The organism is Paenibacillus sp. JZ16, assembly GCF_015326965.1.
GTDB lineage: Bacteria > Bacillota > Bacilli > Paenibacillales > Paenibacillaceae > Paenibacillus_AQ.
The window spans coordinates 4452501-4510171 of sequence record NZ_CP017659.1 but is presented as its reverse complement, the minus strand read 5'-3'; the positions used below and the strand labels follow the sequence as shown (position 1 = coordinate 4510171).

General features: G+C 51.1%; 48 protein-coding genes, 1 tRNA gene, 2 rRNA genes and 1 riboswitch (2 of these 52 cut by a window edge). Of the genes, 16 read left to right on the top strand and 35 right to left on the bottom strand.

Features of this window, described 5'->3' with window-relative positions:
* The 5 genes from argS to BJP58_RS20465 form a co-directional block, all read right to left on the bottom strand.
* A protein-coding gene (gene argS, locus BJP58_RS20485) for an arginine--tRNA ligase (protein ID WP_194540351.1) crosses the window boundary here: on the bottom strand, positions 1–709 show its 5' end (the start). 971 nt of this gene lie to the left of the window's left edge; the window shows 709 of its 1680 coding nt (coding positions 1–709); it begins with the start codon at positions 707–709; its stop codon lies off the left edge, out of view.
* The gene (locus BJP58_RS20480; protein ID WP_071221146.1) at positions 706–1131 is read right to left on the bottom strand and encodes a YwiB family protein; all 426 of its coding nucleotides are present in this window, start codon (positions 1129–1131) and stop codon (positions 706–708) included. The genes argS and BJP58_RS20480 overlap by 4 nt, the downstream gene beginning before the upstream one ends.
* A gap of 380 nt (positions 1132–1511) precedes the next feature.
* Positions 1512–2183, bottom strand: a complete 672-nt coding sequence (locus BJP58_RS20475; RefSeq protein ID WP_194540350.1) for a GNAT family N-acetyltransferase — start codon at positions 2181–2183, stop codon at positions 1512–1514.
* A gap of 84 nt (positions 2184–2267) precedes the next feature.
* Positions 2268–2939, bottom strand: a complete 672-nt coding sequence (locus tag BJP58_RS20470; protein WP_194540349.1) for a GNAT family N-acetyltransferase — start codon at positions 2937–2939, stop codon at positions 2268–2270.
* A 48-nt stretch (positions 2940–2987) separates the two neighbouring features.
* On the bottom strand, positions 2988–3845 hold the full coding sequence (locus BJP58_RS20465) for a carbon-nitrogen hydrolase family protein (protein ID WP_194540348.1): 858 nt from the start codon (positions 3843–3845) through the stop codon (positions 2988–2990).
* A gap of 343 nt (positions 3846–4188) precedes the next feature.
* Here BJP58_RS20465 and BJP58_RS20460 point away from each other — a divergent pair, with 343 nt between their 5' ends.
* Positions 4189–4713: a phosphatase PAP2 family protein gene (locus BJP58_RS20460; protein WP_071221142.1), complete on the top strand. Its 525-nt coding sequence runs from the start codon at positions 4189–4191 to the stop codon at positions 4711–4713.
* A gap of 222 nt (positions 4714–4935) precedes the next feature.
* The gene (locus BJP58_RS20455; protein ID WP_194540347.1) at positions 4936–7008 is read left to right on the top strand and encodes a serine hydrolase domain-containing protein; all 2073 of its coding nucleotides are present in this window, start codon (positions 4936–4938) and stop codon (positions 7006–7008) included.
* Between the two features lie 139 nt (positions 7009–7147).
* Here the strand turns inward: BJP58_RS20455 and BJP58_RS20450 are convergent, their stop codons facing one another.
* From BJP58_RS20450 to BJP58_RS20405, 10 genes are all read right to left on the bottom strand, one after another.
* Positions 7148–9658 carry a glycosyl hydrolase family 95 catalytic domain-containing protein gene (locus tag BJP58_RS20450; RefSeq protein ID WP_194540346.1) on the bottom strand — a complete coding sequence of 837 codons (2511 nt, stop codon included), beginning with the start codon at positions 9656–9658 and terminating at the stop codon, positions 7148–7150.
* Positions 9655–10800, bottom strand: coding sequence for a glycoside hydrolase family 88/105 protein (locus BJP58_RS20445; RefSeq protein WP_194540345.1), 1146 nt, complete (start codon positions 10798–10800; stop codon positions 9655–9657). Before BJP58_RS20445 ends, BJP58_RS20450 begins: the two co-directional genes overlap by 4 nt.
* Positions 10801–10825: 25 nt before the next feature.
* A complete protein-coding gene (locus BJP58_RS20440; protein ID WP_194540344.1) occupies positions 10826–11971 on the bottom strand; it encodes an oligogalacturonate lyase family protein in 1146 nt (381 codons plus the stop codon).
* Between the two features lie 37 nt (positions 11972–12008).
* Positions 12009–14075 carry a glycoside hydrolase family 65 gene (locus BJP58_RS20435; RefSeq protein WP_194540343.1) on the bottom strand — a complete coding sequence of 689 codons (2067 nt, stop codon included), beginning with the start codon at positions 14073–14075 and terminating at the stop codon, positions 12009–12011.
* A gap of 21 nt (positions 14076–14096) precedes the next feature.
* Positions 14097–16370, bottom strand: coding sequence for an AraC family transcriptional regulator (locus tag BJP58_RS20430; protein ID WP_194540342.1), 2274 nt, complete (start codon positions 16368–16370; stop codon positions 14097–14099).
* A gap of 69 nt (positions 16371–16439) precedes the next feature.
* On the bottom strand, positions 16440–18635 hold the full coding sequence (locus BJP58_RS20425; protein ID WP_233354702.1) for a glycoside hydrolase family 88/105 protein: 2196 nt from the start codon (positions 18633–18635) through the stop codon (positions 16440–16442).
* A complete protein-coding gene (locus tag BJP58_RS20420; RefSeq protein WP_194540340.1) occupies positions 18616–19917 on the bottom strand; it encodes a Gfo/Idh/MocA family protein in 1302 nt (433 codons plus the stop codon). The genes BJP58_RS20425 and BJP58_RS20420 overlap by 20 nt, the downstream gene beginning before the upstream one ends.
* A 7-nt stretch (positions 19918–19924) precedes the next feature.
* Entirely contained in the window at positions 19925–21466 is a 1542-nt protein-coding gene (locus tag BJP58_RS20415) for an extracellular solute-binding protein (RefSeq protein WP_194540339.1), read from the bottom strand.
* Between the two features lie 85 nt (positions 21467–21551).
* Complete coding sequence (locus BJP58_RS20410; RefSeq protein ID WP_009595532.1) at positions 21552–22421, bottom strand: carbohydrate ABC transporter permease; 870 nt, start codon at positions 22419–22421, stop codon at positions 21552–21554.
* Positions 22421–23386 (bottom strand): ABC transporter permease, encoded by a 966-nt coding sequence (locus BJP58_RS20405; protein ID WP_194540338.1) that lies wholly within the window; start codon positions 23384–23386, stop codon positions 22421–22423. Before BJP58_RS20405 ends, BJP58_RS20410 begins: the two co-directional genes overlap by 1 nt.
* Before the next feature lie 26 nt (positions 23387–23412).
* On the opposite strand from BJP58_RS20405, the gene BJP58_RS20400 reads away from it, so the two are divergent.
* Positions 23413–23700 (top strand): hypothetical protein, encoded by a 288-nt coding sequence (locus BJP58_RS20400; protein WP_194540337.1) that lies wholly within the window; start codon positions 23413–23415, stop codon positions 23698–23700.
* 210 nt (positions 23701–23910) lie between these two features.
* On the opposite strand, the gene BJP58_RS20395 is transcribed toward BJP58_RS20400, so the two are convergent.
* From BJP58_RS20395 to speE, 3 genes are all read right to left on the bottom strand, one after another.
* Positions 23911–24396: an SRPBCC family protein gene (locus tag BJP58_RS20395; protein ID WP_194540336.1), complete on the bottom strand. Its 486-nt coding sequence runs from the start codon at positions 24394–24396 to the stop codon at positions 23911–23913.
* A 955-nt stretch (positions 24397–25351) separates the two neighbouring features.
* Entirely contained in the window at positions 25352–26221 is an 870-nt protein-coding gene (gene speB, locus BJP58_RS20390; RefSeq protein WP_100541604.1) for an agmatinase, read from the bottom strand.
* A gap of 18 nt (positions 26222–26239) precedes the next feature.
* Positions 26240–27067 carry a polyamine aminopropyltransferase gene (gene speE / locus BJP58_RS20385; RefSeq protein ID WP_113061663.1) on the bottom strand — a complete coding sequence of 276 codons (828 nt, stop codon included), beginning with the start codon at positions 27065–27067 and terminating at the stop codon, positions 26240–26242.
* A gap of 332 nt (positions 27068–27399) precedes the next feature.
* Between speE and BJP58_RS20380 the strand changes: the two genes are divergently transcribed.
* Positions 27400–29460, top strand: a complete 2061-nt coding sequence (locus tag BJP58_RS20380) for a transglycosylase domain-containing protein (protein ID WP_194540335.1) — start codon at positions 27400–27402, stop codon at positions 29458–29460.
* Positions 29461–29573: 113 nt separating this feature from the next.
* Here BJP58_RS20380 and BJP58_RS20375 read toward each other — a convergent pair whose 3' ends face one another.
* Positions 29574–30449, bottom strand: a complete 876-nt coding sequence (locus BJP58_RS20375; protein ID WP_194540334.1) for a hypothetical protein — start codon at positions 30447–30449, stop codon at positions 29574–29576.
* Between the two features lie 410 nt (positions 30450–30859).
* Here BJP58_RS20375 and BJP58_RS20370 point away from each other — a divergent pair, with 410 nt between their 5' ends.
* The 3 genes from BJP58_RS20370 to BJP58_RS20360 all read left to right on the top strand — a co-directional run bounded on the left by BJP58_RS20370 (position 30860) and on the right by BJP58_RS20360 (position 34853).
* Positions 30860–31243, top strand: a complete 384-nt coding sequence (locus tag BJP58_RS20370; protein ID WP_194540333.1) for an ArsR/SmtB family transcription factor — start codon at positions 30860–30862, stop codon at positions 31241–31243.
* Positions 31244–33502, top strand: coding sequence for a heavy metal translocating P-type ATPase (locus tag BJP58_RS20365; RefSeq protein ID WP_194540332.1), 2259 nt, complete (start codon positions 31244–31246; stop codon positions 33500–33502).
* 181 nt (positions 33503–33683) lie between these two features.
* Positions 33684–34853 (top strand): copper amine oxidase N-terminal domain-containing protein, encoded by a 1170-nt coding sequence (locus BJP58_RS20360; RefSeq protein ID WP_194540331.1) that lies wholly within the window; start codon positions 33684–33686, stop codon positions 34851–34853.
* A gap of 101 nt (positions 34854–34954) precedes the next feature.
* On the opposite strand, the gene BJP58_RS20355 is transcribed toward BJP58_RS20360, so the two are convergent.
* Entirely contained in the window at positions 34955–35473 is a 519-nt protein-coding gene (locus tag BJP58_RS20355; protein WP_071221123.1) for a YwhD family protein, read from the bottom strand.
* 147 nt (positions 35474–35620) lie between these two features.
* On the opposite strand from BJP58_RS20355, the gene BJP58_RS20350 reads away from it, so the two are divergent.
* The 6 genes from BJP58_RS20350 (at position 35621) to BJP58_RS20325 (ending at position 41482) form a co-directional block, all read left to right on the top strand.
* Positions 35621–37612 (top strand): M1 family metallopeptidase, encoded by a 1992-nt coding sequence (locus tag BJP58_RS20350; RefSeq protein WP_194540330.1) that lies wholly within the window; start codon positions 35621–35623, stop codon positions 37610–37612.
* 10 nt (positions 37613–37622) lie between these two features.
* Positions 37623–38450: a hypothetical protein gene (locus BJP58_RS20345; RefSeq protein ID WP_194540329.1), complete on the top strand. Its 828-nt coding sequence runs from the start codon at positions 37623–37625 to the stop codon at positions 38448–38450.
* Positions 38451–38798: 348 nt separating this feature from the next.
* Positions 38799–38938, top strand: a riboswitch (cyclic di-AMP (ydaO/yuaA leader).
* A gap of 3 nt (positions 38939–38941) precedes the next feature.
* On the top strand, positions 38942–39415 hold the full coding sequence (locus BJP58_RS20340; protein ID WP_100541613.1) for a C40 family peptidase: 474 nt from the start codon (positions 38942–38944) through the stop codon (positions 39413–39415).
* 435 nt (positions 39416–39850) lie between these two features.
* Positions 39851–40324 carry a C40 family peptidase gene (locus BJP58_RS20335; RefSeq protein WP_194545005.1) on the top strand — a complete coding sequence of 158 codons (474 nt, stop codon included), beginning with the start codon at positions 39851–39853 and terminating at the stop codon, positions 40322–40324.
* Between the two features lie 139 nt (positions 40325–40463).
* Positions 40464–40967, top strand: a complete 504-nt coding sequence (locus BJP58_RS20330) for a GNAT family N-acetyltransferase (RefSeq protein ID WP_194540328.1) — start codon at positions 40464–40466, stop codon at positions 40965–40967.
* A gap of 158 nt (positions 40968–41125) precedes the next feature.
* A complete protein-coding gene (locus BJP58_RS20325) occupies positions 41126–41482 on the top strand; it encodes a c-type cytochrome (protein WP_006207476.1) in 357 nt (118 codons plus the stop codon).
* A gap of 103 nt (positions 41483–41585) precedes the next feature.
* Here the strand turns inward: BJP58_RS20325 and BJP58_RS20320 are convergent, their stop codons facing one another.
* Positions 41586–41900, bottom strand: a complete 315-nt coding sequence (locus BJP58_RS20320) for a 4a-hydroxytetrahydrobiopterin dehydratase (protein ID WP_009595556.1) — start codon at positions 41898–41900, stop codon at positions 41586–41588.
* A 108-nt stretch (positions 41901–42008) separates the two neighbouring features.
* A complete protein-coding gene (locus tag BJP58_RS20315; RefSeq protein WP_194540327.1) occupies positions 42009–42302 on the bottom strand; it encodes a hypothetical protein in 294 nt (97 codons plus the stop codon).
* A gap of 191 nt (positions 42303–42493) precedes the next feature.
* On the opposite strand from BJP58_RS20315, the gene motA reads away from it, so the two are divergent.
* Both motA and motB read left to right on the top strand, forming a co-directional pair.
* On the top strand, positions 42494–43294 hold the full coding sequence (motA, locus tag BJP58_RS20310; RefSeq protein WP_100541615.1) for a flagellar motor stator protein MotA: 801 nt from the start codon (positions 42494–42496) through the stop codon (positions 43292–43294).
* Positions 43278–44084: a flagellar motor protein MotB gene (gene motB / locus BJP58_RS20305; protein ID WP_194540326.1), complete on the top strand. Its 807-nt coding sequence runs from the start codon at positions 43278–43280 to the stop codon at positions 44082–44084. Before motA ends, motB begins: the two co-directional genes overlap by 17 nt.
* A gap of 111 nt (positions 44085–44195) precedes the next feature.
* Here motB and rluF read toward each other — a convergent pair whose 3' ends face one another.
* Together rluF and BJP58_RS20295 are read right to left on the bottom strand one after the other, a co-directional pair.
* Positions 44196–44897 (bottom strand): 23S rRNA pseudouridine(2604) synthase RluF, encoded by a 702-nt coding sequence (rluF, locus tag BJP58_RS20300; RefSeq protein ID WP_071221114.1) that lies wholly within the window; start codon positions 44895–44897, stop codon positions 44196–44198.
* Positions 44898–44930: 33 nt separating this feature from the next.
* Entirely contained in the window at positions 44931–47225 is a 2295-nt protein-coding gene (locus BJP58_RS20295) for an ATP-binding protein (RefSeq protein WP_194540325.1), read from the bottom strand.
* Positions 47226–47587: 362 nt separating this feature from the next.
* Between BJP58_RS20295 and tadA the strand changes: the two genes are divergently transcribed.
* The gene (tadA, locus tag BJP58_RS20290) at positions 47588–48082 is read left to right on the top strand and encodes a tRNA adenosine(34) deaminase TadA (RefSeq protein WP_259445554.1); all 495 of its coding nucleotides are present in this window, start codon (positions 47588–47590) and stop codon (positions 48080–48082) included.
* Positions 48083–48160: 78 nt separating this feature from the next.
* Here the strand turns inward: tadA and BJP58_RS20285 are convergent, their stop codons facing one another.
* From BJP58_RS20285 to BJP58_RS20235, 11 genes are all read right to left on the bottom strand, one after another.
* Positions 48161–49246: a hypothetical protein gene (locus BJP58_RS20285; RefSeq protein WP_071221111.1), complete on the bottom strand. Its 1086-nt coding sequence runs from the start codon at positions 49244–49246 to the stop codon at positions 48161–48163.
* A 305-nt stretch (positions 49247–49551) separates the two neighbouring features.
* On the bottom strand, positions 49552–49701 hold the full coding sequence (locus tag BJP58_RS20280) for a small acid-soluble spore protein P (protein ID WP_098741251.1): 150 nt from the start codon (positions 49699–49701) through the stop codon (positions 49552–49554).
* 106 nt (positions 49702–49807) lie between these two features.
* Positions 49808–50149 (bottom strand): hypothetical protein, encoded by a 342-nt coding sequence (locus BJP58_RS20275; protein ID WP_194540324.1) that lies wholly within the window; start codon positions 50147–50149, stop codon positions 49808–49810.
* A 162-nt stretch (positions 50150–50311) separates the two neighbouring features.
* Positions 50312–50400: transfer RNA gene (locus BJP58_RS20270), tRNA-Ser, on the bottom strand.
* 72 nt (positions 50401–50472) lie between these two features.
* Positions 50473–51756, bottom strand: coding sequence for a serine--tRNA ligase (gene serS / locus BJP58_RS20265; RefSeq protein ID WP_194540323.1), 1284 nt, complete (start codon positions 51754–51756; stop codon positions 50473–50475).
* Positions 51757–51945: 189 nt separating this feature from the next.
* The gene (gene pdxT, locus BJP58_RS20260; protein ID WP_194540322.1) at positions 51946–52533 is read right to left on the bottom strand and encodes a pyridoxal 5'-phosphate synthase glutaminase subunit PdxT; all 588 of its coding nucleotides are present in this window, start codon (positions 52531–52533) and stop codon (positions 51946–51948) included.
* A gap of 15 nt (positions 52534–52548) precedes the next feature.
* Complete coding sequence (gene pdxS, locus BJP58_RS20255; RefSeq protein WP_071221106.1) at positions 52549–53430, bottom strand: pyridoxal 5'-phosphate synthase lyase subunit PdxS; 882 nt, start codon at positions 53428–53430, stop codon at positions 52549–52551.
* A gap of 163 nt (positions 53431–53593) precedes the next feature.
* The gene (locus BJP58_RS20250; RefSeq protein ID WP_194540321.1) at positions 53594–55012 is read right to left on the bottom strand and encodes a D-alanyl-D-alanine carboxypeptidase family protein; all 1419 of its coding nucleotides are present in this window, start codon (positions 55010–55012) and stop codon (positions 53594–53596) included.
* Between the two features lie 154 nt (positions 55013–55166).
* Positions 55167–56624 carry an IMP dehydrogenase gene (gene guaB / locus BJP58_RS20245; RefSeq protein WP_071221104.1) on the bottom strand — a complete coding sequence of 486 codons (1458 nt, stop codon included), beginning with the start codon at positions 56622–56624 and terminating at the stop codon, positions 55167–55169.
* Positions 56625–57047: 423 nt separating this feature from the next.
* Positions 57048–57164: ribosomal RNA gene (gene rrf, locus BJP58_RS20240) — 5S ribosomal RNA — on the bottom strand.
* Between the two features lie 146 nt (positions 57165–57310).
* Positions 57311–57671 (bottom strand): 23S ribosomal RNA (locus BJP58_RS20235) (it continues 2567 nt past the right edge of the window).

Below are 57671 nucleotides of genomic sequence, written 5' to 3'. Positions count from 1 at the left end.
GAAGGAATGCAGCTCTCTCGCCTGGATCCATGGACAGCAAAGAGTCGCCCTTCTCAGCTACAAGCTCTTTAGCAAACCCTTTGATATCTTCGCCGTGGTATCCATCTTCCGGCATTTCGGCATCCTGACCGAGCTCCTGCAAATAACGGGCTTCGAGGGATTTTATCAGGTTCACAACTTGGTTGCCTGCATCATTAATGTAGTATTCGCGCGTCACTTCGTATCCAGCAAAATCAAGCACATTGCAAAGGGCATCACCTACCGCCGCTCCGCGGGCATGTCCCAGGTGCAAACTTCCGGTGGGATTGGCGCTGACAAACTCCATCTGAACCTTTTGCCCCTCTCCGGTAGCAATTCGCCCGTAGTTGTCGCCCTGTTCTTCTACCAACGCAACGATCGGATAGAGGTAACCCTTGTCCAAGGTAAAATTAATGAATCCTGGCCCGGCTATTTCCGCTTTTTCAATGGAAGCCTTCGCCCTGTCCAGATGTTCCAGGATAGCCTCCGCAATTTGTCGCGGGTTCTTCTTGGCGATTCGTGTCAACTGCATCGCTACATTCGTAGCCAAGTCGCCATGCGACTTATCCTTGGGAACTTCAAGCGTAATGCCTGGCAATTCCTCACGGGAAACCAATCCTGCAGCTACGGCAGCGTCCGCCACCGCTTCTGCAACCAGCCCGTTAATGTGATCTAATGGATTCATTGTCATGATTCATGTGCCTCCTGAATAGTCAAACTAATAGAAAAGTGTCCCGAAAACTCGTCAAACACATATAAATCATACGCCCAAGCCGCTCGTCCGGACACGCCTTCAAGCGCAAGCTCCAGACGCTGGGTGTGCGTAGACAGATTAAATGAAGTGAACGGGGAGCGGTAATACCCAGGCAATCGCTGACCCAGCTTAAATGCCTGCTCGGACTCCACCTCGCCGTGACGGATCAGCTTCAGCTCGTCCTCCGTTAGCTTGAGCATGGCCCGGGTTTCCCCTTGATGCGGTCCAAGCGCTGGTTCGGTATAGCGAACATACAGGACATTTCCTTTGATAAACGCCTCTGCCGGAAGCTCCTGTATCGTATTCTCCCCTTCGTGAAGGCTTTGAAGACGGATGCTCACTTGTTTTCGGTCGTTCATGTTCGTTCCTCATTTCCTTACCTATTGTATTACTATATCCAGTATAGCCCTGCAATTCAAATGAGGATTTTAGCAAATGTGAAGTAAACGTCTATCCGCGTGCTTACACGAAAGATCGGGTGCATCCTCAATCCCCGTATTTCTCGACCCATTGCTTGTGCCACTCACGATAACTTACACCCGTGATTTCCACCAGAGTCTTCCCGTCGATGGAATAAGGCGCACCGGCTAAATCGCCCCGATCAGGGAACGAGGTTCCCCCGATAACCTCACCCTCTGCTATCCTACCAATTAGAATACCAAAATATCACATGCTGTAGGCATACCCGGAAAAGAATATGCCTGATCCGTAACGAATCAGGCATGAACTATCATATAAGTTACAACGGAAGCAAGGCTACCTTCTCCCGCATTTCCAGCTTGGCCACCATGTCGTTCCAGGCCTGTGGTTTCTCAGGCAGTACCGAATAGTAACGTCTCAGGAAGTTGACGATCAGCTCCGCAGACAGCTCATCAACGGCATCATCGCCAGGCATGAAGCACAAATCGAGCCCGCTCACCGCTTCGCCATCATTGTTCCAGGAAGGATGCACGTAGGCGATATCCGTGCGTTTGTAGCCAAGATGCGAGAGGACTTCGCGGCGAACAAAAGGATCCATCGGCTTCACACCGCCGAATGCATGGTCCTGCACCCGATATGGATCGTAAATCTCGGCAAACATGCCGAACAGCTCTTTGCCGTTCGCGGCCGCCAGTTGATTCAGATCCTTCAAACGATGCTGTGCCAGGAATCGGCCGATACCCAACCCTTCGCGCCCGATGATGGTAAAATCGGTCATCGCTACATTCCAGTCCTCATAATAGCGGTATTCCGTTGTACCCACCACTTCGTCCTCATGCAGGGCAACGAATACCCGGATGCCCGGATCTTCCAGCGGTTCCTTCCACAAACTGAATTCCAGCACCTCTTCCGGAGGGAACACTTCCTTCATCAGATTGTGCATTTTGCGGAACAAGGGATCGTCGATGCTCGTAATGCGAATATATTCCATTAAATTAAAGCCTCCTTATTATATGTAATAAAAAAATCCATCATTATAGTTGAAATCAATTTATATCGTTCAAGCGAGACTTCTTTATCCAGTGAAAGGGTTCTTCCATTCCATCAGAGCCCCGTAGTTGCAGGACTCCTCATCCTCCAAATAATCTGCCGCTACCCCAACGGGCGTCCGGCCGCAACGAAGCAGGAAGGTAATCACCGGATCCTTGAGATCACCCCGGACAACAGCGTCCAGATACTCCGCAGCCGACATTTGATGGGCATGCCGATGATAGCCGGGCATCCGTCCGCCGCCAAGGAGCCGGTCCAATCCCTGTTCGACGGTCACGTGATACAACGACTGAATCAGCCATTTGCCGAGCCCAAGCTTGCGAAAGCGCGGCCTGACGCAAATGTCGGCAATGTATAGCGTATTCCCGTCCGGCTTATGCGTCCGGATATACCCGTTATCCGTGGCCTCCGCCCAGGAGTGGGCAGGCTTCATCGGATCGTAATCCACGATGAGCGAAGTGATGGACCCTGCGAGCATGCCTTCCACTTCAACGCACAGAGCCCCCTCAGGGAACAGGGTAACATGCTGCTTCAGCTGCTCCTTGTTCCACCACTGCTCCGGCGGATATGGGGGCGGGAACGTCTCGGATTGAATGACGATCAGCTCGTCAAAATCCGCTTCCGTGTAGCTTCGAATGATAACCGGCACCGGCCGGGCATCGTCAAATACATATAGCTGTTGATGAAACCGGGCCATTTCCTCTGCACCGCCTTGTCCTATTTTCCTAAAGTAATGATAAACGGCTTACTCCCAATCCGGATACAGATCAGTACGCCGGTCACGCCATGTCGTGACGGAGCCCTTCTCGCGCACTTGATACAATAAATCCAGATCGAGATCGGCGGTTATGATCATGTCGTTGTTCAGCTCTCCCTCGGCCAGCAGGCCCTGTGGAGGAAACGGGATATCGTTCGGGGTAATGATGGCCGCCTGTCCGAAGTTGGCACGCATCAGATCCACGGTTGGCAGCGAACCAACGGTACCGGTCAACACCACATAGATCTGATTCTCAATGGCGCGGGCATGGCTGGTGTAACGCACGCGATGGAATCCGTGACGATCATCCGTACAGGATGGACAGAAAATGACATCGGCTCCTTTAGCCTTGGCCATGCGCACAATCTCAGGAAATTCGATGTCATAGCAGGTCAGCATCGCAATGGTGCCTTTTTCCGTCTCGAACACTTCGAGCCCTTCGCCCGCTCCCATATTCCATCCGCTAATCTCCGAAGGCGTGATATGGATCTTGGCCTGCTCCGCAATGCGGCCGTCCGGATAGAACAGATGCGCTACATTGTACAGCTTCCCTTCCCGGCGAATGACGTGCGTCCCGCCAATGATATGCATATGATATTGCTTCGCAAAGCCTTGAAACAGCAAGCGGTAACGGTCTGTGAAATCCGGAAGATCATTGATCGTCAATGCCTTGCCCTGATCGTCCCCGATGGACATCAGCTGGGTCGTGAAAAATTCCGGAAACAGCACAAAATCAGCTTCAAATTCCTCCGCCGTCCGAATGTAATGCTCCGACTGACGGGCAAAATCGTCAAAGGATTGAATCGTGTGCAGATGGTATTGCACGGCAGAAACGCGAAATTTCATGCTTCTCCTCCTTAAGCGTGGTTAGATGCTTACATTATATCGGATTCTGCGCTTCGAGAACATGGGAACATGAAGTCATCCTCCCTTGGAAACCATAATCCTAAGAAGCAAGCTTCCAGCACGCTAAAACGGTTATCATCAACTCGCCGTGCGATAAGGAATGCTCAATTTATGAAAAAATACAAGTCATTCATACCCACGCTTAACAATTCTCCTGTATACTGTCGTATGTAAGCCTCTTGTCTACACTATGAATCTTTAGCCCTTACAAGCATATATTGCAGCCCGATTGGACTTTGGGCTGCCAGCTTACAAAATTATAATGTGAGGTGTTCTGTTCACAATGATTACTCGTTCGATGGATTGGCTTCAGCAACATGACCACCTTATCTTCCGCTGGTTAAACCGCAAGATCAGCAACAAAACGGTGGATTCGATGCTCGCGCTGGTCACCCATATGGGGGGTGCTATCTTTACCATTGTGCTGACACTCTCGATAGCGTTTTTTGCACCTGAGCCGTGGAATACGATGGGGTGGCAGAGCTTTATTGCGCTTTCCCTCAGCTTCCTGATTACGGCCCTCATCAAAAGGAAGATGCGGCGCATCAGGCCTTATCTGGCACTTGAAAAGGTGCGATTCGAAAAAAAACCGATGAAGGATCACTCGTTTCCTTCCGGGCACTCGACGGCGATCTTTTCCATTATTACGCCGTTTCTGTTCATAACGCCGTGGCTGTCATTGCTCTTGATCCTGCTGGCCCTTACGGTCAGCCTGTCACGGATTTATCTTGGCTTTCACTATCCTTCGGATTGTTTGGCCGGCTGTTTCGTCGGAACGACCTCGGCGCTGCTTATCGTGCTCAGTTAAAAAAACAGGCATCTCCCTCTTGGCTTTACGGCTCTGGATGGAATGCCTGTTTTTTTGTGCTTCCCTCATTGTTTTTCTTGCCTCTATTCAGGCTGCTACATAGCAATTTCCACATCTTTCGCACACGTGTACATTATAATTTTGCAGAAATATGAAAAAAGATTGAACCATTCCGGCTGGTAAATCGTACTAATAGTACATTCATAATAAGGAGGTATTTATTTGAAGAAAAGACTATCACGGATGCTGGTTACCCTACTCGCCGTTACGATGATCCTTCCGGCTGGGGTAATGGCAGCAGATAACAGCCAAGCTGCCGCTGGAGGAAGCCTTGAGAAAACCGCCGCTGAGAAAGCCAAGCTGCTCACCGGGACGTATGGAACGACAAGCGTTCAATATGCCCTTATCGACAACGGGGTGATTACCGTGTCCGGGCAAGAGGGCGTCAATGATATGGAAGGAAAGAAACCGCTGACTAAAGATACGATGTATGCCATCGGTTCCACGAGTAAAGTGTTCACCGCCGCTGCGGTAATGAAATTGGTGGATGAGGGAAAAATCAACCTGGATACGCCTGTGGTTCAGTACATACCCGAATTCACGATGAAAGACGAACGTTACAAAAAAATCACGCCGCGCATGCTGCTTAACCATTCCTCCGGACTGCAAGGCTCAAGCCTGAATAATGCATTTTTGTTCGAGGATAATGACCCTCATGCACATGACACGCTGCTGAAGCAGCTGTCCACCCAAAACCTGAAAGCGGATCCGGGTGCATTCTCCGTTTATTGTAATGATGGATTCACGCTAGCTGAGATACTGGTAGAGAAAGTCAGCGGCAAGGATTTTACCGCCTTCATTCATCAATATTTTACCGAGCCGTTAGATTTGGACCACACGAAGACATCTCAAGATAATTTGGATTTAAGCCAAATGGCAGGTCTGTATTTTCCTACTCACCAAGGACAGCTTCCTAACGAGACGGTCAATGTGATCGGCACCGGCGGCATCTATTCTACGGCTGAAGACTTGGTACAGTTCGCGCAGATTTTCACCGGAGAAGCCGAAGGCATTCTTTCCGACAAATCCGTTAAAGCCATGGAGCAGGAAGAATATAAAAAGGGTCTGTGGCCCGAAGATGCCGATAACTCGTTCGATTACGGACTTGGCTGGGACAGCGTAAGACTGTTCCCGTTTAACCAATATGACATGAAAGCCGTAACCAAAGGTGGAGACACCATCCTGTATCACGCTTCGCTCGTTGTTCTTCCGGAGCAGAACATGGCTGCCGCTGTATTATCGTCTGGCGGTTCCAGCTCAACCAACCAACTGTTGGCCAACGACATTCTGCTGCAAGCGCTCAAGGAGAAAGGCACCATCAAGGAAATCAAGCCGGAGAAATCCTTCGGCAAACCGGTCAAGGCCGACATGCCTAGCGACATCGCGAAATATGCCGGTTACTATGGCGTGACGAATCAGCAGATGAAAGTCGACATCAAGGACGGCGAACTATCCATTACCGTACCGATGGTGCCGGATTATCCTGCGGAGAAATATGTATACACTGCGGATGGAACCTTTGTCAGCGCGGATGGCAGCACGAAGGTAAGCTTCGTCAAAGAAAAGAATGACCGCATCTATTTATGGGTAAGACAATATGTAACGATTCCTGGACTTGGGCAAATGGCTTTATCGCATTATACCGCCGAGAAAATGGAAGCGAACCCGTTATCCAAGGAGACCGCTGCCGCTTGGGCCAAGCGGGAAGGCGAAACGTTCTATCCATTGAACGAGAAATTCACATCCCTGATGTACTTCATTACGAAACCGACAGTTGAGATTAACAGCAAGAGCGGTCTGGAAGGTTACATGATCGACAAAAAGATCATTGACCAGGATACCGCAGTAAGCCAGCATCAGGTTCCGGCTATCGGTAGCCGGGATACGGCCGAATTCCGCTTCTATAAAGAAAAGGGCGTAGAGTATCTCGAAGGGGCAGGCTCCCTGTTTGTGAGCGGTAAGAACGTGAAGCCGCTTTATAAAGGAAAAAAATCAACCGTCACCCTGCAAGCCGATGGTTATGCCAAATGGTACACCGTCCCTAAACAAGCTGAGGGCAAAACCATGACCGTCACCCTGCCGGCACAAGGCGCATTCGTCGTGTATGACGAAAAAGGTGCGGTTGTAAACTACAGCCTCGTCAGCGGTAGTAACGAAGTGAAGCTCCCAGCCAATGGAGCTGTTGTATTTGCCGGTGCCCCAGGCTCGGCCTTCGGAATCACCTTGCAGCCTTAATAAAAGTGGGCAGCCAAGCAACATGTTCTCAGTTAAGCCAAAGCCAAGATAACTCTTAAAGGAAAAGCACCTCAACCAAAAGCTAATGCCCATGGTTGAGGTGCCTTTTTGCGTTAACCGGTCTTCGCTAGCTACAATTTCAAGGTCCGATTACGTCCCCGTCGACCTGCGGGCTGCGATGGATCGACAGCTGTGTTCCCGGGCCCAGACGAACCGCATAAAAAAGGGGCCCTAGCGTTGATGGCTGGATGGAGGCTCCCTGCCCAGACATGGAGCTTTTTCCTGCCCAAGGCGGCAGGGAAACGAGGATGTTCGTCTCCCGTTCAGCCTCAAGCTTAGCGTGGAACATACCGGCATCCCGGTTCCATTCCATGGTGATCCGACCGGTATGGAATCTCCAACCTGAGAGCCGGCCAATACGCCAGCGCTCCGGCATCGCCGGCAGGAGCTTCACCATATCCGGTGATACCTGCAGCAGCATCTCCTGTACGGCATTCACCCAACCCATGTTCGCATCGAGCTGTATCGGCGCTGCCGGCATATCCATGCATATCCCCATCCCCCTCCAATCGTTATGGAGGGTAAACAGATTCGGCAGCAGGCATGATTGCGCCAGTGTATCCAGACACTCCAGTGCACTGTCACCTTCCCCTAACCTCGCATAGATGGACGCCATATGAGCCAGCGACCAGCCGCTTTGGGCGCCGAGCCGGCGTAAACGTACCGCCTTCTCGAAGGCGACATACAACTCCGGCGCTGATTCGCGGGTCACTTCATCACCCGGGAACAACGGATAGATATGCGAGAGATGACGGTGATCGTATCGGTCCTTAAACTTAGGATCCAGCCATTCCGCAAGAGCTCCGTCCTCGTTCGTCCGGTAAGAGGGGATGCGTTCGAACATTCGCTTCCACCGCTCCTCCTCATCCTTCGAACCTGGGCCTCCGACGAGCCGATTCGCTTCGATCAGATGGGTAAGCAGTTCCTTCATAATCGCAATATCCATCGCTGCATTGACGGTTGTCGGCATCGGGTGAGCCAGCTGCTTTCCGTCCTCCGGCATGAAATTAAGCGGCGTATTCTCCGGCGATACCGAAGGATACAGACGATAGGAGCCGTCTTCACCAACGACTGCGAAATCCTCGTAGAATTGAAGAGCTTCGCGCATGAACGGCAGCGCTTCCTCCCGCAAAAACCGGATATCGCCCGTATACAAAAAATGCTCGTAATAATGCCGGGCGAGCCACCCGGCTGCTCCCGTCCAGTTTAGAATGACGGGTACGATTTGATTCGGCGTTCCGATCCCCGGCGTGGTCCCAGCCGGGATGTAGATTCCGCGACATCCGTACAGCTTGCGGGCATTGCCGCGGAAATCGCCCATTAGGCTGCCATAGTAGCGGAACAGAGGGGGCACTAATTCTCCCAAGGCTCCAACATGCGCGTGCCAATACATCATTTGAATATTCTCATTTGCCATATGGTGGCACCAGACAAGCCGGTAGTCTCCGCCCCACAAGCCATACAGTCCGAAAGGCCCTGATTCGGCTGCCGTCCCGCTAATAAACAAGTACCTTCCATAAGCCCACATTTTACGGACAAGCGATACGGGCGCTTCGCCCTCGTAAGCCTCCAGCATCAGCTCCTCGTTCGAACGCACGTCCTCCCTGCTGGCAGTGTTAAGCTCCAGGGATGCGGAATGGAACAAAGGACCATGGAGCTCGGTGTGGCGCTTGAGCAACAGGTCATATTCACACGTTTCAGGGAAGGTTTTGAGTTCATGCTCAAGCTGCTCCCATTCCTGTTCACGCTTGCCACGAATAAATACTTTCACCAGTACAAGCACCCGGCGGGCCTTAGTAAAATTCAACATCGTTCCTTCCTTAGTTGACTGCAAGCTTCCACCTTCACAAATAAGCCGCAGCACGGCACCGAAATCTGTACCGTCATCATTGCGGCCGGCGTACCGGATATACGCGCCTTTCGCCGAAGTGACCACGGATTCGGCCAATTCCCTGAATTCTGGCGTGTCCCCCCATCGATCACTTGGGTAAAGCGTCAGTCCGATCTCCCCCGAAATACAGTGAAACGCCCCGGCTTGATCCTCGATATGCTTACCGGTCCCCTTCCTGTCTCCAGGGTGTATTTCTTCGTTGACACATTCTTCGGAGCCAATCTCATAGACGACAGCCCCATCTGCACGGGATACAAACAGCCGCCTTACGTACCGGTTCGGGCCGTCCGTCCAGCCTACCGAAACTTCGCCGGTCTCCATATTGAGGGATCTTCGGTAACGACGGAATGCCCGTGTGCTGGGCATGAACAGCTTAATCGCCGCGAGCGGAAAGCGGGAGGCCAGCCTCGTCCCGTATCCCCGCTCCCTTAAAGCGTTCGCCAAGTTCCAGCTGGCCTCCATATAGTGTCCTTCATCCATCAGGGTGCGCGTTTCGGCGAGCGTCATGCTCACGTCCGGCAGCGGATCTTTTCGACCCCAATGCCACAACCCCTCGTGATTCAGCAGTACCGTCTCTTCCTGCACGCCCCCGAAAACCGAGGCCCCGACAATGCCATTGCCTGATGGCAGCGCCTCACGCCACATATTACGCCACCAAGAGGCGGGATACCTCATGGTTAACAGGTTCTCTTGACTCATCCCCGATACCCGCCTTTGCCCCCCGCCTGCAGCCTCTCCATTTCGATGCTGGCCAGCAGAAGCGGAGCGACGCCCATGAGCGAATCACTGACAACCTTTTCACTCAAATAATAATCGTATGATCCGTCGCGATATTTGCGCCCGCCCAATCCGGCGCCGTGGCAGATGCCGTGAAGGTGCAGCCCTTCGCCGTCGACGGTGATAAAATGTTTCTGGATGCCGTCATAGGCGCGTTCGACCACCCCGATGTCGATCTCGGCCAAATAATGAAGCCGAATGCCTTTGGCCAAGGCATAGGTCAACATGCAGGAGCCGGAAGCTTCCATATAATTGCCCTGCCGGCCATTGCAGTCCATCACCTGATACCACAGCCCGCTGTCTTGATCCTGAACGCGTACGAGCGCATTGGCCATCCTTTCGAAAATGCCCATCAGCTGCCCGCGCTGCGGATGCCTCACAGGGAAAAACTCCAGCGCGTCCACAAGCGCCATCGCATACCAGCCCATGGCCCGGCCCCATACATGGCGCGAGCGGCCCGTTTCCTTGTCGCACCAGCGCTGCTCCCGGCTCTCATCATAAGCGTGATGCAGCAGCCCCGTCTGCGGATTCCGAGTACGCTGCTCGATGAGCAGCAGCTGCCGGGCCGCTTCGTCGAACCATGCCGGCTCATCAAACGTTTCTGCATATTCTGCCATAAACGGTGACGACATATAGAGGCCGTCCAGCCACATCTGAAACGGATAGATTTTCTTATGCCAAAATCCGCCTTCTTCGGTCCGCGGCTGTCCAACCAACTGAGATGCCAGCAGCTCGGCAGCCCGGCGATATTTCTCCTCTCCTGTCGTGCGCCACAAGGGCAGCAGATTCTTGCCTTTATTGATATGATCGAGATTATAGTCCTCCAGTGTGTAGCCGGCTATGGCCCCGTCTTCCTGTATGAAGACGTCCATATGACGCTTGACCACTTCATTGTAACGCTCCTCACCCGTCCAATTGGCCAGGCGGCCCAGTGCAGTCAAAGCCATGCCGGCCACGTAGCCCCATTTGTTGGCTATATTCGGATGGTATCCGTCCACGCAAGCGGACAGGATCGTCTCTGCAACCCGAACCGGTATTCGTTCCAGCACCGTTGCTTCAGCCACGGTTGACCACTCCCTTCTCCTTCGCTTAAACCGACAGCAGCGGCAGCGAATCGAAATCCTCCGGCATGCCGACCAGATACAGATTGCCGTAACCATTTTTATCGCTTGTAAACAAGAGTCGTTTACCGCCCGGATCAAAACGCGGATGCGCGTGCACCTTCTGGGAATGAAAGCTGCATCGAAGCTCGCACAGCATTCGCGGTCCTTGGTAGACTCCTTTGGCGTCTTTACGCCATACGGAGAGGGTTTTGACCGCCCCCTTGCCATCGACAACGGCCTGACCGTAGCCGTCCGCATACGCATGCCACGTATCAAACCCGAAGTCCGTCTCTTCCATGGCCGTATTGTCATACCGGATGCTTCCAAAGAAATTAGTTCCATCCATGCGGAAGCCATGGTAACCGATGGTCATACCGTCAGGATAAAAAAATTCATGGCCGACCTTTTCTCCGGGTTCAAGGCGCTGGCGAATTCTCCAGGCCTCTCCGCTCCGAAGGTCCAGCCCCCATATCCGGTGATCGACCAAATGCCAGGGTCCTTCGTGGCAGAAGGTGATCAGCCATGGTTCGACGGGTGACGCGTTAATATGGGTTATAAAACGATGGGCTTCATATAGGGTTTCCGGCTGCGTCTGCCCTTCCGAGTCGATCCGCACGATCCTGCTGTGGGGAGCGGCCTCCATCAACTCCCTATGGCCGACATAGCCGTTGCCCAGATCGAGCGGCATGCGATGGGACAGATCCTCCTGTATGCAGGTGACGACTGAGCGTCCATCCGCAGGACAGCTCAGATTGCCGATGTTGTACCCCTCCGGGGCTTCGTAGATCAGTTCTTCCTCCAATGTTGCCAGATCGAGGCGGCGTACGCTCCGATTCGTTTTGACAAAGGCGGCCCGGCCATCCGGTAATAGACAGGCATCCACAGCATCATTGTCCAGGTAATCCGTCAGCTGAAGCATCTCACCGCTGTTAACATCCATGCTGTACAAGTTCGAGCTGTTGTCCCTGTCCGATACGAACAACAGCCGCTTCCCGCCGTCATACCATCCGCTTTCCGTAAAATACAGATGATGACTGTGAGCTTTGTAGTCGGTCAGCTGCACCACTTCAACTCCGGTCAACCGGTCGCGGTAAAACTTACGTTCCGGCCTCCACACCGTTCCCTTGGCCATATTCAGCCCTCCTGTCCGCAAGTTGTATAAGCCGAAGCTATAGCCACGGCTTAAGCCCCTCCCACTGCACCGTCCAGCCGCTTGCCGGAAATCCCGGGCAGTTCGGGTCCTCTTCGCCTTCCCAGCCGCAGGCCATCATGGCGACCGCCGTAAGCAGTCCGCCGTTACCCGGCAAGTAAGCGGATAGGCCTGGGCGCTGATAGTTATGCCCGTTTGGCAAATACGTGTTTTTCATTTCGTCCATTAACAGAAAATCGACAGCCAGATCGCGTTCGCCGAGCCGAGCAGCGGTCATGGCGCATACGGGAAAATCCCATCCCCAGGCCGTCTCCCATTTCCAAGCATCCTTAACCTTCCACAGTGTACGCCGCATGGTTTCGCGGTCGATCAGCTTGCCGGGAAGCACGCCTAATGCGCACAGCATGGACGGGTGGTCATGATTCTTCTCCGTAAACGTGTCCGGCGCAAACTCATGCGCCAGGTAAACGCCGTCGAGTCGGGGCGGTGCCGCCAGATTGCTTGCCACCTCGGCCCAACGCGGATTCGGCTGAATTTCCAACCGATCAGCCCACTTTATAGCGATATCAAAGCCGTATTTCCAATACTCCAGCTCGTAAGGCGGGTTCGCGCTTGCATTCATCGGATGGCATTCTTGAGCCGGAATAAGCGGCGGGCCAAGATCGAAAGCGCCTGTTGCCTCATTCCAGTGAACATAGGAAACCATAAAGTCAGCCGATTCAAAGACGATGTCACGGAACCGGCGCAGCGTTTCTTGTGCTGAGTCGGCCTTATAGCACAGCTCCGCCATGGCGATTGGATGCGGCTGCTGCCAGATCAAGCCCGGAGCGACCGGCGACGGGCATGGGATGCCGTCAAAACCGACCATTTTCGGCCAGCGTGCTCCCTCGTATCCCTGGGATAGCGCCAGCTCGCGGGCGACCGGCAGTATGCCGTTGTACCAGTCCAAACTTCTCCGCAGGATGGAAGCCCGGCCCCACAGCGCGAAATGGGCGGCATGCCACCAATGCATCTCCAAATGCGATTTGCCAAACCAGCTGTTATACATTAGGCCGGTCTCTTGGGGCGGCATAGAGCCCCCACTGTGAATGGCGCATAACCATTGCGACAGGACAACGCGTCGCTCCAGCTCAAAGGCTCGCGGATCGGAGCTGCCTGCGAAGCTGACTGCACCCCCGCTCTGCCAAAACGATGCCCAGTGCCGGGCGCTGGCCGGAACGATGGCCTCAAAGTCAGCCGCACCGGGCGACCCAGCTGCAAAGCCGACGGAAAACGCCAGCTCCTCCGAAGATTGTTCAGGAGATTCGCCGGGAAACAGCGTAAATTCATGGGTTTCCGTCTGCTCCAATCGGCCAGAGCTCCAATGCCAGCGGACCACATAACGTTCTTCGTCCAGCGTTCGCTCAATCAAGGCCGCCCCTTCCTCCTGCCGGACGAGAACGGTATCATGTCGTTGATCGTTTTCCCAATCGGGAAACACCGATTTCGACCAAGCCGAATGCGTCATATCCGGTGCGGGGAAGCGGATAAATACCTGAAGCCGCCCTTCCCGGATGAGGGGCGAGACAACCCGCACGCCTATAATATCAGCAGCCGGATGGCACGCCGTCGTAACTTCGACCGGCACGCCGCGAATTTCGAACTTGCTCGATAGAATGCCCGTCCACAGATCGAGATTTTGACGGAATTGGCCTGCAGCGCTGTAATCGAGCTCTTCTCCCGCTTCGTCTAGAAATCGGAACGACAGCCGGCCTAGGTGAAGACGGTGGGGATTTTGCCGCAGCCATTGGTAAGCTTCCGGCTTATCCCCCGGCTTCATCGGATAGCCGACCTGCCGGCCGTGGGTCTCGAACATCTGCAACGCTGCATCCTTCGCGGAGAACCTTTCGCGCCCCCCCGTAAAATGCCAGCCCCAGTTCGACTGGGTGCCAAGCGGCACCTCGTATTGTTCTGGAAATGTCTGCAGCCCGGTAATATCGGCGGTAAACGCAAATTCCCCGTTGCCTACCGACAGTGGCGAAAGCGGATCTAGCCTGTCGAATTCAGGATTATGCCGCCTAACAATCTGCTCTCTCTCCATCTCCATAGCTCCTCCCTTCCCTGCCCTTTATTCAAACAAGGCGTCTATCCGGGTTCTCATCATATCCCGGTATTTGCCCGGGGTGATATCCTTGAATTTGCGGAAGCTGCGAATGAAGCTGTTTTCATGCTGGTAACCAACCATTTGGGCGATATCGGATACTTTGCGGTCGGTTTTGACTAGCAGCTCGCTAGCCCGCTCCATCCGCAGCCGGGTTAAGTAGTTATAGATCGTTTCGTTTGTTTCCTGCTTAAAAAGCTGGCTGGCCAAGCTGCTGCTGATGCCGGTCGATTCCGCAATTTCCGGAATGCCGATCGGATCGCCGAGGTGCTGCTCCATGAATTCGATCATCCGCTGGCACATCAAAAAATCCTTGCTGCCGATTAAACGGCGGTAGCGGTCGGCCAAGGCCGAAATCAGGCCGGAAAGCTCCGCCTCGATATCTTCGATGTACAGCGTGCCCAGCCGACCGGCCGGATCCCCCTCGGAACCATCGCCCTCTGGGCATATCCCTTTAAGACGTTCCAGCAGCGCCTGAAGCAAGGCAAGCGCCTCCGAAGGATACCAGTAATGGCTGCGGATATCGCCAATAATACGCCCAAGCAGCTCTATAGCCCGCTCCCCATCACCGGTCTCCACAGCCGTCATCAATTCCCGTACGCCATCTTCCTGCGGCTGCATATCCGTCACCTCGTGACTGGATACATCCTGAAACGGCACGAGCTGACCATACCCTTTATATAAACGGTAGGTTACCGCATTCTCCGCTTCCAGCATGGCCTGCTTTAACCGGCAAACCTCACTCTGTGGCATGCTCACGCCGGCGGATACACTGAATTTCAGCAAACGGGACACCGTTTCGATCGCCTCGACAAGCGGAGGCCGCGTTTCGCCGCTCCGCGGCTGCAGCAGGATAGCCATCCGGTCCGCCCCAAAATCGGCGCAGGCCACCCTCCATTCGGGCTCATGCAGCTCTGCCATGATATTGGCGAGCGCAAACTTCAGCAGCGAGTGGTCACTGGCCGGAAATCTGCGCGACCACGAATCGTAGCGGTCGATCGACAGCACTGCTACCGTGACGGGTGCATCCGTCCATTCCGCGAAATATCGTCTCCACTTCTCGCGAATTTCGCGTCTGCCGCTCATATGACCCGAGTGAATGTCATACAGAAACTTGGAAGCCGCATCGGATATCGTCTCGCGGATCAACTGAGACAGATGCGCATGATTGCTGAGCAGCTCGCCGGCCAGCTTTTCCAGATCGATGCGATCCGGGCTGGTCGCTTTCCCGTCGTAGGCACTGAACAGCTGCTTAAGCCTGCGCACCGGCCGGAAGGCCGCGGAGTTTACGTATAGAATGGTCAGCAAGCCGAGTGCAAGTGCCGCCACCGATACATACAGCACCATGTCTCGCACCTTTTTGGACTGGGCAAGCAAGCTGTCCTGGGAGACGATGGATACGTATTTCCATCCGGTCAGCGGCGATTCGATCTGGTTGACCAGCAGCTTCCGCCCCTCATGGAAAAAATCGCCGAAGCGGTCCTCCTTAAGCTCGTGCAGCGCCTGCCTCACGGCTTCCGGTTTGAATTCCGAGTTCGAAACCGAATAAAGAATGTTGTTATGCTGGTCCACGATGTACCTCATGCTGTCGAGCTGCGACAGCGCAGGCGGGTTTAGTTTTGCGAATAGTTCCGCATCCCGCAAATTGACCGCTACGACACCTCTTAACCGGCCCTGAATCATGATTTTGCGGAACAGCGTCAGCTCCGACCCTTTATTGCCCGCTCCCTCCGGGACATGCCTTTTTCGGATGATCATCATGTCGTCCCCGAATTCGTCAGCAATACTGGTCCATTCGGAATCCACGAAGGTGAGCCTGCTAGAGCTATACCCCTGCGGAAGCGAAATAAAGCTTCCCCGCTCGACATCGTATACGTATATGCTGTTAATGTATTTCGAATTGCTGATCCAGGTGGATAGCAGTCGGTACAATGTCGATATATTGGCCACCGAGTTCTGATTCTCGCTAGTCAGAAAATCATAGATATAGTCATTCACCGCGACCTGGACCGCAATCTTGTCGCTCTCCCGGATTAAATCGTCAATATATTTCATACTGATCTGCAGCATTTGGTGCTGCGGCTCGCTGAGCTCTTCCTGAAGCACCGATTTAGAGGTGTAATATGAGGTCAGGCTGACGGCCAAAATGATCATAAAAACGGAAACGGTCAAAATGAGCACCAGCCTCGCTTGCGTATGGGCCAGCGTGTATTTTAGCCACTTGCCGATCGATTGGAACATATCAACCCCCGCTTTACTACCAGAATGGTTCCATTATAGCTCACGATCCGCTCCTGCCGTCACGTAAACTTAAGCGTTTACAATATGGTTTGACCGCATGAATTCAAGAAGCTCGACCCCGGCCAACAGCACGATGCCGATTCCGTGCGTATCATTCAAGTTCCACGATAAGTCGTGCTTGTAATAAGCATGGGAGGTTGACCAGCTGCTGCCCTTGCACACACCGTACACATTTCCCCTGCCGTCGATGGCCCTGCTGGTTAAACCGTCCCACCCCGCAATGGCAGATTGCAAGTACGGATCCGGATTCTCCAGCCAGCCATGGCGTACCCCCCGCGCCAAACCAAAAATAAACATCGCGGTACAGGAGGCTTCCTCATAGGATTCAGGGTCCGTCAGCACTTGGTGCCATAACCCATGCACTCCCTGCAAGCGGAGGTATCCCTCCGCCAGACTGCGATAAAAATGAAGCAGTTCCACATAGTCGGGATGGCCGACCGGAAGCACGGCAAGCAGCTCTGACAGTGAGAAAAACACCCATCCGTTGCCCCTTCCCCATACCGTCCGGGAAGGCTGCCCACGACGTACATCGTATACGTGCGACATTAACTGCAGGTCCGGCATGTACAGGTATGACTTATACAGCAGAAGCTGGCGTGCCGCTTCGTCCAGATAGCGCGAATCTCCGGACAGCTCGGCGTATCGGCACAGGAAAGGTACGCTCATGTACATGTCATCGCACCACATCGTCAGGTGCATGCTTGGGGAAACGCCGACCTCGCGATAAAGTGCCCCGTCCGCAAGACGTGATTGTGTATCCATGATGTACCGGGCGATATCGTCCGCTGCCTTGCGCACTCCTTTCAAGGATCGAATTCGGTCTGCAAGAATGGCTAGCGCGCCAAATGATCCGCAATCGTCCAGACTGTCAATGTCGGACAGCTGGTTGTTCAGCCCTGCCGCACCGAATTCCGCGCGATCCCACAAGGAATACTCGTAATGGCCTGCGGTAAACTCGACGTGGCGGAGTACATATTCCTGGATGTCCAGGCGATTAAGCAGCCTTCCCGTCTCCAGCAAGCCGTACATTGTGACGCCGAGCGGATAATTCCAGCGGCCAAAAAGCTCATTCTCCAAAAACGGCCTTACGTACGCTCCCGGCTCGCTCCCTGTCCAGAACAGTCTCTCTCCGCCGTCAACAGCGACCGTGTCCAGACCAAAATAGTCGGACAGCTCAAGATCGGCTTCTGCGCGGAACGGACCCAGATAAAGCCACTCTCCGGTCAAGCCGTGCACCCTTCGCGGAGCGATCAGCATCCCTTCAGGCGATGCTTCGCCGATCTCAAACCCCCAGCCCTCTGCACCGCATTCGCAGCGTGCGGTAAGCTCCCCGCGGCCCGGAGGCACATCGATGACGATACTGAACGTGTCTGCCTCGCGGCTGGTGTAAACCTCCCTGCCGTTCCATTCAAACCGGACCGGGCCATAGGAGGTTCCCGACAAGGTCACCTTCTTGGCCGCCAAGGTCCGGTTGACAACGGCAGTCCAGGCGTAAGCGGCATACCCCGGCTTCCACCCGTACATTCTCCACATCGGGCCGCGATCTGCTTCCCCATCGTGTTTTGCAAGCACGGGCAGCCACTGTGCCCCCGTCCATGATTCGCGTTCCATTGAATCGGGGATGCGGGCAAGCGCCCGGTCCAGCGGCACCGTCACAATCCATCCTTCCTCACCCTCACGCTCCATGGAAGGAGCCAGAAAGTGAAACGGCTTGTTCTTGCGGTTGCTTGTGCCAAATACCGCTCTGCAGCCGCTTGGGCCCCGGCGGAATTCCAGAACGAAGTGATTCCACCCCTGGGTAAGCTGAATCCCCAGCTTCAGGGGCAATCCGTCCGCTGTCGCTTCTTCCCCTGGCGCCGAACCGAACCGCTTCCGGCCGTTATGGTACAGCCGAACATGCCCCGTCCATTCCATCAGAAAGGGGAAGCTCTGCGGCTGGGCAGCCCACAGCTTCGTCCACGCGTAGACCACCTGGCTCTCCGTCATTTCGGGGAACATATCCGCGATGGGGAATTGATAACAGTGGTCGGCCCGCTTACGGATCGGACTCTTCCGCGTCACCCGGTAAACCGGGGCATGAGGCGGATGGTCACCGACATAACGCTGGGCAATGACCGTAAGCGCATGCTCGATGTTACTGCCCTCTGTTTGGGAAGCCAGGCTTTCAGCCGGGTCAAAATATCCTTTATCGATCAATAGGCTCACTCTCCTTCCACCCGCCCAGAACATCCGCTATCGCCACTGGACGGTGCTCCTTCACGGAACGCCACACGGCTTCCCCCGCCGCCACGGAATAGGCGCCATCCACAGCCCCGGACAAAATCGGGAACGGCCTTTCCCGGTTTTCACCTAGAAACAGGTCATTCAGCAGCAGCGGGTCGCCTCCCCCGTGGCCGCCTTCCCGATGAACGACATGGATGGTTTCCTTGGAGCCGAACAACGGGAAGTAGTCGATCGTCTGGACCGGCGTTGGAAAAGGGGTTCTGGACGGAGCATGGTATTCCATCGTCTCCAGCCGGCCTTTCGTACCGTTGATCGCCAGGCGATACCCTTCATACGGCAGCGAAAAGTTGACGGAATAACTGAGTAGTGCTCCTCCGTCGTACTTGACGGTGGCCGCATACGTATCCTCGATGTCGATCTCATCATCAAAAATACACCGGTCCGGGCGGTAGCCTGTATAAGGGAACTGCGGCCCTCCGCTCTCCAGCAGACCGAGATGATCATCCGGCACATGACTTGCGTTCCAGCGCGAGTAATAGGCGCAGCGGCTGGCTGAGAGGCAGGTTCCGCAATGACGACCGGCTTCTTTGCCCGGATTAAGCTCCCCTTCGGCGCCGTAATAATGGAGGGCCCCGTAGGCGAAGGCCTCGACCGGGTTCTGCCCGATCCACCAGTTCACGAGGTCGAAATGATGCGTGCTTTTGTGGATGGAGAGACCTCCTGACATTTCGCGCCGGCGGTTCCACCGTTTGAAATAGCTGGAGCCATGATACGTGTCTAGATACCAATTGAGATCGACGGATGTAATCCGACCGAGCTTACCTTCCCACACCATCTCTTTGATTTTGGTGTGAATCGGGGCGTAGCGGTAATTAAACGTGACCGTCACCGAGCCTTTGCTCACCCGCTCCGCATCCAGCACACGCCGGGCGTCTTTACCCGTCGTGACCATCGGTTTTTCCGTGATGACATCCAAATCTCTTTCCAGGGCGGCAACAATATAACGCGCATGCGTATCGTCTCGCCCCGCCACGATGACCACATCCGGCTTAGTCTCGTCGATCATCTTCCCGAATTCCTCTTCACCGTAAGTTGCAACGGCGGTATGCTCGGGGAAGCGGGAGCGGTAGAGCTCGAAGCGGGCCGGATCACTGTCCAGCATGCCGACCAGGTCGCAGCGCCAGGCATAGGTCGTCAGTATCGGCTTGGCGAACATCCCGAGTGCACGACCGCTTACACCGCATATGGCATATTTCTTTTTCACTGTATGATCACATCCTTGAGTACCATTCCTCTACCCTCTTCGTTACTTCGTCTCCCCCTGCCTTATGCCAGCGGTCGACGAATTCATCGAACTTCTCCAGGGGCCATTCGCCGATGACAATCTTGGTTACATACTCCTGAAACAGCTTATGCGATTGAATATCCGGGAAGCCTTCATACACGGTGCTCGGAAGTCCGTCCCCCGCGATCCGCTTCGCGTCCGCGGTACTCACCTCGAATATATCCTTCACCATCTGCTGCATGTCTACCGGGATCGTCTCCTGAATCCGTATGTCCATGTCCTCCTCTGTCGTCAGGTTGCGCATGCCGAGCGCCAACGGACGGCTATCCTCGGCTGGAAGCAGCACTTTTTTGCCGTCGACAACTTCATGCTGCTGTCCTTCGATGCCAAAGCGGATAAATTCGTCATTCGACCGATCATAGAAGAAATCAAGCAGCTTCAAGGCTGCGGGGGCTTTATCCTGGGCCTTTGCCGGAATGATCCACTCCGGTTCGCCCATGCTCTTCTGCGTGACAAAGCCCTCATACCCTTCGGCCTTTGGAAGCGGCATGCCAACGATATAAGCATCCGGTGCTTTTTGCTGCATGGCTGTAAACCGGTCGCGCAGGTTGGCGGGAAGATGGTACCAGCTGCCAACCAGATTGTTATTGATCTTCGCCGTCCATACATCGCCTTTGTTCAGAAACGTCTCATTGTCAAGCAGCTTCTCGTCATATAGCTCACGGGAAAATGCAATGGCTGCCTTCATATTGTCCGTTACGCCGGCATATTGGATTTTACCGTCGTAGATGTCCCATTCCGGATTCCCCTCCCACATCGCGACACCGAACATGGCAAACAAATGATCCATCCATTTGCCGAATTCCCGGCCTGTTGTGGGCAATTCGTCCTTCAGACCGTTGCCGTTCGGGTCTTTGTCAAGAAAGGCTCGCAGCACCTCCTTGTATTCCTCCGTTGTCTTCGGCATGGACATGCCTACCTTGTCAAGCCAATCCTGACGGATGAGCGGTGCTCTTTCCGGAACCAGGAACACTTTAGGCACATAATAGATTTTGCCGTCCGGTGAAGCGGATCGAACGACATCCCATGCCTCCTGGGGGATATTCTTCCAGACGTTCGGGGCATACTGGGGCAGCAAATCGTCCAGTGCCAGCGCACCTCCTTGGCGAATCAGGGTCTGCTCGATCCCGCCGATCGGGCGAAGAATATCCGGCAAGTCGTCGGATGCAATCATCAGATTGAGATATTCAGTCGGCTCCGAGCCCGGCGGGGTCGTTACCAGCTGATATTCCACGCCGGTCCGTTCCGCCACATATTGGACATGCGGATTATCTGCACCTGGAATCGTGCCGACACCCATGTGGCTTTTGAACACCTTTACCTGTGTAAGTTCTTGATTTCCCTCCCCACTCTGGCCCGCTTGCGATTCCCCGTCACCCTTGCCGCCGCAGCCAAACAGCATCGCTGCCGCAAGTGTCGCCGTGAGCGCCGGTTTCCATGCCCCTTTTTGGAAAAACCATTTCGACATGAGTAAATCCTCCCCCTTTTTCGGATTGGTAGTTATATCAAACCAGCCATTAAGGCCGATTTCATATCGCATGCCTCGCTTTGCTTTATTCCTTTAACGAACCCAGCATGGACCCTTTGACAAAGTATTTTTGCAGATACGGGTATACCAGAATGATCGGAATGGTAGCAAACAGGATTGTTGCCGCTTTCAATGTTGTCGTGTTGAAATCGTAATCCCCAAGAAACAGATTGACCGCAGCCAGCTCCTCGGGAGACTGGAGGTATGCTCTCAGCTTCATTTGAAGCGGCCATTTCTCCGGGTCCCTTATAAACAGCACGGCACGGGAGAAAGTGTTCCAATATCCGACTGCGTAAAACAGACTGACCGTCGCCATGACCGGTTTGGACAAAGGCAAATACATGCGGAACAATATGCCGAACTCGCTGCATCCGTCGATTCGAGCCGAATCATCCAGCTCACTGGGAATGCCCATGAAAAAGGTCCGGATAATGATCATGTTGAACGTGCCAACCAGGCCGGGAATAATGAGCGCCCACAGGGAGTTCATCATGCCAAGCTCGCGAACGGTCAAAAAAAACGGAATCATCGGCGCATTGAAAATCATCGTTAACACAATGCCGAACATGACCTGTTTGCGGATCAGAAATTCCCGTCTTGAGAGCGGGTATGCCGTCATGACCGAAAACAGCATGCTGAGCAGCGTCCCGGCGATCGTAATATATACGGTAATCCCAAAAGATGTCCACAAGCCTTTATTTTTTAATACATGCTCCCAAGATGCGGTTGTAAACTCCACAGGCAGCAGGAATACTTCCTTCGAATCGGCAGCTACCGGGGAGCTGAGCGATACGGCAAGCAGTTGAAGAAGCGGGAACAGCATCGTCACCGCAGCAGCGAACAGAAACACATAATTCAGCGTCTGAAACATTTTTTCTCCGAATGTCGCTTTCATCACCACAACCCCTGATCCGTTTTTCTGGCCAATCGGTTAAAAATCCACAGCAGTATAAACCCAATGACAGACTGGAACAGCCCGATAGCCGTCGTCATGCTGTATTGCCCCTGAAGCACACCCGCACGATAGACGTACGTCTCGATGATATCCCCGACCGAGTACGTCATCGGTGTCAATAAATTGTAAATCTGATCGAAGCCGAGCTCCAGGAAGTTACCGATTTGAAGCAGGAACAGCACCAGAATCGTCGGAAACATGGTGGGCAGCGTAATATAGATCGTTTGTTTCCACCGGCTTGCTCCATCCATGACGGCTGCTTCATATAAATTCGGATTGATGCCGGCGATGGCAGCCAAATAAATAATCGTGCCCCAGCCAACTTCCTTCCAGATCGAGGACAGGACGACAATCCCTCGGAAATACCGCTCCTCCTGCATGAACAGAATGGGTTCATAGCCGAACCAGTCCCGCACCGCATTCACAACTCCTTGGTTGGACAACAGCTCGAAAACGATCCCGCCGACAACGACCCATGATAAAAAGTGCGGGAGATAGAACATGCTTTGCACAACCCGCTTCGCCAGCATGATGCGGATTTCATTAAACAGCAGAGCCAGCACGATCGGGGCCGGAAAACCAAAAACAAGCTGATAGAAAGCGATCACCGCCGTATTGCGCAGCACGTTGTAGAAATCCTGATATGAAAAAATAAACCCAAAGTTGTCCAGGCCCACCCACGGACTGCCAAGGATGCCTTTGAAAATCTGATAGTCCTGAAATGCGATGACACTGCCCGCCAGCGGTACATATTTAAACACAATATAATAGAGAATTCCGGGAATGATCATGAGATACAGCATCCAATGCTTGCGGATGTTGGCTATGTACCGGTTGCGGGATGTCCCTGGGTGCCGGGCGGTTATCAAATCCTCGCGCTTTATTTCGGGTGACTGGGCTGCCATCGTATTCGCACCTCCTTTTCGTCGATATGGTCGATGTAACGCCAATATTAACGGCTTCCGGTATATCGGCACAATCGTTCAATCCGACACGCAATGAGCAGATCGCCGATTCTTCCCACAACTACGCGTACCGTGTACCCGTGAACGGACTTGAAGTCGAACTTGAAATTAAGGAGGGAACAAGCAAACGGAGGGAGGGTAAAAAGGATTTGTTGATGGGATGGAGGATGGGTTTGGTTTCACCGGAAAGAAAAAAAACAGCTACCTGCAGCAATAGTGAAGGTGGCTGGTTCTTCATTAAGATGTTGTTATGAAAAACATATAAATTAGTGTTAAGACGACCATGACCGCAAGTAAGCTATAGATGAATTTTCTCATGCTGCTCTCTCCTGTTTCCAGTATCATTGCAACTAGTCTAACATTCAGGGCTTAAACGTGGCCCTGGTAAAATCTACAAAACGATTTGTTCATGAAAATGCCTCATCACAAATCGTTTGTTTCGTTATACAGCCGAGCCGACTGTCTTATTGTCCCTCCGTAGATTCGGCGAGATTCTCGAGGGTGGACCTCAAGCCTTCATCGTGATCTTCCTTCCGTACGCCTTCGGGCACATTCTCACACACGATCGTGACTTGGGTGCCTTCCGCAAGCGGCTCCAATGCCCATGTCATCTTCATAAACCCCGCATAATTGGGATCCTCAGACTCAAATTCGACCAGCTGCACAACCTTCTCATCGTGAACAAACTCCAGAAACTTTCCTTCAATGACGTCCGTATTGTCCGAAGACTTACCGGGTGCCGTGTGATCGGTATCGTTATAGGTGAGGATCATTCGATAAGTCCCGCCCTCGCGGGCATCAAACGTGTCGACATGGCCTGTCATCCCTTTTGGCGGAAGCCACGAAGCCAGCGTCTCCGGATTCAAGAATGCCTGATAAATCGTAGACGGCGACGCCATAATAACTCTTGATGCCGTGTCGGTTCTCTTCTTGCTCGAAGCATTCGTCATGATGTAACCCTCCTTAATAAATCTGAATCTATCCTAAGTTTACATCATAGAATCGCCGAGGATTTCTTCTCAATAGCTCAGGCAAGCCGACCCCGATAGCCGAAGGCTCAGGTAGGGGAGGCTTGCTTTTTCTTCAACAGCCGAGGGGCAGTGCCAACCCGGCTCATACTCCCGGCCCCCGAGCATGCCCGTCAGGGCAGCTCACACGAGGTGGCCTCCAACAAGTGCGAAAAAGCAAGCCGACCCCGATAGCCGAAGGCTCAGATAGGGGAAGCTTGCTTTTTCTTCTACAGCCGAGGGGCAGTGCCAACCCGGCTCATACTCCCGGCCCCCGAGCATGCCCGTCAGGGCAGCTCACACGAGGTGGCCTCCAACAAGTGCGAAAAAGCAAGCCGACCCCGATAGCCGAAGGCTCAGATAGGGGAAGCTTGCTTTTTCTTCTACAGCCGAGGGGCAGTGCCAACCCGGCTCATACTCCCGGCCCCCGAGCATGCCCGTCAGGGCGGCTCACGCGAGGTGGCCTCCAACAAGTGCGAAAAAGCAAGTCGACCCCGATAGCCAAAGGCTTAGGTAGGGGAGGCTTGCTTTTTCTACCACAGCCGAGGGGCAGTGCCAACCCGGCTCATACTCCCGACCACCGAGCATGCCCGTCAGGGCAGCTCACGCGAGGGGGCCTCCAACGAGTGCGAAAAAGCAAGCCGACCCCGATAGCCAAAGGCTCAGATAGGGGAAGCTTGCTTTTTCTTCAAACAAGCCGAGGGGCGATTAGCCTCGGCTAATATATGGGCGCACAAGAGGCCACGAGGACGTCCCCGCAGGGGAGACCGAGCGGTGGCCGGGCACAAGCACCAGCCCCGCTCATATCCTCATACCCACTCCGAACACCGAAGTTGCGGGTGTCCAGAGGGCAGCGCCCTTGGGGCCCTCCCTGGCAGGGAGGGTTTGGGTGGGTGGACTATTTTACGAATCCCAGCAGCATCTCACGAATCAGCTTCGCAGCCACGATCTGGGTCTGCTCGGTTGGATCGTAGATCGGAGCCACTTCCACGAGATCGCAGCCGACCACATTCACATCGGAGCCAGCAATGAGATGCACGGCTTCCAGCAGCTCTTTCGACGTAATGCCGCCCGCTTCTGCGGTACCGGTGCCCGGTGCGGCAGATGGATCAAGCACATCGATGTCGATGGTCACGTAGACCGGACGGTTACCCATGGAAGGCAAGGCTTCTTTAAGAGGCGCTGCCACTTCGAACGGATAGAAGTTAATGTTCTCCCGTCCATATTGGAACTCCTCGCGGGAGCCGGAACGGATACCAAACTGATAAATGTTCTTTCCGCCCATAATACCCGCCGCCTTACGGACTGGCGTGGAGTGGGACAACGGCTCTCCCTCATAATGCTCACGCAGGTCAGCATGGGCATCGATATGGATCAGAATAAGATCCGGATACTTTTCATACACCTTCTGAATGATCGGCCAGGATACGAGGTGTTCGCCGCCAAGTCCGATCGGGAATTTCCCGTCATCCAGCAGTTTGCCTACATAATCGCCAATCACTTCGAGACTGCGGCCGGCATTGCCGAAAGGCAGCATCAGGTCGCCTGCATCGAAATACGTCATGTCTTCAATGCTTTTATCCAAGTACGGACTGTACTCCTCCAAGCCTACGGAAGCCTGGCGAATACGGGCCGGGCCAAAACGGGAGCCGGGACGGTAACTAACCGTGAAATCCATCGGCATACCGTAAATGACGGCCTTGGACCCTTCATAATCCTCGGAGCTCAGAATAAACACGTTGCCGGAGTAACCTTGATCCAGTTTCATCAGTTTATACGCTCCTCCTTATTTCACCAGGTCTTCAACGAATTTCGGCAGCACGAATGCGGCTTTATGCAGGCGAGGCGAATAATATTTCGTATCCATCTCATCAATGGTGGACTCGTCCACTTCAAGCGGGTCATACGTTTTGCTGCCCAATGTAAAGGTCCACAGACCGCTCGGGTAGGTTGGAATGTTCGCTCCATACACACGTACGATCGGGAAGATTTCCTTCACGTCTTTGTTGACCTGCTGAATCAGGTCCGCTTTAAACCATGGGTTGTCCGTTTGCGCCACGAAAATACCGTCTTCCTTGAGCGCCTCGTAGATCCCTTGGTAGAATCCGCGCTCAAACAACGGAGCAGCCGGGCCCACAGGCTCGGTGGAGTCTACCATAATGACGTCGTATTCGTTCTTATGCTCAATAATGTGCATATATCCATCGTTAACCAGCACTTCGACCTTCGGATCATCCAGCTTGCCGGCGATCTCAGGCAAGTACTGCTTCGAATATTCAATGACTTTTCCATCAATTTCAACGAGTACTGCTTTCTCTACGCCCGGATGCTTGATCACTTCGCGAATGACGCCACCGTCTCCTCCGCCGACAACAAGAACCTTCTTCGGATTTGGATGCGTGTTCAGCGCGGGGTGAGCGACCATCTCATGATAGACGAATTCATCCTTAATTGTAGTCATAACCATACCGTCCAAAACGAGCATGCGCCCGAATTCCTCAGTATCGATCATATCCAGTTGTTGAAACTCCGTCTTCTCATGTACAAAAGTCTCCCGGATTTTAGCCGTGATGCCAAAAGTCGGGGTTTGCTTCTCTGTGTACCATAATTCCATCGTCACTACCTTCTTTCCGCTAGAATAATGTTCAGCCGTCCAGATCCAAGCCGTAAAACTTTATTCGGGGCAGATGCCTTTAGCTTACAGTTTCACACTTTTTCTATTGTACCAAACAAATTAGATTATATTAAATCAAGCCCAAATTGCAACCAAAAGTTCCAGATCGCACGGACAGAAGCAAAATCCGCATGGATTCCCATGAATATCCTGCCCGCTCCAGCCCCATACTATATAGAAAAAGAAGGAAGCCAAGGGGAATTTCAACACATCTCCATCCTTGGCAGCTTAAAGTAATCAACTTTACAAAAAGGACTGGAAGGAGAACCATCATGCCGGGACAAAAAAAATCACCCAAGCGCAAACGTCGTTTCGTCCGGCTTGCTACATTTCTGTTCGTACTTCTTGGCATTTCCATCATCGCCGGCGGCATTCTGCTCGCCTATTTATTTATAACGCCACTGCCCGTTGCGGAAACATCCCGCTACTCTCGTCTGCTCGACAGCCAAGGAGATTTAATCGCCACCTTCTCCACCACGGGACATACCTCCGAGCAAGTGAGCTTAACCGATATATCTCCGCACCTGATCCAGGCTACCTTGGCAGTGGAGGACCGGAAGTTCTATGATCATCCGGGGTTTGACATGAAGGGCATGGCCCGAGCCGTGCTGGTCAACCTGCAGCATATGGATCGCAAACAGGGGGCAAGCACGTTAACCCAGCAGCTTGCACGAAACCTATACCTATCTCATGAAAAAACGTGGACACGGAAGCTCAAGGAGGCTAAATTCACCGTCCAGCTTGAGATGAAATATACGAAAGATGAAATACTTGAGATGTACCTCAACGAAATATATTACGGACATGGTGCTTACGGCATCGAATCAGCGTCCCTGCTCTACTTCGGCAAGTCGGCAAAAAATCTGACGTTGGCCGAAAGCGCGATGCTGGCCGGCATTCCAAAGGGTCCGACCTATTACTCGCCCTATAACCATATCGATAACGCGCTCAAAAGACAGCAAATTATCTTGAATGCCATGGCGGAGACTGGATTCATTACCGAGGCAGAAGCCGATAAAGCCGCTTCAGCCAAACTCGCCCTGCTTCCTCAGGACCGACAGGAGAATAAAGTGATTGCCTCCTATTTCCGGGACTACGTCCGGAGTCTCGTCACCAAGCAGCTGAACATTACGGATCAGCAGCTCGAACAGGGTGGTCTGAACATCTATACGACCCTGGACCCGCGGGCCCAGAAGGCAGCCGAAGAGGCTGTATCTGCGGGCATGGACAGCAAGAGCGAGCTGGAAACGGCGCTAGTATCCATCGACCCGCGTAACGGGCACATTAAAGCCATGGTTGGCGGTAAGAACTACCGGGAGAATCAGTACAACCACGCGTTAGCCAAAACAAGGCAGCCCGGGTCGTCATTTAAGCCGATCATGTACTTAACGGCCATTGCATCCAAGGAAATGACAAGCACCAGCGTGTTCAACAGCCAGCCCACCCTGTTTCATTACGATAACAACCGCAAGACGTATCAGCCCAGCAACTTCGGCGATAAATATTTAGGCGAAATTCCCATGAGGGAAGCTATCGCCGCTTCGGATAATATTTATGCCGTGAACACCATCATGAAGATCGGCCCGGAAAAAGTAGCCGACATGGCAAAAAAGATGGGGATCACAAGTCCGCTGGAGCCTGTTCCTTCCCTGGCCCTCGGCACCTCGCCCGTCAGCCCGCTGGAGATGGCCTCGGCTTACGCCGTCATGGCTAACAGCGGCAAACGGGTCTCCCCTGTCGCGGTGCTGAGCATCACCGACGCTGCCGGCCGCAGCTTGTATTCAGCGCCGGAAGACGCAGGTGAACAAGTGGTTGAGCCTTCCGCTGCTTACGTGATGACGCGCATGATGGAGGGGGTATTCGAGACTGGCGGCACGGGCAACCGCGTCTCTACCCTAATGAAACGACCGGTGGCCGGAAAGACAGGCACCACCGATACCGACGCTTGGCTTGTCGGCTATACGCCGGAGCTGTCGACGGCGGTATGGGTGGGGTATGACAAAGGACGGGAGATTAGTAAAGTGGACGGTCGGCGGGCAGCTCCGATCTTTGCGCAGTATACGGAGAAGGCTTTGGAGAACGTGCCGCCTAAGATTTTTCCGATCCCGGACGAAGTCGTCAGCGCATATGTGGATCCCAAGACCGGCAAGCTCGCCGGCGCCGGCTGTCCGGACAAAGTTCTGGAGGTCTTCGTCAAAGGAACGGAGCCTACGGAATATTGCGACGAACATGAAGGCGGGGAGCCGGCCAAGAAGGCCAACCCTGCGGATGCGGCCGAGAAACAGGAAGAGCGTTCCTGGTGGAAGGATTTCAAACGTTGGTGGGTCGAGTAACTCGGATCGTACCCGTCACAAAAAAAAAAACAGCAAGCTCCTTTTACGGGATTTTCCCGCACAAGGACCTGCTGTTTTTCTTTTTTTCACGATATGTTATGTAGATGACTTCATTATAAAACGGTTATATATTCGATCATGGAACTACCCAGAATCACGATCACGAGCATCAGTGCAACGTAGACCAGGAGGATCGCATACAGCGGATCCAGGCCGCCAACCATTCTTTTTTTGTAGCTGGTCATGACGAATAACGGGACGGTCATCACGGTGCTGATGAACGACAGAAGGATGATAACCTTCGAGATATCGCCATTCAGGAACAGGAACAGAAAGCTGACCCCATACAACACGAGGAACAAGGGCAGCAAAGCGCCGAATCTTGCCATCACTTCTTTTAGCTTCGCAGCCGGGTTGAAGGACAGCTTGACCGCAGCGAAGGTAAAGACGTTCAGCAAGAATAGGAAAATCGCAGTCCAAACGGTTGGTTTTAGGACAAGATCTGCAAATGCCCCCTCAGGCAGCCCTTGCAGCTCATGATGAAGCGCTGCATACAGTGCGAGTGGAAAAAGAACAACATAGAGCAGCATGGACACGATCGCGTTGAAAAACTGGCTGCTCTCCGTTCCGGCAGCTGCGCCAAAGGGATTTCTTAATCCCTTCAAAAAATAATCCCCATAGAGCTGTCCGTACAATTTTAAGCTGGTCCAATAAGGATTGGATTCCTCTTCTTCAGAATGCTGCCGGCCTGCCGCTCGGAACGGAATATCCGGCGGGGTATATACCGGCAGAACGGATTCGGTCTGGCGTACATGAGGTAACTCCCCTCTACTGCCGGCATTTCGCCTAGTGACACTGTATGCCTCCGACGTTGCTGCTTGCTCTTTCATGGCGGCAAATACGGGCGAATCCTCGATAATCAGCCTTGCCCCGCATTTCTTGCAATACTTCCCATCTCCCGTTTCATATCGACATATTGGACAAGTCATACTCTGGCCCCCCTGTTCATACACATCCGCAAATCGAAGGATAGGTATTAGATAATGTACACATTCGAGTCGAAACGTTTGGCCCGTGCAAGGATGCTATGGAACATGAGGCGCTCTGGGCCCAGGTATTCTTTCTATGAGAATTTACATCTTTTTGCTAATAGTATAAGTTGACGTGTTATGAAATGGAAGGATTTTCTGAGGGACGATACTGCGCCTAACCCTTGGAATTGGTTAATACTATATGACTTGTTGATTCAATCTCATTCTGTGAAATGCTTGTGAACAATCAAATATTCGTTTGAATATCGGGTGTAAATCGGGTATATTATGACTAACAATCAAATCAACGTTTGAATATATATAGAGTAAAGAGCACTTATTGCTCCTATTCCAAGGAGGTTGTTCTTATGAATGTACGGACGATGAACGAAGAAGTCGCCCTCGAGCTGTGTGAAACGGAATGTCCTTCAACTGAAAGAATTGCTTCCTTAAAAGAAACGATCTCCGATGAGGATATGATCGGCATGGCGGAAATCTTCAAGGCTTTGGCCGACCCGACGCGCGTCAAGGTAGCTTATATGCTGGACCGCGGCGGCGAGTTATGTGTTTGCGATGTAGCTGAGGTTCTCGGAAGCTCAACGGCAACGGCCTCCCATCATCTGCGGACGCTGAAGAACAAAGAAATCGCCAAATCGCGCAAGGCCGGAAAGAATGTATACTACTCGCTCAAAGATGACCACATCCGGACATTGCTTCACATGACGCTGGAGCACCAAAAGGAGAAGATGTAGATGAGTAAGGACAACCATCAACATTCCCAATCCTCTCCGGAGACAAGCGGCGAACTTATTGAATACCGGGTACAAGGGCTCTCCTGCCCTAACTGTACACGTGAAATGCAGGAGGAGATTCAGAAGCTGGATCATGGGAACAATGCCCGACTGAGTTACAACAGCGGGAAGCTGACCCTCTCTCCCCATGTCAATCTAAGCCGAGTAGAAACCATTCTGAAAAGTGACGGTGCGCGCATCGTTTATGCTCCGCAGACAGCCTTATCGGCCGCCAGTGCTGAAGTGCAGCCTATCCATTCATCGCATGCTCACGGATCGGCACAAGGACATGATCACGAACTTGGCCATGATCATGCTCATGAACATAGTCATGGCGGCATAGGGAGTATGAAGTGGCTGCTGTCCATCTCCGCTGTTTTCTATCTCTTCACCTTTCTATTGGAAGGAAAAGTCGCCGAACCGGTTGTGATCGCATTATATGCAGGCGCTATGATTTTGAGCGGATATACGACATTTTTGCGCGGACTGCGTAATCTGACCCGCTTTAAATTCAATATGGATACCCTGATGACCGTTGCGCTCGTGGGTGCCGTCATCATCGGGGAGTGGAGAGAAGCCACATTGGTTGCCATTCTGTTTGGTCTTAACGAGCTGCTGGAAGGCTACGGCATGAATCGGGCCCGGCAATCGATGGAAGCGCTGCTGGCCGCAGCGCCCAAAGAAGCGGAACTATGGAAAGACGGTCAAACCCAGCGCGTGCCGATCGAGAGTCTCACTCCCGGGGACGTTGTCCGGGTGAGACCCGGGGAGAAGATCCCTTCCGATGGAGCCATAACCCAAGGAACCGGGGCGGTGAACGAAGCCGCCATTACCGGGGAATCGGTACCTGTTACGAAACGGGAGGGCGATGCTGTGTTTGGCGGCAGTGTCAGCACCGATGGTGTGCTCTATATCGCCATATCGAAGGCCTATGAGGATTCCTCCCTGGCCAAGATCATGCATCTTGTACAGGAGGCACAGGACAGCAAGACACCGACAGAGCTCTTCATCGATAAATTTGCTAAGTACTATACTCCCGCTATTATGATCATCGCACTGGCGGTTACGCTGATTCCTCCGCTGCTGCTGAATCAGCCCTGGATGACCTGGATCTATCAAGGGCTGTCCATCCTCATTGTCGGATGCCCTTGTTCGCTTGTCCTTTCCTCTCCGATTGCATTGGTCAGCGGGATGACCCGCGCGGCACGCAACGGTATTCTGATCAAAGGCGGGGTCCACCTGGAGCAGCTTGGCCGGCTGGAAGCCATCGCTTTTGACAAGACGGGAACCTTGACCAAAGGCGAGCCTGCCGTCTATGCAGAGACGGTATATGATGAAACCAAATTTTATGCCGTTGTAGGCGCACTGGAGCAATCGTCTCTCCATCCGTTGGCTAAAGCCGTGATGAAACATCTGGAGATCAAGAATCCGCAGTGCATGTTCAATGAACCTCAACAGATAACGGTACTGCCAGGCGAAGGCATTCGGGCTGAAGTTGGAGGGAAATTGTTCTGGGTCGGAAGCGAGGAAGTGCTGAAGCATGTGAACGGCCAGCAAGATCATATCCGTGCCGTGGAGGATGACATTCGGCGCATGAAGGCCCAAGGTTATACGATTGTTGCTGCTGTAAGCGAGGATCGCGTATTAGGCCAGTTCGGCCTTGCCGACGAGATCAGACCGGAGACGGCAACCGTCGTCCGCAAGCTTCACGAGGCCGGTATCACGGATACGGTCATGCTGACAGGCGACCATGAGCAGTCCGCACAGGCCATCGCGAAACAATCCGGTGTAGCTCGGGTATTCGCAAGCCTCCTGCCGGAACAGAAGGTTGCCAAAATCAAGGAGCTTTCTTCCCGCAAAAAAACCGGCATGGTTGGCGATGGTATTAACGACGCCCCTGCATTGGCCGCTGCCGATCTGGGTATCGCGATGGGAAAAGGGACTGACAGTGCCATAGAAACCGCCGACGTCGTATTGATGCAGGATCACCTTGGCAAGCTGCCGGGGGCCATCAAAACCGCAAGACGGGTCAATCAGATTATCAAGTGGAATATCGGGCTTTCCTTGTCGCTGAAGGCCATTGCTTTGCTGCTAACGATCCCGGGTTGGCTGACCCTGTGGATTGCAATCATATCGGACATGGGCGCCACCATTATCGTTACCTTGCTTGGTCTCACCATCCTGCTTGGCAAGGATCAGGAGCTGAAATCAGGATATTAATATAACCGGAGCCTCGCCCCTTCAGGGCAGCTCCGGTTTTTTAGTTCGTCATTTGGCCACTAGCTCTGATCTTACGCCATCGCATATATCATTTTTTACATGATTTTGCGATAGGGTGAAACATTTCCCATTATTTAGTCGTTTATATAGGCGGGAGTGTAAAACATAAGGAGGAACTGATATGAAATCCGTGCAACTCATCAAATTAGCAGGTACCGCATCCATAGCCATGTCTTTATTGCTTACGTCCTCATCGCTCGCAACGATTTCTGCCCATGCGGCAGCAGCTTCCACATCACAGAGCAAGGCAAATTGGAGCACGCTGGACGTGAAACATAAACCTTATACGAATAAAGGCGTCGTATTCATTCCATTGAAGGAAGTTTCCGAACAACTGCAGCTGCAGTTGACGATCCCGGGAAAAAAAGAGCTGTATATTAACAGCCCGACACAGTCTGTTCGCATTATCATCGGACAGTCGCGCGCAGTCAATGCCAAGGGGACCCCTCTCAAGCTTGAGGCGGCTCCGGTCGTGAAGAAAGGCGTGACTTATGTTCCAGCCAGTCTGATTACCAAAGCTTTCGGCATCCCTCTGAAATATGACAGCAAATCCGGGCTTAGAACGACCTTTGATGCTTGGTCAAAATACGCCTATGCTTCCAAGGCCAATATGCTGTTCTGGGTAAATCGCGAGAATGGTATGCTCTCGATGGGTAAAGCCGGATCCACGCCAGCCCAAGTTGGTATAATCCCGGTTGAGGAGATCGATCAAGTCAGCTTAAGCGCACATCGCATCAATAGCACTACCTACGTGGTCGACTTGTCCAATTATTACGGCGAACCTCATATTCATGAGGGAAGATACCGGGTGCTCATTCAGGACAAGAAAATCCTGAAGCTATCCAAAACCAATCATTCCAATTTTGCCGGGATCAACTACCATCCGGACCAACTCAGCTACAAAGGCAATATTGCCATGATGAACGGCAGTACGCTTGAGCTGGTTCATCCGATGGGCAAAACGGTCAAAACTTATGACCTGACCGCGCTCACGGGAGTAAAGGATAGTTTTATCGTAGAAGCGATTGAACAGGACTTCCTGCTCGTCCGACCATACACGAAGGCGACCCTGTATATCGTCCATCCGACTGGCAAGACAGCCGAGCTTATCTATCCTGAGCTTCTGGACGAGGAAACCATCAAGGTCATAGAGGAAATGCCGCCGAATGAGGTGGGCTTCATTGGTGACGGCCTTACGTATCTCGGATATGCCGGCGGCAAGCTGACGTTCCAATACAACAATCCGTTTCTCGATCAAAAAGAAAAGCTGACCTACACCCTTCCATTCTAATCGATATGCAAATAAGTAGAAGACCGGCCGGATTCATTTACGAATCCAACCGGTCTTCTTCATGTTCGTCCTTTTTGGAAAGGCTTCTTTAATTTATTGTATCATTCCGCTGTCTGAAGTGCTTCCCTGAATTCCTCTGGCGATGCATTCCACCATTCCTCGTTACGCGAAATCAGCAGCTCGCGCAGTGCCTTCTTCTCGACGTCGCCAAGACCATCCAGAATGATCTTGCGCTTCATCGCCGCATCCATTTTATTCACATGATCGGCGAGGATCTTCCAGCCGCGACGGGCCTCCTGGTCGATCCACATTTCACAGGCGGTCATGCCTGCATAATGCTGTCCTTCCGCCGTACGATCTACAGCCACCCACACGATCCATACCTGTCGTCCATTGGGCACTTCATCCCGGTTCATGCTGAAACGGATACCCTTCTCCACCTTACTCTTGGCATGCATGGCCCCAATATCCACTCGGGCCTCGCCATTATCGATAATGACGGGTGACAGACTGTTCAGATCGATGGAGCCTGATCCAAACCCTTTATGCTTACTCTTGCTATTAATAATATTCAAAGCAATCGGTTTCTTCGCACCCTGCTTCTGCTCTTCATTCTCCACTGCTGCCGACCTCCTATATCAGAGCCGATGCTTACGTATCAGCTGCTAAATTGATAACCATGTCCCAATAATTTTATTTTAACTAATAATCCCCCAAAAGCAAACATATACATGCACTAGATGCTTGTCAACGGGAGGTTGTTCGATATGGTCCCACCACGTGCCAAAGTCTTTCTATCATCCCTGCTTGCCCTAGGTTTGCTTGCAGGATCGATGCCGATATTTCTGAATCCAGGGTCCTCAGCGTCTGCTCTTGCCCCAAATGCGGGCAAGCCCTCCGCCTCTGCCGTGGAGAAGGCCCCGCTCTCACCGCCTAAGGTGCAGCCTAATATTCCCGCTCCGGCCTTAAGCGACCGGCTGGTGGAATATCATATGGATGTTCGGTACGAGCCTGAGGAGAACAAGCTTAAGGGCAAACAGACACTCACTTGGACTCATCCAGGCAAAAAAAGCGTAAACGAGCTGTACTTTCATCTGTATCCCAATGCTTTTGCTTCCAATGACACGACTTTTATGAAGGAATCGGGCGGCAGGCTTCGTTCCGATCCCATGCCAGATGACGGATACGGCTCCATGACCATTACCAGCGTGAAAACAACCGAAGGACTGGCCCTGACCCATCGCCTTCAATTTGTTCAACCTGACGACGGCAACATCAAGGATCACAGCCTTGCCAAGCTAAGGTTGCCTAAACCCATCAAGAGCGGGGAGAGTGTTACCATTCATTTGGAGTTCGAGGTCGAGCTTCCCAAAATATTTGCCCGCATGGGAACCACCGAGAATTTTATCATGGCTGGCCAATGGTTTCCGAAAATTTCGGTCTATGAACCGGCCGGTCTTCGCGGAAGAGCAGAGGAAGGCTGGAATCTTCATCAATACCACGGCAACTCCGAATTCTATTCCAACTTCGGCATTTACAGCGTTCGCATTCGAGTGCCCGAAAATTACATTGTCGCCGCGACCGGATTCCCTACCAAGCCTGCCCAAAAATCAAACGGGGAAAAAATTTATCAGTTTTACGCGGATGACGTACATGATTTTGCCTGGTCGGCATCGCCAAACTTTGTCACGGCAGAAGAAGCATTCTCCGCACCAGGCGTACCTGGCGTCCGCATCAAGCTGTATCTCGATCCAGCCCATAAAGACTTAAAGGAGCGTTACTTTGATGCCGCCAAGTCGGCACTCGCTTCGTTTGGAAAATGGTACGGAACCTATCCGTACTCCACGCTGTCCATCGTCGTTCCGCCTGAATCGGGCAACGGTGCAGGCGGCATGGAATACCCGACGCTGGTCACAGCCTTCGGTGCCAAGAACGATTCGCCGGGATATGAACTGGAGCGGACCGTTATTCATGAGATCGCCCATCAATATTTTTACGGAATGATTGCAAGTAACGAATTTGAGGAAGCGTGGCTGGACGAGGCCTTTGCAACCTATGCAGAAGAACGAGTGATGGAAAAAGAATACGGTATTACCTCCAATACGGCGGCTCAGGGAGCATCCATTACTTCCCCTGCACCGCTGAAGATGGAATCCTGGAAATACAGCTCTCACGAAAACTACGCACTGAATGTATATACGAGGGGCAAGCTGGTGCTGCAAGGCATCGAACGGCAGGTCGGTCCACAGATGATGGGCAAGATTATGCATACCTATGCCCAGAAATACCGGTTCAAGCATCCAACCACATCTGACTTTCAGAAAGTCGTCGAGCAAGTAAGCAAAACGTCCTGGCAGTCGTATTTTGACCAATATGTATATGGAAGCCAGATGGCGGATGTCGCCATCGACGTGATCAAAACCAAAAATAAAGGCACGGCTGAAAATCCTCGGTATGAGTCCACGGTCCAGATTACGAGCAAGGACGGGGATATCACCGATGTGCCGATCGTGTTCGCCTTTGAGGACGGCAAAACGGTGGAACGAACCTGGAGCGGCAAAGACGGCAAAGTTGCTTACACCCTGGAATACAGCTCTCCGCTCGCCTGGGCCATGGTTGATCCGAAGTACTCCATCGTCCTGGAGAATAAACACATTAATAACTATATGAAGGCAGGAATGGATCCGACGGTGGTTACACGCTGGAATCTCAGTATTACCAAGCTTGTGGAGACGCTGTTCGGCAGCCTGTCATGGTGAGGGGGAGCACATGAAAAGTTACGCAGGCCAAGGGTGGATCAGTGTTAAAGACCAGCTATACGTCTCGATTCTGCTCTTCTTATACCGTTTGCTGTGGGGATATTGCCTGTACCGACTCGTAAAATCGGCAGTCGTCCCCCTTCTGATGCGATATCCGGATTCCGCCCCTAACGAGCTCAGCCGTCTTTTATTCTTCTACGAGGGCGAGATGAGCCTGTCCTTGAGCAGCACAGTACACACTTACGGATGGCTTTTGGCCGGTTTGCTCCTGATCCGGATGATCCTCACCCCGCTCATTCGGGCCGGCATCTTCTACAACCTTCACCAGGAAGCCAAGGGCGAGCGCGGTTTATTCTTCTTCACTGGCATGCGGAAACTGTGGAAACCCGTAACGCTATTCTATCTGGTTGAGCTTATTCTCACCTTCGCACCCGGTTACTGGATTCTGCCCAAAATCCTCCCGATTCTGCTGAATGGAATTCAGGAGCCTGTACTGCTGCTTCATGCACTGCCCTATGCAGCTGGCTGGTTCTTGTACGCCTATCTGATCCGCCTGTTATTGCTCTATATGCAATTTGGCCGTACCGGCGATTCCAGCATGATCAGCTCTATCCATGCGCTCTTCCGCCGCTTGGGCACAGCAATGCTGTTATCCATCACCATCGGCGGATCCGCCTGTGTCATTCTGCTGCTCCTGAGCTCGGCCTCGCTCTTCTGGGCCGGGTTGATCGGCTTAATTATTCAGCAGGCCTCTTATTTCCTGAATGGACTTTTCCAAATTTGGGAAATGTCCGCTCAATATCATTTGTGGAGAGATTCCTCCTCACAGCATCCTTAATGGTTACAATTCGTCACCCTAAAATAATGAAACACGCTCGTGAATAAGCTGTAATCAGAAGCGACACGTTTCTATCCCGCGCTAGATTTTACAGAGAATAAGAGTTCATTTATCCTCTATATTACAAATTTCTGAACGCCAAATTACAAAAAAACCTGTTCCCTCAAGATGGGGACAGGTTTTTTTGTTTAAAAATAATGTTTCCTCGTTTGCCAAATTGTTAATACTCTGCTAAAATAACGAATATGTTAGTAACAACTTTGTCATCTTTACTGTAACTTTTATGTAGGAACGTTGTAATTCGCTAACTATGTTGGAACGTCAAACGTCAATGAATGGGTTCATCAACATTTTAAGGAGCCGAATTCCCATAACGATATGGGAAGCGGGGGATCCGTTTTGGGTGAATTGATCTCGCAAGAGAGGGATCATAGGGGACCTTCAACCGAACCCTTAAGCTAACCTCGCAGGCAATGGAAGGGGCTTTTGTTTTGAAAAAGAAGTTAACGGCTGTTTCTCTAGGCCTCGCACTCGCACTCACATTAGGGACCGGAAGCGCTTTCGCCGATTCCAAATTAAATACTGCAATCAAACCAGCCATTGGTGTTTCTTACAAAACAGGTGGAACTACAACGAATGGATTTGACTGCTCCGGATTCACCAGCTATGTTTACAAAAAGCTTGGTCTTAGCCTGCCCCGTACGTCTGCAGCTCAATACAAAGTAGGTACGGCCGTATCCAAGAGCAACCTGAAAGCTGGCGATCTCGTGTTCTTCAACACATCCGGTAGAGGTGTATCTCATGTGGGTATTTATGTCGGGAGCGGCAAATTCGCTCATTCTTCATCTTCGCGCGGTGTCATTATCAGTCCGCTGAGCCAGAGCTATTACGCTAACCGATATGTAGGCGCTAAGAGAATTATGAGTCAGAATACGTACAAATCCGTAGCTGTGAACTACAATTAATGTTGGAACTTAATTGATTTACTCTTACAAGAAAGCCCTGGGTTTATGAGATTGTGCCGATCTCATCCAGCGGCTTTTTTCTTTTGTTGATTGTGTGTATACCTTTATAACGTTCAGGACAGCAAAAAAGTTCCCGCTTTTCGAAAAAAAATAAAATTTATTATACAAGTTCACTTCACTCCGCCATGTCTTCACATCATCTATCCTTTATATACCCTTCTCTCCCTTCATTAAACACCCATTTTGGAAAAATATTGATTTTCCTTGGTGCTTCGACAGCTAATGCTATTGAAAAATAGCGAAATTCACCAAGAAATAATTGCCAATCTCGCTTGCTGTCTGATAGAATGGACGCAGTAACAACTTTGTCATTAATGTAAGTGCTTTAATATATAGATGGCTATGCCTCGCGGCATCGAAAAGGAGCTTTCCATGCTGAAGAAAACATTATCGACAGCAGCCCTAAATATCACGCTGTTGTTCACTTTGGGCGTTGGCAGCGTCTTTGCTGATCATGCGCTGGATCAGGAAATCGATAAGGTTCTGGGTACAAGATACAGCTACGGTGGTACAACCACGAGCGGTTTTGACTGTTCCGGCTTCACCATGTATGTTTATGCTAAACTCGGTCTGAAGCTCCCGCATCAATCCGGCTCTCAATTCGACATGGGGACAAGCGTGTCCCGTAAGGAGCTGCGCGCTGGCGATTTGGTGTTCTTCAACACATCGGGGCAGGGCATCTCCCACGTCGGCATTTATGTCGGCGATGGCAAATTCGCCCATGCTTCCTCTAACCGCGGCGTGGTTATCAACCGCCTGGCAGAGGATTACTACGATCAGCGGTACGTGGGTGCAAAGCGTATCATGAGCGATGATAAGTATGAAGAGTCGGTCGGTGAATCATCCTAAGATATAGAGGCTAATCTTCCCTATACATAATGCTTGCCCGTTAAAGGAGCCCTTACCTCTCTTTGGCGGGCTTTTTTGATGCAACCTGGATGCTCGTAATATGGTTATTATTTATGCAGACGATAGGAGGACTTCGCAAATGGATGCCACACCGATTACATTTCACACCGTAGTCATGCGTGAAGAGCACGCCGAAGAGATATGCGCCTGGGCCTACCCTCCCCCCTATAATATCTATGGCTTTCTTCCCTGGGAGCAGATGAAAGGGCTTGAGGTGGAGTTTGGCGATCCGGACATTCGCCGAAGACAGTACATCTCGGTTCTGGATGAGCGGGAGGCCCTCTGGGGATTTGCCCAGCTGTTTCCGATGCATGATGTGACACGAATCGGACTTGGCATGCGGCCTGATTGGTGCGGGCGTGGAATGGGTAAACGATTTATGCAGACGATTGTCCGGGAAGCCAGACGGAGGCGGCCTGCCGACGAAATTGACCTTGAGGTAATGACCTGGAATGAGCGAGCAATCCGCGCTTATCAAAGGGCAGGCTTTCACATCACCGATACGTATGAGCGGCTTACGCCAACGGGCAATGCCCTTTTCCACTGTATGGTGTATGAGCCCCCGACAAATGAGGAATATTAATCTTTGTCTATATGAAAAAGCACAATTTTGTGTACTTTTTATGAAGCTACGCCGTATAGTTGCTTTTTTTGTCACAACTGGCTATGCTGTCTATGGATGTTGGTTTATAATGGAGACAAGTGCAAAAGTGCAGTATACATAGAAGGGACGATATGACGATGCAAAAATGGATCATGAGCGGATTGTTCTTCGTCGCATGTGCGTTGGCTATCGCGCTGATGTTTACGCTCCCAGGTAAGGAACAGGTAGCTCAGGAAGAGAAGCCGACCATGCCGGAAGTGACTCTCGATGCAGCCGCAGCGGAAGCCACACTGAAAGCAAGCTGCATTAGCTGTCACGGCGACCAACTTCAAGGCGGCGCTGGGCCGGCTTTGAATCAAGTAGGCGGACACATGGATGCGGACGCGATCTTCAACGTTGTAACCAAAGGTCGTAAGGGAATGCCTTCCTTTAAAGACCAACTTAAACCTGAAGAAATCGCAAACATCGCGCTGTACCTTGCTGAGAAAAAATAAATCAGCTTATACGCAAAACACGCTTGCACCTGGAGTTGTTCCCGGTGCAAGCGTGTTTTTTTACATATTGGGGACTTCTAAAGGGACTAATGGTCTCCCCGTTCTATTGTCCCGACTTGCCATCCTTCGAACGACTCTTCTCATAGGCTTCGTTAAACTGCTGCGCTTCCTTAATATCCACAGCCGTAATGCCACCGTCGTCCCAAGAAGTGAGACGAAGTGTAACGACTTTATAATCTATGGTGATGTAGGGGTGATGTCCGAAAGCTTCCGAAATAGCTGCCACTTCATCAACAAAAGCGATTCCCTTCATGAAGGAGGAGAAGGTATACTTTCGTACAATCCATCTCCCTTGTTCAAATTCCCAACCCTCAAGCTTTTCCAGATGAGCCTCTACTTCTTGCTGCGTATAAAGCATCTTTTATCTTCCTCCCCGAAAAAAACCTATCTTAAAGCCGACTAACCGTAATATGGGCTATCTGTCATCTATTCTATTCTGCCCTGTATCTGTTGATAACTGGAGTGATTACACAAGGGCCACAAAAGCCAACTCTTCCTCACCAATCAAAATATGTATTCGATGGTTCGTCTGATCATGCATGACCACGCCGCTGCCAACATTAATCACCGGCTCTGTGCCCAGCGCATAGAACAAATCCTCTGCCAGCGCCTCATGGACCTCATTTCGCTCGGCTTCGCCCAAATTGCCCCAATCCTCAGCTTCCATTTCAAAGAAGACATAGCTGTCGGAAATTCGCCCGACCGCCTCGGTCAGTTCTGCCAGAATTTCGCCATAATCCCTTCCGTGCTTAACGCCCATCTTAATCACTCCTTTCCTTGCCGTACTTAGCTTCGTTTCCCTTCCTTCCATTATACCGGAAATTACAACTAAAAAAAAAAGCCCGACCTGACGATAAATAGGATAACGCCCCACATAAGGGGCCCGGTTCTCCATGAGAGCCGTTCTGACGAATGGATTCGTTATTTTATTTCTCACGGATGAGGTGTGGTATGGAAATTTCAACAATTATAGGCTTAATAATCGGTATCGTCGCGGTACTGGTGGGCATGATCCTGAAAGGTGCCTCCCTTCTCGCTTTGTATAATCCGGCAGCCTATCTAATCATTCTTGGCGGTACGGCAGCAACTTTATTCATCGGATTTCCGCTAGTCGAGCTAAAAAAGATTCCGAAGCTGGTCAAGATGACCTTCGTGAAACAGAATCTGATGGACAAAACGGATATGATCAAGCTGTTTATGGAGTGGGCTTCGATCACACGCCGTGAAGGACTTCTGGCTCTGGAAACCAAAGTCGATGAAATCGATGACAGCTTCCTGCGTAATGGGATGCGCATGATCATCGACGGCAACGATCAGGAATTCGTACGTGACGTTTTAATGGAAGATATTAATGCCACCGAGGAGCGCCATCGTTCCGGTTCATTGATCTTCTCGCAAGCCGGTATGTATGCACCTTCCCTCGGGGTACTCGGAGCCGTTATCGGTTTGATCGCTGCACTGTCCCACATGGAAGATATGGGCGAACTCGCTCATGCTATCGGGGCTGCATTTATTGCTACCCTGCTCGGTATCTTCACCGGTTATGTTATCTGTCACCCGATTGCGAATAAACTCAAGCGTCTGTCCAAACGCGAGGTTGAAATCCGCCTGATGATGGTAGAAGGCCTGCTGTCTATTCAATCCGGTGTATCCACCATTGCAATCAATCAAAAGCTCTCCGTGTTCCTGACACCGTCCGAACGGGCTGAGCTCAGCGAGAGGGAGGCTGGTGCTAGTGAGCAAAAAGACTAGGCACGAGCCGCATGAGGAGCATGCCGACGAATCCTGGCTTCTTCCTTACGCAGACCTACTGACCTTGCTTCTGGCCCTGTTCCTGGTGCTATACGCCATGAGTGCGACAGACGCACGCAAATTTCAAGAAATGAGCGAAGCCTTCAGCGTTGCTCTCACTGGCGGGACCGGCGTGCTGGATTACAGCAAAACGGAACCCAGCGATGATCCGCCCAATATTAAAGATCATAAAGCGACATCCCCTTCCGTTCCCGCAACAACACCTGACCAACGACGTGCTGAGCTGATGCGTCAGGAACAACAGGATCTGGAGAAGTTAAAGAAGCAGCTCGATAATTATATTAAAAATAACGGTTTAACCTCGGAGCTCAGCACCAAGTTGAACCACTCCCAGCTTGTCATTACAATACGGGATAACGCCTTGTTCCCTTCCGGCGAAGCCGTTGTGAAGCCGGAGGCCCGCAAATTGGCCATGGCTATCTCACAAATGCTTCATAAGTTCCCGGACTATGAAATTATTGTATCCGGACATACGGACAATGTGCCAATCTCTAATAGCCGATATCCGTCGAATTGGGATTTAAGCTCGGATCGTGCCTTGCAGTTCATGAAGATTCTGCTCACCAACTCGGAGTTGGATCCTAAACGGTTCATGCCGATCGGTTATGGTGAATACCATCCGATTGCCGATAACAACACCGCTGCTGGGCGAGCGAAGAACCGCAGAGTCGAGGTTTCCATTATACGTAAATACCAGGATAGTGCGACCTTTACCAGCGTGAATGAATAACTCAACAGGGAACGGTCCCTACAGACTATAACACACAATAAACAACCGATGCATCTGGTCTCCAGATCCATCGGTTGTTTTGGTTTAGGGTTATAGATGTATTTCAGCCTGCTACTCGAGCCTATAGTTCAGCAGCCGACCAAGCTCTTCCTTCTCCTTCTCGTTAAGATCACGCCAAGCGCCGATGCGTTGACTGCCGAGACGGATATTCATAATCCGGATTCGCTGTAATTTTCGGACCTCATAACCAAAAGCGCTGCACATTCTGCGGATTTGACGATTTTTCCCCTCCGTCAGAATGATTCGGAACACTCGCTCAGACATTCGAGTGACCTCACAGGGCAGCGTCATCTCACCTAAAATCTTGACGCCGCTGGACATCCCGCTAAGGAAGGATTCCGTTACCGGGCGATCCACCGTCACAATGTATTCTTTCTCATGTTTCCCCTCGGAGCGAAGGATCTTATTGACGATATCCCCATCATTCGTCAGCAGAATCAGCCCCTCGGAGTCCTTATCCAATCGTCCGATAGGAAAAATACGCTCCTTATGGCCTACGAAGTCTACAATATTGCCCTTAATATGCGGTTCGGTGGTGCTTGTAATCCCGACTGGCTTATTAAGAGCAATATACACATGCTTCTTCTTATCTTGAAGCGGCTTTCCCTGAATCCGGACATCGTCTCCTTCTTCTGCCTGGCTTCCAAGGACTGCAACCACGCCATTGATGGTAACCTTCCCGCTCTCCACCAGCTTGTCCGCTTCACGCCTTGAGCAATATCCCGTTTCACTGATAAATTTATTGATTCTCAAGATGCCATCCCCTTATCTGTAACTACTTCTTGCTTATCCCTCGATCGCATTCCGCTGAATCGCAGGCAGAACTATACTCACCTTCGTTCCTGCTCCTACTTCACTCTCGATTTCCATCATACCCCGGTGGCCCTGAATAATACGCTGGCTTACCATCAATCCCAGCCCTGTGCCCGTTTCCTTATTCGTAATAAACGGTTCGCCAAGATGCGGCATCAGCTCCTCCGGAATGCCTTGCCCTTCATCCCGAATGTCGATTTGGACCCATTCACCCTTCGGCCTTGAAAGCTCAATCCAGATCCTCCCGCCATCCGGCATCGCTTCAATCGCATTCTTGAGCAGATTGATGAACACCTGCTTGAGCTGGTTCTCCTCACAGTGTACGTAGGTTAGTGCTTCAGTAAACTTCAATTTGAACTCGATGCTGTACAAATGGGCTTGGCTGTCGAGGAATGAAATGACATCTCTCATAATGATTCTTACATCCCTCTCTTGGAAATGAATCGCCTGCGGCTTCGCTAATATCAGAAATTCACTGACAATCAGATTAATTCGGTCCAGCTCCGACAGCATCAGATCAATATGGTCCGGATTGACCTTGTGGGTCTGCTTCTGAAGCTGCAGAAATCCACGGAGGGTCGTCAGTGGATTCCGGATCTCATGAGCAACGCCGGCAGCCAGCTGGCCAACAGTATTGAGCTTCTCCGAACGTCGCAGCAGCTCCTCGATGCGATTGCGTTCCGTCACATCCCGAGACACGCTAATCATGGAAGTAACCTCACCGTTCTCATCGCGCACCAGCGAGGTGCTGATGCTGACCTCAATAGCGCTTCCATCTTTATGAAGGCGGACCGTCTCCACTGGAGGAAGCCGTTCTCCGGCCCGCAGGCGGCGGATGCGTTCCTGTTCTTCTTCCTCTTTAGCCGGAGGGACAAGTGCAGGCTTCCGTCCAACCACTTCGTGCGCCTTCCAACCATACAATTGCTCAAACGCTTTATTTACACTAATAACCCGTTCATAGGTATCGGTTGTATGAATGGCGTCGGCTGTCTGATTAATGACAGACTCCAGATATTCCTTAACGGACTGATTCTCGTCGACCATTTGCTTCAACTGGCTCGTATAGTTGCCCAGATTACGTGTCATCGCATTGATTCGACCTGCAAGCTGACCCAGCTCGTCCCGGCTGCTTACCTCCAGCCTTCGATCAAAGTGACCATCCGACACATCATTTACAGTTCCAAGGATAGCCTGAATCGGCTTGGTAAAATACCCCGCAACAATATAACTGCCGAATATCACAATTTCCAATAAAACCAATGAGATCGCCACAAGACTGATCATCTGCTCTCTCATCACGGAGGAGATGGCTTCATAGTCCATAACGACACTAATGACACTGGTCGGTTTATTTTCGGATACGATAGGGATGAAGCTTTTTAGCACCTTCTTATTATTGATGGTGCTGACAAACACCACATTATCGCCGGTAGAAACAGCCTTCTGCACAGCTTCCGCATCTTGGTCCAGGCTCCCATAGTCATAGGTGCCGAATGTAATCGGTCGATTGCGAAGCTTGTGGTGAACGTCATCTGTTCCATCTTCCCTCATATATTCATTGCCAAACGTTTCAGGATTGATGCCTGTTACTTCCAATATCCGCGGATTCGACTTCAAGGTCTCTTTCACAACGGTGTCCGGACTTGTAATCTTCACAAAGTCCTTGATATTGGAATTCCTTATGTAGGGATCAATAATATAATTGCGCTTGCTATCGTAATAGTATCCCCATTTATCAATGAATTCCGGATTGGATGTGGAGAACTCAAACGGTCCAGACCAAAAATGATCGGAGCGCTGGCCCTCGGTAACTGAGACGACTTTACCATACTGGAACAATTCCAGAAAAGCCGTATGCCAATACCCCCAGTTCTTTGTTGAAAGGCCGATTTCATCTTGAGAGGAGGATCGGGCAACAACGATATCATCATTCGTCCGAACCATTAATGATATGTGAGTGACGCCAATCTCCTTACTCAATTCCACCAATTGCTGATTGGTTATATTGTTAATATCCGGATCCAAAGCTTTTGCCGCGTTGACCGCGGCCACCTTCAGCATATCGCCGAATATATTATCCACATATGCAGAACTAAAGCCGGTTTGCTGGACCGTAATGGCGATCTGAGTAGCGGCCATCACCATCTTGGTTTCACTATCCTGCTGCAAATTTTCCTGGGTCGTGTAATAGTTCAGCGTAATGTTGAGCAGAAGAATAAATAATACCGATATGGACATGATCATCGATAATTTCGTCTTAATCGACAAGTGGCATCTTCACCTTTCTGCTGTCACATAGACGACTTGCGAATCTAATACCCTCATGATACCTTGATCACGAACGTTTGAAAAGACAAGCAGCTTTATGGCTATATGGTTTTTTCCACAATCGCATTGCTATTGAAATAAGGAATCCTTACAATATAAGAGGTCATTCCCGGTAAAATAAACAACGTATCCACAGATTGCGCACAAATACACAACTTATCTGGGGATAGTGTGCATAACTTTGTGTATAATATTTTAGTTATCCACAATTCTGTCCACAACATGTTAACAAACGAATAAATGTTCGTTGAACATTGGGTATAAATACAGGGTTTTAACGGGCTGTGAAAGGAGACTTTAGTTTGATATCAAATTCAATAGACCCACTGGCTGTGGATAACGATAATCATGAGCACTGGATGAGAGAAGCCATTGCAGAAGCACGGAAAGCTGAAGAGCTCGGTGAAGTTCCGATTGGTGCTGTCATCGTGCGGGGCGATGAGATTATTGGCCGTGGATACAATTTGCGTGAAACGACTTACGATGGTACGGCCCATGCCGAGATGGTAGCTATTCGGGAGGCAAGCCAGCATCTTGGAGCATGGCGGCTGCTGGACTGCCGATTATACGTGACGTTAGAACCCTGTCCCATGTGTGCAGGAGCTATCGTCCAATCCCGGGTCCCAGAGCTGATCTATGGTGCTGGTGATCCCAAAGCCGGTTGTGCCGGCACATTGATGAATTTGCTTCAAGAGCCGCGTTTTAATCACCGGACTAACGTGGTTCAGGGCGTGCTGCAGGAAGAATGCGCATCACTGCTCACTCAGTTCTTCCGACGTTTGCGCGGGAAACTATGATCCTTATGTAGAGTAAAAGTATAACAACGTAAAAACCCGGCCATGACGGCCGGGTTTTGTTGTCTGCGATGAATAATATTAATAAGTGCCCATTTGGCTCATGGATTCCTCAAATTGCTCCATCGTGATGACATCAGCATCTTTTGGAATACCGATTTTGAATTCTTGTTTAGCGTTGATGTTGTTGTATTGGGTGCTACCCTTCACAGCCAACTTCACGTTCTCATTGGTTTCTGGATCGTTGAAATCAACGTTCAACACAACATCCTGATATGCAGGGAAATCCTTTTTATCGATAGCTGTGTTGATGTTGAATGTGTTGATCTTCAGATATTTCTGCATCTCTTCCAAGCCCGCTTTGAATTCATCTTGGTTAACGTTAGATACTTCAGCTTTAGCAGCATCGATATCTTCTTGGGTCAGACCCAGCAATTCGCGGTACTCGTCTTTAGCTGCAATGTCAACAACCTTAGGTGCAACCTTGTTTACCATAATATCCAATGCTTCATTCAGGTTATCATTGGTTACAAAGAATTGAACCACTTGTTTAGCGTCAACGCCTTCTGGAAGGCCAGCATCTTTAACATTGATCTCTTTGAAGTATTTCGCTTGGTCATACTCGCTCAACAAGGCTTCAAGGATTTCGTTAACGAATTTCTGGGACTTCTCAGTATCCAGGCTTTCTGGGCTAAACGTTTCACCGGATTGCTCAGCAAGCTCTTTCATGTCCATCATGAGGAACTTACCAACAACGTCCTCTGGGAATGGCAGCATTGGAATGCTTGGAACTTTAACGTAGATTTTCTCTTTCGTCATCACCATATCAATATTGAAGGACATCGCCATGTCACCCTTCAGATTGATACCCATGTTCATCTCGGTTTGCATTGGATCAGCTTGGTAGATACCATCAAGCGTAACCTCAGCATTCTTCAACATCGTCATCGCCTGTGTTACGCTTGGATCGCCTTCAACTGCAGGTATGTTAACTTGAAGGTCTTCAATGACAAATTTACTCTTCATTTCGTAGGATGTCATCTTCATCGCGTTCGTAGCAGCATTCGTCATCGCTGCCTTAGGCTCTTCTTTTTTGGCGCAGCCAGAAAGTACAACTGTCACTGTGAGCAGCAGTGTCAGCATGATAGCTGCAAACTTCTTGTTCATTAAAATTTCTCTCCCCTCTAACAGTCAAAAAAATAACAGACCTTCTAATCATAAACCATTTAACCAAAATGAGAAACACTTTCTGGAATATTTACTGAAATTTTATTTCCTTTCTTTTTCCATCCATCTTAATTTCAAACTTCTTAACATGCGAATAAGGTGGGGCCCCAAAATATTACACTTGAACACTAATACGGAAGTTGGACGCAAAAGGTTTCAAAACGAAAAAAAGAACTTCCTGTCGAATGACAGGAAGTTCCCTCGATTCTTGCTTTCTAGCCTCTCAGTCTTCACTCTACAGGCTTCTAGCCCTCCGGATTGAAATGTCCATCCTGTTTACGGATCTTCGCTCTGTGCGAGCCTGACAGCGGCTCCTGGCCGCCACGGTCATGGTCCTTGCGCTGCTTCGGCTGCTCCTGTGCTTCCGGTACCGGAATCGCTTTTGGTTTGCTCAACTGATAGCCCTCCATTTCATGGATCACAACGATGTCTTACGCTATCCTGCCTTTGATGTCCATACCATGATGGACAGTATGGAAACTGTCTCGCTCATTTATGGAACTAGTGATGCGTGATTTGCTGCAGCGTTTGGGCACACTCATGGATATGGCGCGTATAATCGCCGACCATGCCCTGAATGTTCTCATTACGCTCATCCGTCGTTGCACCATCACGCTCTACATCGACCAAATCGACCTTCACTTCCCGTGAATCCACATACGTGCATTGAAAATCAAATGAATACTCCTGGCGACCTGCTGCATCAATGTGAATGCGGATGGCGTTCGGGTCCCCTTCGTCTGCAGCCACTTCTGCGCGATCTCCCGGCTTTAATATGGTGGGCAGCCTTTCCTGCCAGGCATTGACCAGCGTCGACTGATCCACATTCAGTTCTGAGTTCATGTTCACACCTCCCCTTCTCTATAAATTGCGATAACAGGGGATGTTTTATACAGCCTCCTCCATAAAGCACAAACCTACTGAAGGGAAGACCACGCAATGATTCCTCATAAAATAGAGCAAAAAAACCGTTTCCCTAAGGAAACGGTTTGCGTTTGATATGTATGGCGGAGAGGATGGGATTCGAACCCATGTGGAGTTGCCCCCTAACGGTTTTCAAGACCGCCCCGTTATGACCGCTTCGGTACCTCTCCATGTGGTAATGATCCATGCAAATGAATCACGTGCAAAAATCATTATACCACAAGACAAACTGTTTTATCAACTTATTTTTTCTGGTCGATGATACTAACGTTCCCCATGTACGGGCGAAGTACTTCAGGAATAACGACGGACCCGTCAGCCTGTTGATAATTCTCCAGAATCGCAGCGACGGTACGTCCAACCGCAAGCCCGGAACCATTCAAGGTGTGGACAAATTCAGGCTTGCTCTTCGGTTCCGGACGGAAGCGAATGTTGGCACGGCGTGCCTGGAAGTCCCCGATGTTCGAACATGAGGAGATTTCGCGATATACGCCGCTCTCCGGAAGCCAAACTTCCAGATCGTATGTCTTCATCGATCCGAAGCCCATATCCCCAGTACAGAGAGCCATGACGCGATAAGGAAGATTCAGCAGCTGAAGCACGCGCTCCGCATCCGCCGTCATCTTCTCAAGCTCATCAAACGAAGTTTCCGGGTGTACAATTTTCACCATCTCAACCTTGTTGAACTGATGCTGACGAATAAGTCCCCGCGTGTCGCGCCCTGCCGCGCCGGCTTCCGAACGGAAACAGGAGCTGTACGCCACGTAATATTTAGGCAGATCCTCGCTATTTAAGATTTCCTCGCGATGGTAGTTCGTTACAGGAACCTCAGCGGTTGGGATCAGGTAATAGTCGGTATCGCTAATTTTGAATAAATCCTCTTCGAATTTAGGCAGCTGTCCTGTTCCGTACAAGCTGTCCCGGTTGACGATATATGGAGGCAGCATCTCCTCATAGCCGTGTTTGTCGCTGTGCAGGTCCATCATGAAACTGATCAAGGCACGCTCAAGACGAGCACCTAAACCTTTGTAGAACGTAAACCGCGAACCCGTTACCTTCGCACCTGCTTCAAAATCCAAAATACTCAGATTCTGAGCAAGCTCCCAGTGAGCCTTAGGCTCGAAATCGAAAGCTTTTGGCTCCGCCCAGCGGCGGATTTCCACGTTCTCCTCCTCCGAGGCGCCTACAGGCACACTCTCATGAGGGATATTCGGAATCGCCAAAGTAAGCTCGGATATGCTGGCTTCCAGCTCACGAACTTCCTCATCCATCGCTTTAATCTGGTCCGACACTTGGCGCATTTCCAGTATCAGATCATCTGCATTCTCACGATTCTTCTTCAGTTTGGCTACTTCAGCCGACACGGTGTTGCGGCGATTCTTCAAACTTTCGCTTTCCTGCAGCAATTCCCGGCGCCGGGCGTCAAGCTTAGGAAAATCCGCAATCAGATCGAGCGATTTGCCTCGATTCTTCAGCGCTTCTTCTACACGACTGTACTCGCTGCGCAATATTTTTACGTCTAACACGGGAAACCCTCCTAAAGTAAAACATCCATCAAGTATATCGAAGCAGCTGCCCTATATGTTGATAAAAAGCCTTGGGACAAGGCTGCAGTGTACATTATTACATACGATACATCTTATTGTATTTCAGCGAAAAAGACAACTCGACCCCCACATACTGCCAAAGAGTCAAGATGTCTTCTACTGTAACTATTACGTCTGTGGTGCCGTAGACCGGGATCGAACCATCTCCACAAAATATTGATGAAGTCGATAATCGTCCGTCAGCTCCGGATGATAGGAAGCTGCAAGCAGATGCCCCTGTCTGGCTGTAACGATCTCATCCTTATAAGTGGACAAGACCTCAACGCCCGCACCCACCTCCAGAATGAGCGGCGCACGGATAAAGACTGCCCGTACCGTTTCCTCGATTCCTTTTACAGGCAAATCGGTCTCGAAGCTTTCACGCTGACGTCCAAATGCGTTCCGTGCCACCGTGATGTCCATCAGCTTCAAGTGAGCCTCTTCGTCGCCTTGAATTCGTTCTGCGAGCACGATCAGTCCGGCGCATGTTCCGAATATCGGTTTGCCCTGGGCTGAGAACTGACGAATCGCATCCATAAAATCATACTTGCGCATCAGCTTGCCGATGGTGGTGCTCTCACCGCCAGGAATAATCAAGCCGTCAATGCCGTCCAACTGCTCGACCTTCTTGATCGGCACTCCCTCGGCACCAGCAAGCGTGATGCTTCGAATATGCTCTGCAACGGCACCCTGAAGTGCCAGTACGCCGACCTTCATGTTACCCCTTCTCTCTTACCAGCCGCGATCCTGCATGCGCTCAGCCGGACTAAGCTTGGATATCTCGATGCCTTTCATCGGAGTACCCAGGTTCTTGGATACTTCAGCAATCAATTTATAATCATCATAATGCGTAGTCGCTTCAACGATCGCACGAGCGAATTTCTCAGGGCTGTCCGATTTGAAAATACCGGATCCAACAAAGACGCCGTCAGCGCCCAAATGCATCATCAATGCGGCATCTGCAGGTGTTGCCACGCCGCCAGCTGCAAAGTTAACGACAGGGAGCTTGCCCGTCTCATGAATGCCCTTCAGGAGGTCATAGGAAACACCGAGGTTCTTCGCTTCCGCATACAGCTCGTCCTTCGACATGTTGCGAACTTTACGGATTTGACTGTTGATAAGGCGCATATGGCGAACGGCTTCCACGATATTACCTGTTCCCGGCTCGCCTTTCGTACGGAGCATGGAAGCACCCTCACCAATACGACGCAGCGCTTCGCCAAGGTCCTTTGCACCGCATACGAACGGTACCGTGAAATCCCATTTATCGATATGGAACACTTCATCCGCCGGTGTCAGCACTTCACTCTCGTCGAGATAATCCACGCCAAGAGATTCAAGGACTTTCGCCTCGACGTAATGACCGATACGAGCTTTGGCCATAACTGGAATGGATACAACTTTCATGACTTCCTCAACGATGGTTGGGTCAGCCATCCGTGCTACGCCCCCAGCAGCGCGAATATCAGAAGGAACGCGCTCCAGCGCCATAACTGCCGTTGCGCCGGCAGCTTCAGCGATCTTTGCTTGTTCCGCATTCATGACGTCCATAATGACGCCGCCTTTTTGCATTTCCGCCATACCTCTTTTTACAGTTGATGTTCCTGTTTCCATGTCCCCTAGCCCCCCGATTATATGTTGTATCTCATCGCCATTACAGCATTCCCTGGCGATATGGACTGTACCTGTATAGGTGCATACTTGCAATGAATCTAACTCGATATTTTACCGCATCAAAATCAAATACACAACCCATTTACTCGGAATTTGTCGGCTGTTAGAAAAGATTTTTGATGGAATCAAACAAATCGGCAAAAAAGTCTCCAATGGCCCGCAGGAACAGCTTGAACCAGCCGGCCTTCTCAACTTCCTCCGCTGTGATTAAATTCACCGTTTCGGTCTGAGCTTCCTTCATGCCTTCTATTTTATAGGTGTAGGTTACCGTGCCCACCTTCGTATCTTTAGCAACAGGCGCCGTCATGCTGGAGGAGTCCAGCTTGGCTTCGAAGGTAATGTTCTTGCCGCTTGATCCTTTTGGTACAACAAAAGTGAGAGCCTTGTCGGTTACGAGCGCAGCTTCTTTGCCTTTGCCCTTCTTCACTTCGACCGTTTCAAAGCCTTGCACGGTTGCCCCGGCAGCTTGGACTTCCTTCACTTCAAAGTTGTCAAAGCCGTAATCCAGAACTTTTTTGGTCTCTTTAAAACGGGCACCTTCAGATTTCGTACCCATAACAACACTAATCAGACGCATACCATCGCGTTCAGCGGTACCAGCAAAGCAATAACCCGCCGCATTGGTATGACCGGTTTTTAAACCGTCCAAACCTTCATACGCATAGGACTTAAAGTTTGTAATACTTTTATTAGCCTCAAGCATCCAGTTGTAGTTGATAATCGGATTCGTGTCGCGCGGCCGGAATTTATGGGACTGAATGGCCGTAAATCTCGAAAAATCAGGATGATCCTCAACGATATATTTGGCAAGTAGAGCGGTATCCATCGCCGACATTACCGTTTCCTTATCCTCCGCAGGACGATACTTCTCTGGCATATCGGCACGGCTCAGGCCTGTGGAATTAATGAAGAAAGCCGTCTTCAGCCCCATCTTCTTCGCTGTATCGTTCATCATGGTAACAAACTCTGCCTCGGAACCAGCCACACGTTCCGCCAATGCTACTGTGGCATCATTTGCTGAACCAACAGCCATGGCTATGTAGAGTTCTTCCACTGTATGTTGATCGCCTTCAGCCAAAAATATGCGTGATCCTACTGTCTTGGCTGCATTCTCCCCTACAGTGACCACATCATCCCAAGCCAATTCGCCTTGCTTCACTTTCTCTGCAACGATGTATTCCGTCATCATCTTCGTCATACTCGCCGGTGGTAATGCTTCATCAGCATTAATTGATAATAGGACCTGTCCTGTTGATGGCTCGATCAGAACAGCGGAGCTTACATCCAGTCCAAGCTGATCAATGGATGGCACTTTATCCGGTTTCTCAGCATTGGTTGTCGCTTTCTCTGTTGTCGCTTTGTCCTCTGTGGCTTTCGTCGTATCCGCTGTTACCAGCATATGAGGCGCCGCAAGCGAAACCGCAGGCGCAGCAGAGAAACACAGTATATTAAACAGCATCAAGGATGCCAGCGTTCTTTGAATGCGTTGTCGCTTATTCTTCTTTACAGACTTGTCTATCAATGGAATTACTCCCCTCTAATTCTCAATAAGTCATTAACTTGTTCTATTCTATCATAGGGGGGGTATCAAAAAAAGACAAGCTAGATGAATTTCATCCAGCTTGTCCAGGAAATAAATGACATATATATTGTTTATCCTTGTTCTTCCGAGTGAATTACAAGGAATAGTTAGGTGCTTCTTTGGTAATTTGGATATCATGCGGATGGCTCTCGCGGAGTCCTGCACCAGAGATACGGATGAACTGGGTGTCATTCCGCAGTTCCTCCAGGTTTTGTGTACCGCAATAGCCCATACCAGAGCGCAATCCACCGATCAGCTGATGGATGGTATCTGCCAAAGGCCCTTTGTAAGCAACACGGCCCTCGATGCCTTCCGGTACCAGTTTCTTGTCGTCATCTTGGAAGTAACGGTCTTTACTGCCTTGTTTCATGGCAGCAAGGGAACCCATACCGCGGTAAGCCTTGAAACGGCGTCCTTGATAGATCTCAGCTTCGCCCGGACTCTCCTCCGTACCGGCAAACATGCTGCCCAGCATAACTGCACTTGCTCCGGCTGCGATCGCTTTTGTAATTTCACCGGAGTATTTGATGCCGCCATCTGCAATAATCGGCACTCCGTATTCCTTAGCAACCGTTGCACAATCATAAATCGCTGTGATTTGCGGTACACCAATCCCGGCAATGACACGCGTCGTACAGATCGATCCAGGCCCAATTCCGACTTTAACGACGGATGCACCGGCTTCGATAAGCTCTCTTGTACCCTCGCCTGTAGCCACGTTACCAGCGATAATCGTCAGATCCGGATACACTTCGCGCAATTTCCGAACGGAATCAATGATATTGATGTGGTGACCGTGGGCAGAGTCAACGGTAATGACGTCTACGCCAGCTTTCACAAGCGCTTCTGCTCTTTCGAAGGTATCTTTGGAAATTCCGATCGCTGCACCTACAAGCAGGCGGCCTTGAGCGTCCTTCGCAGCTCTAGGGAACTGAATCGCTTTCTCGATATCTTTAATCGTGATAAGTCCTTTAAGAACATTATCTTCGTCTACCAAAGGCAGCTTCTCAATCTTATGCTTCTGCAGAATCATTTCGGCATCTTGAAGAGTCGTTCCGACCGGAGCTGTCACCAGATTCTCGCTGGTCATTACTTCACTAATTACCGTATTGTAGTCATGAACAAAACGAAGATCACGATTAGTCAAAATACCGATCAGCTTATTGTTCTTATCTACGATCGGTACGCCGGAAATCCGGAACTTACTCATGAGTTTCTCTGCATCGGATACAAGATGATCAGCATGGAGTGAGAACGGATTCGTAATAACACCACTTTCCGAACGCTTAACCCGATCTACCTCTTCAGCTTGTTGTTCAACGGTCATATTTTTATGAATAATGCCGATTCCGCCTTCTCTAGCAATGGCAATGGCCAAAGGAGCTTCCGTTACGGTGTCCATTCCTGCACTGATGAGCGGGATATTCAATTTTACATGCTCGCTCAATTTGGTGCTAACATCTACTTCTTTTGGAAGCACCTCGGATTTTCTAGGAACCAACAATACATCGTCAAAAGTGAAGCCTTCCTTGCTAAACTTATCTTCCCACACCTGGGTTATTCCTCCTTTTTGTCGTCTTCCTGCGGACTACAACTACTGTCAGAGCTGGACCGGACGGCATTTTCAAGTATTTTCAGAAATATATTATTGCCATCTTAGCAAAGGGCCCATAGGCTGTCAAGGATTGATATTCGCCCTTTGCTCGAAGTTCGCAAGTATCCATCCAGCGCGTTATCCTGTCTCTTTGGAATGGACAAACAGACCGGGTTTCTTCTATTAAATGGAGACTTACCCAGGTTAAAGCCCTGTCTGCCAATACGCCAACCCTTGAGGCACCATCCTAGGGACAATGAATCGCTGTCGTTTAGTATCACCCAACCCCGTACGGGATAGTCCTCGATTTCGCAAACACATGTTATTGAGTATAGGAAAAGACCGCTATCGATGACTCGATAACGGTCTTTATGGTTGTTCGCTTGGCGACGTCCTACTCTCCCGGGACCCTTCGGTCCAAGTACCATCGGCGCTGGAAGGCTTAACGGTCGTGTTCGGTATGGGAACGCGTGGAACCCTTCCGCCATCGCCACCAAACGGCTCAGATGCTTGATCACCTGAAAACTAGATACGAAACGAAATTTGCGTTGATTAGAATCCGTAGCATTACCCGATGTGGTATCGGGGTCCCCGAAAAGTATTCGGTGTCAGCTTCAAAGCTTCACTTCACTTTTTGGGGTGATTTGGATAAGCCCTCGACCGATTAGTATTGGTCAGCTCCATGCATTGCTGCACTTCCACCTCCAACCTATCTACCTCGTCGTCTTCAAGGGGTCTTACTAATTGGGAAATCTCATCTTGAGGGGGGCTTCACGCTTAGATGCTTTCAGCGCTTATCCCGTCCGTACGTAGCTACCCAGCCATGCTCCTGGCGGAACAACTGGTGCACCAGCGGTACGTCCATCCCGGTCCTCTCGTACTAAGGACAGCTCCTCTCAAATTTCCTACGCCCACGACAGATAGGGACCGAACTGTCTCACGACGTTCTGAACCCAGCTCGCGTACCGCTTTAATGGGCGAACAGCCCAACCCTTGGGACCTACT

Bases quoted from the DNA above. Each gene is read 5' to 3' on its own strand.
- BJP58_RS20480 (WP_071221146.1), bottom strand. From the start codon at position 1,131: ATGAACGACCGAAAACAAGTGAGCATCCGTCTTCAAAGCCTTCACGAA.
- motA (WP_100541615.1), top strand. From the start codon at position 42,494: ATGGAAATTTCAACAATTATAGGCTTAATAATCGGTATCGTCGCGGTA.
- BJP58_RS20415 (WP_194540339.1), bottom strand. From the start codon at position 21,466: ATGTCGAAATGGTTTTTCCAAAAAGGGGCATGGAAACCGGCGCTCACG.
- speB (WP_100541604.1), bottom strand. From the start codon at position 26,221: ATGAAACTGGATCAAGGTTACTCCGGCAACGTGTTTATTCTGAGCTCC.
- BJP58_RS20365 (WP_194540332.1), top strand. From the start codon at position 31,244: ATGAGTAAGGACAACCATCAACATTCCCAATCCTCTCCGGAGACAAGC.
- BJP58_RS20405 (WP_194540338.1), bottom strand. From the start codon at position 23,386: ATGGCAGCCCAGTCACCCGAAATAAAGCGCGAGGATTTGATAACCGCC.
- BJP58_RS20345 (WP_194540329.1), top strand. From the start codon at position 37,623: ATGAAAAGTTACGCAGGCCAAGGGTGGATCAGTGTTAAAGACCAGCTA.
- speE (WP_113061663.1), bottom strand. From the start codon at position 27,067: ATGGAATTATGGTACACAGAGAAGCAAACCCCGACTTTTGGCATCACG.
- BJP58_RS20275 (WP_194540324.1), bottom strand. From the start codon at position 50,149: ATGAACTCAGAACTGAATGTGGATCAGTCGACGCTGGTCAATGCCTGG.
- BJP58_RS20440 (WP_194540344.1), bottom strand. From the start codon at position 11,971: ATGGCCAAGGGAACGGTGTGGAGGCCGGAACGTAAGTTTTACCGCGAC.
- BJP58_RS20325 (WP_006207476.1), top strand. From the start codon at position 41,126: ATGCAAAAATGGATCATGAGCGGATTGTTCTTCGTCGCATGTGCGTTG.
- BJP58_RS20360 (WP_194540331.1), top strand. From the start codon at position 33,684: ATGAAATCCGTGCAACTCATCAAATTAGCAGGTACCGCATCCATAGCC.
- pdxT (WP_194540322.1), bottom strand. From the start codon at position 52,533: ATGAAGGTCGGCGTACTGGCACTTCAGGGTGCCGTTGCAGAGCATATT.
- BJP58_RS20460 (WP_071221142.1), top strand. From the start codon at position 4,189: ATGATTACTCGTTCGATGGATTGGCTTCAGCAACATGACCACCTTATC.
- BJP58_RS20435 (WP_194540343.1), bottom strand. From the start codon at position 14,075: ATGGAGATGGAGAGAGAGCAGATTGTTAGGCGGCATAATCCTGAATTC.
- BJP58_RS20350 (WP_194540330.1), top strand. From the start codon at position 35,621: ATGGTCCCACCACGTGCCAAAGTCTTTCTATCATCCCTGCTTGCCCTA.
- BJP58_RS20370 (WP_194540333.1), top strand. From the start codon at position 30,860: ATGAATGTACGGACGATGAACGAAGAAGTCGCCCTCGAGCTGTGTGAA.
- BJP58_RS20330 (WP_194540328.1), top strand. From the start codon at position 40,464: ATGGATGCCACACCGATTACATTTCACACCGTAGTCATGCGTGAAGAG.
- BJP58_RS20465 (WP_194540348.1), bottom strand. From the start codon at position 3,845: ATGAAATTTCGCGTTTCTGCCGTGCAATACCATCTGCACACGATTCAA.
- BJP58_RS20410 (WP_009595532.1), bottom strand. From the start codon at position 22,421: ATGAAAGCGACATTCGGAGAAAAAATGTTTCAGACGCTGAATTATGTG.
- pdxS (WP_071221106.1), bottom strand. From the start codon at position 53,430: ATGGAAACAGGAACATCAACTGTAAAAAGAGGTATGGCGGAAATGCAA.
- BJP58_RS20380 (WP_194540335.1), top strand. From the start codon at position 27,400: ATGCCGGGACAAAAAAAATCACCCAAGCGCAAACGTCGTTTCGTCCGG.
- BJP58_RS20375 (WP_194540334.1), bottom strand. From the start codon at position 30,449: ATGACTTGTCCAATATGTCGATATGAAACGGGAGATGGGAAGTATTGC.
- BJP58_RS20470 (WP_194540349.1), bottom strand. From the start codon at position 2,939: ATGGCCCGGTTTCATCAACAGCTATATGTATTTGACGATGCCCGGCCG.
- BJP58_RS20395 (WP_194540336.1), bottom strand. From the start codon at position 24,396: ATGACGAATGCTTCGAGCAAGAAGAGAACCGACACGGCATCAAGAGTT.
- BJP58_RS20450 (WP_194540346.1), bottom strand. From the start codon at position 9,658: ATGAGTCAAGAGAACCTGTTAACCATGAGGTATCCCGCCTCTTGGTGG.
- BJP58_RS20430 (WP_194540342.1), bottom strand. From the start codon at position 16,370: ATGTTCCAATCGATCGGCAAGTGGCTAAAATACACGCTGGCCCATACG.
- BJP58_RS20475 (WP_194540350.1), bottom strand. From the start codon at position 2,183: ATGGAATATATTCGCATTACGAGCATCGACGATCCCTTGTTCCGCAAA.
- BJP58_RS20400 (WP_194540337.1), top strand. From the start codon at position 23,413: ATGGTCGATGTAACGCCAATATTAACGGCTTCCGGTATATCGGCACAA.
- BJP58_RS20320 (WP_009595556.1), bottom strand. From the start codon at position 41,900: ATGCTTTATACGCAGCAAGAAGTAGAGGCTCATCTGGAAAAGCTTGAG.
- BJP58_RS20285 (WP_071221111.1), bottom strand. From the start codon at position 49,246: ATGAACAAGAAGTTTGCAGCTATCATGCTGACACTGCTGCTCACAGTG.
- BJP58_RS20315 (WP_194540327.1), bottom strand. From the start codon at position 42,302: ATGGGCGTTAAGCACGGAAGGGATTATGGCGAAATTCTGGCAGAACTG.